Source organism: Streptomyces sparsogenes subsp. cuspidosporus (genome assembly GCF_039532705.1).
GTDB classification, from domain to species: domain Bacteria; phylum Actinomycetota; class Actinomycetes; order Streptomycetales; family Streptomycetaceae; genus Streptomyces; species Streptomyces sparsogenes.
Map to the genome: position 1 here is coordinate 112,262 of NZ_BAAASD010000017.1, position 53,971 is coordinate 166,232.

Here is a 53,971-nt window from a genome sequence, read left to right on the forward strand (position 1 = left end):
CGCGGCGGCCCTCCAGCTTGGGGGCGGCGGTCTGGAGGTTCGTCGAGGCGTAGCCGGGGTGGGCGGCGGCAGCGGTCAGGCGGGCGCCGGCCGCGCTCAGGCGGCGGGAGAGCTCGTGGATGAAGAGGAGGTTGGCGGTCTTGGAGCGGGCGTAGGCGGTCCACCGCCGGTATCCGCGCTCCATGTTGAGATCGCGCGGGTCCACCGTCCCCAGCATGTGCATGAAGCTGGACACGCTGACCACCCGCGCCCCCGGCCCCGCCGCCAGCAGCCTGGGCAGCAGCAGCCCGGTCAGCGCGAAGTGCCCCAGGTGGTTGACGCCGAACTGCGTCTCGAAGCCGTCGGCGGTCCTGCGGTGGGGGAGGGCCATCACCCCCGCGTTGTTGATCAGCAGGTCCAGCCGGTCCCCCCGGTACTCGGCCGCGAAGGCCCGTACGGACGCCAGGTCCGCCAGGTCCAGCGGGGCGAAACGCACCTCCGCGCCCGGTACCTGCGCCCGGATCCGCTCCACGGCCTCGCCGCCCCGCGCCTCGCTGCGGCAGGCGAGCACCACCTGGGCGCCGCGCCGGGCCAGCTCGCGGGCGGTGACATGGCCGAGGCCGCTGTTGGCGCCGGTCACCACGGCGGTGCGGCCGGTCTGATCGGGGATGTCGCTCGCGGTCCAGCCCTTCATCACGCGCTCCTTCGCCGTCTGTCGCCGTCTGTCGCCCTCGGTCGCGGTCTGTCGCGGGCTGGGCTACGCGCTGGTAGCCCGGACCTCCGGCGACAGCCTAGGCGTGCGGTCGTGAAGGTGCGAGTGACCGGCCTGCCGGTCCGCGCCGGTCTACCGGGCCGCGCCGGCCTTCCGCAGGAGGGAGCGGAGTACGGCCTCGGCGTGGGTCCACAGCACCGCGCCGCCGATCCCCGGTACGACGCGGCGGTCCGCGCCCGGGACGCGGGTGGCGAGGAAGGCGCCGTTGTCGGGGGAGTGGCCGGTGTCCCGCTCGCCGTACCAGATGTCGACCGGGACGGCGATCCGGCCGAGGTGGAACGGCCACCGCCCCATGGCCAGGACGGTGTCCCGGCCGTAACCGGCCCCGCCGTGCGCGAAGCCCTCGGCCAGGGCCCGGCGGTAGGCGGCCTCGAACCCGGGGTCCCGGTACACGGCCAGGTCGCACTCCGGGCTCCCGGCCATCACCAGGTCCCACATCGCGTCCGCGCCGAGACCGGCGAAGAACTCCTCCGCCCCGGCCGGGTCGCGCGCGCTCCTGTCGACCAGCCCCCGCAGCTCCGCCGGCAGGGCGGTGGCGAACTCCGGCGCCGCCACCTCGTCGGCGCCGGAGACGACGGCCAGCGCCGAGACGACACCCTCCACGGCACACGCGAGCGCGAAGGGCGCGCCCTGGGAGTTGCCGACCACCGGCGGGCGCCCCAGCCCGCGCAGCGCCGTGAATTGGCGCATGTCGTCGGCGAAGTCGGCGAAGCCCCGGCCCGGTGCCGGCGTGGAGGCGCCGAGACCCGGGCGGTCCACCGAGACGAGACGCACCCCGAGCGCCTCGACGACCCCCGCCCCGAAGCCGAGCCACCGGCTCGTGGCGGCCCCAGGACACAGCAGCACGGGCACGCCGTCCGGCGGCCCCCACTCGGCCCATCCCAGGGACCGTCCGTCGGACAGCCGCTCCTCACCGAGCCGTGCGGGATCCTCGATGAACACGCTCATGATCGCCATCTTGGCCCGTGGGCGGGCGCCGCGCACATGGGTTTCGCCATGTGCTCCAGCGGCATCGCTAGCCTCGGAGGATGATTACCTGCGTCGTCGAGTACGTGATCGACCCGGCGAAGATCGAGGCGTTCGAGCGGTTCGGGCGCCGCTGGATGGAACTGGTCGACCGTCATGGCGGCACCCATCATGGGTACTTCCTGCCGTCCGAGGGTGCCAGCGACAAGGCACTGGCCTTGTTCAGCTTCCCCAGCCTCGCCGCGTACGAGCAATACCGGACCCTGTTCGGCAAGGCCCCCGAGTTCATCGAGGCGGACCGGATCAGGGACGAGAGCGGCTGCGTCCTGCGCTACGAGCGCACGTTCATGCGGCCCCTGCTGCCCGAGGCTCCTTAGCCCCGCTCCCTGCCCCTACCGCCCGCGTCCCGAGCAGGTCGCGCAGGCGGGCCGCGTACGCCGACGGATGGCTCGTGTTGCCGTTGTGGCCGCCGGGCAGTTCCACGACCTCCGCGCCGAGCAGCTCCGCGAGGGCGTAGGCGCAGCGGCGGTCGAAGACGCCTTCGGGGGTGGTGCGGCCGACGGCGGGGAGGACGCGGGTGGGCGTGGCGGCGAGGGCGGCGATGTCGAGGGTGTCGTCGAGGACCGCCGTGAAGTCGTGGCGGATGAAGTAGTCGAAGTTGGCGCGGCGCAGGGCGTCGATGGGCTGCGGGGTCAGGCCGGGCTCGGCGTCGCGTCCGCCGGTGTCGATGCCGAGGACACGGGCGATCTCGGGGAGGGTGGCGGCGAGCCCGGAGCGGGTGTAGAGCCCCTGGAGGTCGGCGAGTTCGCGCTCGTGGTGGGCCCGTTCTGCGGCGGGCAGCAGCCGGGGCGCCACCGGCTCGTGGGCGACGAGGGTGTGGATCAGGCCCGGGTGGCGCACCGCGAGGTGCAGTCCGATGACGGCCCCGAGGCTGCAGCCGAGCATCGCGGCGGGCTCGGTGGTCACCGCCGCGAGCACGCGCGCCGCGTCGTCCGCGTGCTCGGCGAGCGTCGCCCCGCGCGCGGGGTCCTGGAGCCGGCTGCGCGAGAGGCCGCGCCGGTCGTAGGTGACCACCGTGCAGGTGTCCGCGAGCCGGGGGACGAGATCGACGGTGCGATCGGCGTCCCCTTCGCCGCTCTGTCCGATGAGCAGCACGGGCCCCTCTCCGCGCACCTGGTAGTGGAGGGTGGCGCCGGGTGCGTCGATGGTGCCGGCCGTCGTGGCGGTGGCCGTCGTGGCGGTGGCCGGAGTGGTGGCGTGCGTCATGGGATCCCCCTGGTGGCGGTGGCGGCTGCTGCACGCCACATTAATCCATCGAATTCGATGCATCAAGTTCGATGCATCAGATTCGATGTAGTCTCGGGGGGTGAACGGAGTCGAACTCTTCCTCCTCGGCCGCACCCTGATGAAGATCGGCGAGGACGCCATGCCCGAGCCCCCCGGCGGCGCCGACCGCCATTCCGGCAGCACACGCCTGGTGTTGATCGCCGCCAGCGACATCGCCGCCCATCCGGGCACCACCGTCGGCGACATCGCCGCCCGCACCGGTCTGCCGCAGAGTCAGATCTCCACCGCCGTGGCCCGTCTGAAGCAAGCGGGGTCGATCACCACCGCCCCCGACCCCGCCGACCGCCGCCGCGTGCTGATCAGCCCGGCCACCGAGCCCTCCGCCCGCGTCCAGCAGGTGCGCGCCACGACCATCGACACCGCCCTGGCGGCGGCCCTCGGCACCGACGACCCTCGGCGGCTGCGTGAGGTGACCGACGCCCTCGCCGTCCTCGCCCGCCAACTCGCCCCGTGAGAAGGGAAGGTCCGTCGCCGATTACGCTGCCGTCCATGGCCGACCCGCATCCCGTCACCTCCGAGTGCGAGGACGTCACCTCCGAGCGCGAGGATGTCGCCGCCTTCCGTGCCGAGGTGGGGCTCGACCACCTCATCGACGTCCACACCCACTTCATGCCGCAGCGCGTCCTGGACAAGGTGTGGGCGTACTTCGACGCGGCGGGTCCTCTCACGGGTCGCGCCTGGCCGATCACCTACCGGCGCGAGGAGCAGGAGCGCCTCGACGTGCTGCGCGGCTTCGGGGTGCGCGCCTTCACCGCGATGCTCTACCCGCACAAGCCCGGCATGGCCCGCTGGCTCAACGACTGGGCCGCCGACTTCGCCGCCCGTACCCCCGACTGCCTGCACACCGCGACCTTCTACGCCGAGCCGTGCGCCCTCGGCGACGTACGCCGCGCCCTCGACCAGGGGGCGCGCGTCTTCAAGTGCCACCTCCAAGTGGGCGATTTCGACCCCAACGACCCGCTGCTCGACGCGGTCTGGGCGCTGCTCGCCGAGCGCGGCATACCCGTGGTCACCCACTGCGGCTCCGGCCCCATCCCAGGGCGCCACACCGGGCCGGGGCCGATCGGGGCGCTGCTGGCCCGCCACCCGGCGCTGCGGCTGGTCGTCGCCCATCTCGGGATGCCGGAGTACGCGGAGTTCCTCACCCTGGCCGAGCGGTACGAGCACGTCATGCTCGACACCACGATGGTCTTCACCCCGTTCGTCGAGGCCGACATGCCCTTCCCGCGCGCCGAGCTGCCGCGCCTCGCCGACCGGCGGGAGAAGGTCCTGCTGGGCACCGACTTCCCCAACATCCCCTACCCGTACGCCGACGCCCTGCGCGCCCTGCGGGACACCGGCCTCGGCGCCGACTGGCTGCGCGCGGTCTGCCACGACAACGCCGCCCGCCTCTTCGGCCTCTGAGCGGCCCCCGGCGGCCGCCCGGCCGTCCCGCTGTCGGACCCATGCGTCAGGATTTCCCCATGGAGACGACAGCGGGCGAGCTGGTGACGGCGCGGGCCGAGGTGGCGGCCCTGGACGACTACGGCGTGGCGACCGCGCTGAGCGGGCTCGTCAACGGGTCGGGTTATTGGGTCCGTGACGGCTCCCTGGCCGCCATCGAGCGGACCGGGCGCTATCTGGCCGGGAGCTGGGAGCCGCCCCGGCCGGACGGGGGTCCCGGAAGGGCGGGCGAAGGCTCCTGGGCGCGGTTCATCGGGCGGATCGGGGCCGTGGCGCTGCGCGCCGCCGCGCCGTCCACCCGCGAGGAGCGCCGCGAGCGGCTGCTGGCGCTGCTGGAGTTCTGGGCGGAGAGCCCCTTCGCCGACCCGGCGGCCCGGCTGCGCACCGGTGTGGTGCGGGTGGCGGAAGGCGCCCCGGAGGCGGTGCGGGACGAGCGGGGGGCCGCCGTCGCGGTGGGCTGGGCCGGGTCGGACAGCCGCCGGTTCGTCGAGCTGCGCACCGGCGAGGCGGAGCCGCCGAGCCTGGGGACCGTCGAAGAGGCGCGTGACGTGCCGCGCGGCTGGGGGAGCGCCGCGCAGCTGCGCCGGCTGGTGGGCCTGGTCCGGGAGCGCGGGCCGGCGCCCTGGGACCCCGAGGCCGTGGGCGTGCTGTGTGAGGGCACGGGCCTGGGGCGGGCGGCGGCGTCCCTGGCGCTCGCGGGGCTCCTGGAGCGGTCCTACATGCCCTTCCTCGACGCACACGAGCGCGAGGTGCTGCGGCTCAAGGTGGCCGAGGCCGAGGACGGCGCGTCCGAACTGGCGCGGCTGACCTCGCTGGAGCGCCTCGAGCTGCTGGCGGACGTGCTGCCCGAGGACCCGGCCGAGCTGTGGGAGCCGGGCGGGATGCGCGCGGTGGCGGAGCGGCTGGCCGAGGGGTGGCGGGCGCGGCGCGGCCGGCGGGCCGTGGTGCCGCAGCGCACGCTCGACGCGGTCGTGGAGCTGGGGCTGCTGCGGCTGTCCGCCGCCGAGTTCTGCGCGGCGTTCACCAACCCCACCGCCGAACCCGGGCTCAGCGCCCCCGTCGACACCTGGATCAAGAACACCGACCACGGCCCGATGGTCACCGACGCCAACGCCCGGTGGGACATCGCGAGGTTCGAGGACCGCCTGCTCGCCACCGTCCCCCACCTGTTCTGGGTCTACGCCGAGCTGCCCGCCGGTGATCCCGTCCGCGACGGAGCGCCCGGTCTGGTGCGAGTGCTCCGGGAGCGGCTGGACCACCCGGGGATGCTGCTGGACGCAGGCAGGCTCAGCCCCACGGTGGGGCGCTCGGTCGCCGACGTGCACGAGCGCTTCGGGTTCCGTCCGTACGCCGGCCCGGAGCGGCTGGACGTCGCGAGCATCGACGACGGGCTCACCGTGGTCACGGACGGCACGGTCAGCCGCCGAGGGGACCGCTCCCAGCCCCGCCTCTACTTCCGCCCGGCGTTCTACGGCGACGACGACCGCTCCCGGGCGCTGTTGGCGGCCAGGGGCGACTCCCGCTACGACCCCGAGATCCGCATCGTCGAGTGGCTGCGCGGCCCGGTCTGCGCGCGCATCGTCGAGCGGATCGAGCGCGCCCCGCTGCCGGCCGGCGCGTACGAGAGCGATCCGGCGGCCTCCGCGCCCGAGGTGGTGGCGCGGGTCGCGGGCGGGCTCGGCATCGACGAGGACGCGGCGGCGCTCTACCTCCAGCTGCTGGCCCTGCCCGCGCCGACCGACCGCAAGGTCCGCGCCTGGAACGGGTGGAAGGCCGCCCGGCACCAGAAGGCCGCCGGTGTGCTGGTCGAGCGCGGTCTGGTCGTCGAGGACAAGCGCCCCCGCGCGGGCCGTCAGGTCTTCCTGCCGGGCGAGTGGATCCACGCCAAGAAGCCCTACCAGCCCATGGAGGCGTGGAAGGCGGGGCTGCTCGGGGTAGCGCGCTCCTACAACGGGCGTCTGGAGAACCCCCTTCCGCTGCCCACCCGCACGCTTCCCGAGCTGTTCGCCCAGGCCTGGGCGCTGGTCGAAAACGGAAGCGGTCCCTCCATGTAAAGATCTTGTGCATGACACAACTAACTGATTTTCTGTCCGGCGAGGCCATACGGCTCGATGTCCGGGCGGCCGACTGGCGGGAGGCGATCGGGGTCGCGGGCGGCCTCATGGTCGCGACGGGCGTCGCCACCGGGGACTACACCGCCGAGATGATCGCCAACGTCGAGGACAACGGCCCCTACGTCGTCATAGCCCCCGGCCTGGCCTTCGCCCACGCCCGGCCGTCCCCGGCGGTGCTCAGGACGGGCATGTCCTGGGTGCGGCTCGCCGAGCCGGTCGAGTTCGGCCACGAGTCCAACGACCCGGTCGAACTCGTCGTCGCCCTCGCCGCGAAGGACTCCGCCGCCCACACCTCGGCCATGGCCGCCCTGGCGCGGCTGCTGGGCGACCCGGACACCGCCGCCGCGCTCGCGACCGCGCCCACCCCCGAGGCGCTGCTCACCATCCTCTCCGGGGGCGCCGAGCCGGGGCCCGCCGCCGCGCTCGCAGCCGCCGCCCCCGCAGCCGAGAGCGCTCCCGTCTCCGGCAGCGCTCCCGCCGCCGCGCCCGCTTCGTCCCTGCACAAGATCCTGACCGTCTGCGGCAACGGCGTCGGCACCAGCCTGTTCCTCAAGAACACCCTGGAACAGGTCCTGGACCGCTGGAAGTGGTCGAAGTTCGTCACCGTGGAGGCGACCGACACCATCTCGGCCAAGGGCAAGGCCTCCGAGGCCGTGGCCCTGCTCACCTCCCGGGAGATCGCCAAGACCCTGGGGGACGTGGGGCGGCCGGTGAAGGTCGTCCAGGACTTCACCAGCACCGCCGAGGTGGACGCGGCACTCCGCGACATCTACGACGTCGACACCCACGACGCCGAAACCCGGGTCACCGAAACCCGGGTCACCGACACCCGCGCCACCGAAACCCGCGCCACCGACACCCCCGACGCCTGACGACGAGGAAGCGAAGAACATCATGGGCTGGCTTGTCGCTGTCGCGAAGTTTCTCGTCAACGAGATCCTGAGCGAACCCGCGTATCTGATCGGCATCATCACCGCCGTCGGACTCATCGCGCTCAAGAGAACCACCGGGCAGATCGTCGGCGGCGCCATCAAGGCGACCCTCGGCTTCCTGCTGATCGGCGCCGGCGCGGGGCTGGTCACCGGCTCCCTCGCCCCGCTGGGCACGATGATCCAGGGCGCCACGGGCGCCCATGGCGTCATCCCCACGAACGAGGCCATCGTCGGCATCGCCCAGGACCGGTTCGGCTCCCGCGTCGCGTGGCTGATGATCCTGGGCTTCGTGGTCAGCCTGCTGCTGGCCCGCTTCACCCCGCTGCGCTATGTGTTCCTGACCGGACACCACATGCTCTTCATGGCCACGCTGCTGACCGTGGTGCTGGCCGGCACCGGGCAGTCGACCCTCGCCGTGGTCGCGGTCGGCGGGGTGCTGCTCGGCATCATGCTGGTCGCCATGCCGGCGTTCGCGCATCCGTGGACCAAGCGCGTCACCGGGAGCAACACCGTGGCCATCGGACACTTCGGCACCGCCGGCTACGTGGTGGCGGGCGCGGCCGGGAAGGTGGTCGGCAAGCGCAGCCGCAGCACCGAGGAGATGAAGCTGCCCGAGGGGCTGCGCTTCCTGCGCGACTCGATGGTGGCCACCGCCCTGTCCATGCTGCTGATCTACCTGGTCATGGCGGTGGTCTTCCTCGCCAAGGTCGGCAAGGAGCAGGCGTTCAAGGCGTTCGCGGGCGCGGGCGGCGGCGCGCCGGCCACCGACGTCGGCAACTACCTGATGCAGTCGGTCATGCAGGGGCTCCAGTTCGGCATCGCGGTCGCGGTGATCCTCTTCGGTGTCCGTACGATCCTCGGCGAGCTGGTCCCCGCCTTCCAGGGCATCGCGGAGAAGGTGGTGCCGGGCGCGCTGCCCGCGCTGGACGCGCCGATCGTCTTCCCGTACGCGCAGAACGCGGTGCTGATCGGCTTCCTCGCCAGCTTCACCGGCGGGCTGGTCAGCCTGGGCCTGCTCACCTGGATCTTCAACCCGGCCTTCGGCCTGGCCCTGGTGCTGCCGGGCCTGGTCCCGCACTTCTTCACCGGCGGCGCGGCCGGGGTGTACGGGAACTCGACCGGCGGCCGGCGCGGCGCGGTCGTCGGCGCCTTCCTCAACGGGGTGCTGATCACCTTCCTGCCCGCCCTGCTGCTCAAGGTGCTCGGCGCGTTCGGCGACCAGAACACCACCTTCGGCGACGCGGACTTCGGCTGGCTCGGCGCCCTCATCGGCAACGCGGGCAAGGCAGGCGGCGCCCCCGGCCTGGTGATCATCCTGCTGATCGGGTTCGCCGTGCTGGGCGCCGCCATCGTGATGCAGAAGCGGGTGGTCGAGACCGGCTGGGACCCGGGCGCCGCCCGCGACGCCGCGCTGGGCCGGGAGACGGCGCCGGGCCGGGAGGCGGCGCCGGCGGGAGAGACCACGGCGGGCCCTGCCTCCTACCCGAAGATCGCCCCTCCGGCCGGGGCCCCCGCGCCCCCGCCGCCGCCCCGCTGACGCCCGGGCGCCGGGGTCACTTCACCTCCGCCGGGCACACCAGCCTCCGCCGGTGGTCCACCGCCCGCTCCGGGCCGGTCAGCGTCAGCGGCAGGGTGTGCCGTACATCGGCGTCGGCGCTGGAGGAGGCCAGGCGCAGCTCCAGCGGGCCGGGTTCGACGACGCGGCCCCCGTCGGGCACGCCGGGGTAGGAGGCCAGGTCGGCGTGGAAGGTGAACTGGACCTCGGCGCTCTCGCCGGGCGCCAGCGGGACCCGCGCGTAGCCGATGAGCCGGGTGACCGGGCGGACGGCGCGGGCCACGGGCTGGTGCAGATAGAGCTGCACCACCTCGGTGCCGGGCCGCTCGCCCGTGTTGCGGACGGTCAGGCGCAGCGCGGTCTCGCCGTCGGTGGCCAGGGTGGCCGCGTCCGCCTCCGGTGCCTCCCAGGCGAAGGTGGTGTACGACAGGCCGTGGCCGAAGGGGTGCAGCGGGGTGGGGTCCACGGTGCTGGCCCCGCCGTGCAGCCCCAGCGGAGGCTGGAGGTACGTCCAGGGCTGGCCGCCGGGCCCGTACGGGACGCTGACGGGCAGCCGGCCCGAGGGGTTCACCCGCCCGGAGAGCACCCCGGCGACGGCCGGGCCGCCCTCCTCACCGGGGAAGAACGCCTGGACGGTGGCGCCGAGCAGGTCCGACCAGCGGCCGAGCGCGTACGGGCGCCCGGTCAGCAGGACCAGCACCACGGGGGTGCCGGTGGCCAGCAACGTGTCGAGCAGGGCGCCCTGCTCCCCGGGCAGTTCGAGGTCGGCGGCGTCGCAGCCCTCGCCCGAGGTGCCCCGGCCGAACAGGCCGGAGAGGTCGCCGAGCACGGCCACGCACACATCGGCGTCCGAGGCGGCGCGGGCGGCCTGCGCCAGCCGGCTCTCGGCGGCCACGGCGGCCGAGGCGCCCGTCGCGGCGGCGGCCCCGGTGGCCGGGCCGGGCGGGGCGCAGCCCTCGGCGTGGGTGATCCGCGCGTCGGGGAGTTCGGCGCGCAGCGCGGCGAGCAGCGTCGGCACGTCGATGCCGATCGGCAGCTCCGGGTGCTCGATGCCCACGTGCCGGGGGAAGGTGTAGCAGCCGAGCATCGCGGCGGGGTCGTCGGCGAGCGGCCCGACGACCGCGATCCGGGCCCCGGGCGCGAGCGGCAGCACCTGGCGGTCGTTGGCGAGCAGCACCACCGACTCCTCGGCGAGCTGCCGGGCCACCTTCCGCATCACCGGCGGGTCCAGGTCCACCGCCTGGGGCAGCGCGGGCGGGGTGGCCGACCAGTCCGGGTCGAGCAGCCCCAGTTCGCACTTCTGCCGCAGCACCCGCAGCGCCGCCCGGTCCACCAGCGCCTCGTCCACCTCCCCGGCCCGTACGGCGTCCCGCAGCGGCGTGGCGAAGCAGCGCACGGCGGGCAGCTCCACGTCCACGCCGGCCGCCAGCGCGAGCCCGGCGGCGCGCGCCGGGGAGTCGGCGACGCGGTGGTTCAGCTCCAGGAAGGAGACCCCGAAGTAGTCGGAGACGACGGTGCCGGTGAAGCCCCAGCGCTCGCGCAGCAGTTCCGTCAGCAGCCAGGGGTTGGCCGCCGACGGGACGCCGTCGAGGTCGTTGTAGGCGTGCATGACCGAGCGCGCCCCGCCCTCGAGCACGGCCATCTCGAACGGCGGCAGGATGACGTCGGCGAGCTCGCGCGGGCCGATGGAGACCGGCGCGTGGTTGCGGGCGCCGCGCGAGGCCGAGTAGCCCGCGAAGTGTTTGAGGGTGGCGACGATCCCGGCCGACTGAAGGCCGCGCACATACGCGGTGCCGATGGTCCCGACCAGGTACGGGTCCTCGCCGATGGACTCCTCCGTACGCCCCCAGCGCGGGTCGCGCACCACGTCCACGACGGGGGACAGGCCCTGGTGGATGCCCACCGCCCGCATGGAGGCGCCGATCAGCTCGGCCGCCCGGCCGACCAGAGCCGGGTCGAAGGTGGCGCCCCAGGCCAGCGGGGTCGGGAAGACGGTCGCGCCCCAGGCGGCGAAGCCGGTCAGGCACTCCTCGTGGGCGACGGCCGGGATCCCGAAGCGGTTGCCGGCGGCGATCCGCGCCTGGGTGCGGGCGAGGGCGGCGGCGCCCTCGCCCGGCTCGACGGGGGCGGTGCCGAACGGGCGGGTCAGCTGGCCGAGGCCGTGGGGGAGCAGGGCGTCGAGGTCCACGTCCTCGTTGACCTCGTGCTGGAGCGGGGCGACGTCCTCGCCCTCGGTGGACCCGGAGCCCGGCCAGACACCGGCGAGTTGAGCGAGCTTCTCCTCCAGGGTCATCCGGGAGAGCAGGTCCGCGGCGCGGTCTTCGGCGGGGAGGGAGGTGTCCTGCCAGGGGTGAGGCATGAAGCTCCTTGTCTCAGGTCTGCTCAGGGCTGCTCAGGCTGGTCGGGTCTGCTCGGGCTGATCGGGCTGGTGAGGCCTGCTCAGGCTGGTCAGGGCTGTTCGCCGGGGTCGCTCACTTGCCGCCCACGCCCATCAGGCCGTTGATCAGCTGACGGCGGGCGAAGAGGTAGACGACGAAGATCGGGACGATGGACAGCACGACCGCGGTGAGCAGCGCCGGGGTGTCCACCCGGAACTCGCCGACGTAGTCGTACAGGCCCAGGGTCAGCACCCGGTTGTCCCGGGACTGGGTGAGGATCAGCGGGAACATGAAGCCGTTCCACGCGTGCAGGGCCGAGTACACGCCGACCGTGGAGATCCCCGCCCGCGACATCGGCACCACCAGTCGCAGCAGCACCCGGGTGGGCCCCGCCCCGTCCAGCGCCATCGACTCGTACAGCTCCTCGTCGATGTCGCGCATGGTGCCCGCCAGGATCAGCACGCTGACCGGGAGCGAGAAGGCGGCCGTCGGCAGGATCACCGCCAGCAGGGTGTCGTAGAGATGCAGCTTGGTGATCACCAGATAGATCGGGATGATCACCGCCTGGGACGGGATCGCCAGCCCCAGCAGGAAGATCTGGAAGACGCGCCGGGACACCCGGCCCCGGGCGCGCACGACCGCGTAGCCGACGGTCACCGACAGCACGATGACGATGGTGGCGCACACGGCGGTGACGACCAGGGTGTTGCCCAGATAGGTGAAGAAGTGGCTGCTCAGCACCCGGTCGTAGTTGGCGAGCGTGGGGTGGGTGGGCAGCGACAGCGGACCGTCGTCGATATAGCCGTCGCGGGTCCGGAAGGTGGTGGCCACCAGGACGTACAGCGGGGCGCCGACGATGACCAGCCACAGCAGGGAGGCGAGACCGGCCGGGTAGTTGGGCCTTCGAGGGCCGCTCCCCCTCAGCAGGCGGGGCAGCCGCGGGCGGCGGTGCAGCACGTCGGTCACTGTGAATCTCCGAGGCGAAACACCGCCCACGAGACGGCTGGTACGATTTCTGACGTGCTGAGCGAGAACCAAGCCAGCACAACAACTCCTTTGCCTGCAGTAGCAAACCGGGCTGGTTCCAACCCGGCTGGTGTTGATCAGGTAAGACCTGTCGGTCCGCAGGGCCGCAGGCGACGTGAGCCAGGAATCCCCCTGTCTTCGGCTGGGGGAGAGTTCAAATCCCCTCCCGGGTGCTGCGCATCGAGCTGAAGCCGGTCAGCCGCACCAGCAGCAGCGAGACGGCGGTGGCGACGACGACGAGGAGGGCCGCGACCGCGCTGGCGTAGCCGAGGTCGAAGGCCTGGAAGCCGTTCTTGTACATCAGGTACGGGACGATGCTGGTGTCCGTGCCCGGGCCGCCCTTGGTGAGGATCAGCACGGTGTCGAAGAAGGTCAGCGCGCCCACCACCATGATCACCGACGAGGTGACCACGGTGTTGCGCAGCTGGGGCAGCGTGATCGAGAAGAACTGGCGGACGGTGCCCGCCCCGTCGATGGCCGCCGCGTCGTAGAGCGAGCGCGGGATGGCCCGGGCGCCGCCCTGGTAGATCAGGGTGTGGAGAGGGATGAACTGCCAGGCGGTCACGAACAGGATGGCGCCGAAGGCGCCCTGGGAGTCGCCCAGCAGGTCGCCGTCCGCGAAGCCGAGGGTGGGCCCGATCTCGGCGATGAGGCCGAAGTTGGGGTCCAGTAGCTGCTTCCAGACCAGGGCGAGGGCCACGGAGGACGCCAGCAGCGGCAGGAAGAAGATCGCCGACAGCACGGCGCGGTTGCGCTGCCGCCCGGCCACCCACACCCCCAGCAGCAGCGCGATCGGCGTCTGGACCAGCCAGGTCAGGACGGTCAGCAGCAGGCTGAGCCAGACCGCCTGGCGCATGTCCGGGTCGTGCCACAGCCGGGACCAGTTGTCGGTCCCGGTCCAGTGGGGGGAGCCGATGCCGTCCCACTCGGTGAAGGCCAGATAGCCGACCAGCAGCATGGGGAGGACGGCGAAACACGCGAAGAACAGCACCCCGGGCAGCGCCCAGACCGCGCCGGGCCGGCCCACGGCATCACGGCCCACGCCCTTGCCGGACGCACTCCTGCCGCTGCCGCCCCGGCCGACGGCGACCTTGCCGCTGCCGCCCTTGCCGACGGCGCCCGCCATTACTTGATGTCCTTCTTCAGCGCCGCGACGAACCCGGTCGGGCTCAGCTGCCCGTTGAACAGCTTCTGGATGTCGGTGTGCAGCGACGGCGTGTTCTTGGCCGACAGCGCCTGGTCCCAGGAGAGGGTGAAGCTCGGGGCCTCACGCACCATGTCGTACTGGAACCGCGCGTAGGTGGGGTTCTCGTGCTCGTTCAGCAGCGAGGTGGCGTCGGAGGTCGTGGGCACGTCGCCGTTGGCTATCAGGTCCTTGGCGTAGTCCTGCTTGGCGGCGAACTTCACGAACTCGATCGCGGCGGTCTTCTTCTTCCCCTTGAGCTTGGCGTTGACGGACCAGTAGTTGGTCGGGTTGCCCACCACGTTCTTCGGGTCGCCCTTGCCGCCCGGGAGGGCCGGGAAAGTGGTCCAGCCGAGCCCCGACTTGGCGAAGTCCGGCTGGTTCGCCTTCTGGTTGGCGTACTCCCACGAGCCCATCAGGTGCATCGCGGCCTTGCCCTTGGCGAAGAGCGTGGAGGCCCCGTCGGCCGTGTAGTTGACGGACTTGTAGTTCTTGCCGAAGGCGCCCCGGTCGACCAGGCTCTTGATCGTCTCGGCGGTCTTCAGCACGGCCGGGTCGTCCCATCCGGAGGCGTCCCCGTTCCGGATCTTCTTGAAGACCCCGGCCCCGCCGTACCGGTCCACCAGGTACTCCACCCACATCAGCTCGGTCCAGGGGTCGGTGCCCGCGAGCGCGAAGGGGGTGACGCCCTTCTTCTTGAAGGTGTCCACGAGCCCCAGCAGGTCGTCCCAGGACTTGGGGGGCCGCGCGCCCGCGTCCTGGAACACCTTCTTGTTGTAGAAGAGGATCACCGGCTGCATGCCGCGCATCGGAATGCCGTAGTACGTGTCGTTCACCGCCCCCGCCTCGAGGATCGTGGGGATGAACGCCTTCTTCAGCTCCGGGTCCTTCTCCAGCGTGGGGCCGAGGTCGACCAGCATGCCCTCCTTGGCGAAGTCGCTGATGCTGCCGCCGCCCCAGTTGAAGAAGACGTCCGGGGCGTTGGGGGTGCCCATGGAGGTGCGCATCTTGTCCGTGTAGCCGTCGCCCGGCACCTCGGTCAGGTTGACCTTCACCTTGGAGGTCTTGTTGAACCGCTTGACGACCGCGCGCTGCACCTTGGTCGAGGCGTCGCCGTAGACCCAGACGTCGAGCGAGTCGTCGTCCGAGCCGCCGGGGCCGGAGCTGCCGCAAGCGGTGAGGGTGGTGGTGGCCAGGAGCAGTGCGGCGGCGAGGGTGGATGCCCGGAGCATCGACCGTGACCTGGGGGTACGCATCGTCATCGTCGCGTTTGCCTTCCGGAAGAAGCCCGATAATTCTCGGAAGTGATTGCGTGGACGCTATGAGGGCGCTGATGCCGTGTCAAGAGGTCGAACAAACGGGAGGCTTCGCCGCCGGAAGGCGGTGTGCGGGACGGCTCAGGAAGGATCTCCGGGCGCGGCCGTGCTCGGCGGGGCCGTGCTGGCGCGGACGACCAGCGCCGTCGCCAGTTCCACCCGGGGCGACTCGACCTCCTCGCCGCGCGCCTGCCGCAGCACCGTACGGGCGGCCAGCTTGCCCATCTCCGCGAGCGGCTGGCGCACCGTCGTCAACGGCGGGGCCGACCAGCGGACTTCCGGAAGGTCGTCGAAGCCGACGACGCTCACGTCCTCCGGTACCCGCAGCCCCCGGCGGCGCAGCGCCTCGATCGCGCCCAGCGCCATCTGGTCGCTGGAGGCGAACACCGCGGTGGGCGGGGTGTCGGTGTCCATGAGCCGGTCGCAGCCCACGAATCCGGACTCGTGGTAGAAGTCGCCCTGCGCGACCAGCGCCTGGTCGTACGGCACCCCCGCGGCCTCCAGGGCGGCCCGGTGGCCGTCCAGCCGGGCCCGGCTGCACAGCAGCCGCGGCGGGCCGGCGATGAAGCCGATCCGGCGGTGGCCCAGACCCAGCAGATGCTCGGTCGCGGCCATCCCGCCCGCCCAGTTGGTCGCCCCGATGGTGGGGGCGTCCAGGGCGGGGGAGCCGGCCGGATCGACCACCACGATCGGCACGTTCAGCCGCCGCAGCTCCTCGTGCAGCACCGGTTCCAGCACGGAGGTCACCAGGATCACCCCGTCCGAGGCGCGCGCCCGCAGGTTCTTCATCCACTGCCGCGCGGCCCCCGCCCGGCCGTGGATGGCGGAGACCACGGTGCCCACGCCGTCCTGGTGCGCGACCTCCTCCACGCCCCGGATGATCTCCACCGCCCAGGGGCTGTCCAGGTCGTTGAAGACCAGGTCCACCAGGGCGGCGCGGCCGCCCGGGGCGGCCTGCCGGCGGCGGTAGCCGTGCCGCCGCAGCAGGTTCTCCACCCGGGCCCGGGTCTCGGGCGAGACGTCCGAACGCCCGTTGACCACCCGCGAGACCGTGGGCACCGAGACCCCCGCCTCCTGTGCGATGGCCGTGATCGTCACCCTGGACCGGGCGCCGCTCTCGGCCCCCGCGCTCTCCGTAGCCATTTCCGCCTCCTCCGCTGACGGGAGTCGCCCCCGCCGCTAGCCTTCCGGGTGCACCCCTCGGAACCTTGCAGAAGTCTTCCGGAAAACCGGATCAGACGTGAAGGGGAACGAGGGACGTCCGTGAAGCTCAAGAGCTTACGCAGCGCAGCGCTGGTGGCCTCGGCCGCGGCGGGCCCGCTCGGTTGAGCTAGCGCTCGTCATGGATGGTCAGTGCTCCGGCGAGGTCGAGGTCGGCGCCGGTGCCGTGTGCCCCGGCGCGGACGAGCAGCACTGCGCCGAGCGCGGTGCTCCAGAACGTCCTGGTCTCCACGCTGAGCGGTCGGCGGGTCCTCCAGCCGCGACTGTCGAGGAGTTGGCTCACGAAACGTTCGGACTGCCGGAACAGCAACTGGAGGTGCCGGTCGACCACGGGGGCGAGTTCGGGCTTGGAGATCCCGGCGGCGAGTGCTCGCGCGACCGAGGGGAGCGAGGGCATGGCCAGTACGGCGCGGGCGATGTTGCGTCGAAATGCCGCCGCGTCGGGGGCTTGGCGGCCGATGCGCTCAATCCGTCGGGCGTCGTGCAGCAAGCCGAGGAAGGCGGCGTGCACGAGCAGCGAGTCCTTGGAGCCGAAGTAGTAGGTGACCTGGTTGGGGAAGACGCCTGCCGCGTTCGCGATCTCCGCGACGCTCACCTCGGCGCCGGGCCGCTCCTTGCAGAGCCCTGCGGTTGCCTCGATCAGCCGGTGCCTCGTCGCGCGACCGCGGTCCCGTGACCGAGCCGGCGTCGATCGAGCTTCGGTTCGCTTCTTCTCCACGCCCTAATTGTATGTGATACAACAGGGCTTCATTCACTTGTATGGCATACAAGAAAGGTTCGTGGGCATGCACGGGACTGAAGTCGTCGTGACCGGACTCGGCGCGATCACGCCACTTGGCGGAGACGTCGAGTCCACCTGGGACGCCCTGCTCGCCGGCGAGTCCGGCATCCGCCGCTGCGTCCTGCCGGGCCACGAGGACACCGGCCTTCCCGACACCGTCGCGGGCACCATGGCGATCGACCCCGCCGAGCCGCTGCTGCCGGTGCAGGCCAGGCGGCTCGACCGCTCGCAGCAGGCAGCCTTCACCGCGGCGGCTGAAGCCTGGGCCGATGCCGGCGCCCCGGAGGTGGACCCGGACCGGCTCGCATCGGCGATCGGCACGGGCATCGGTGGCGTCCGGACGCTGCTGAGGGAAGACGACGTACTGGAGGCGGCCGGGACACGACGCGTCTCGCCACGCCTGGTCCCGATGCTCATGCCCAATGCGGCGGCAGCGCTGATCAGTATCGAATACGGCGCGCGGGCCGGGGTCTACACGCCCGTCTCGGCGTGCTCCTCCGGTGCCGAGGCGATCGCCCTGGGGGCCAGGCTCATCCGTGCCGGCGAGGCGGACGTGGTCATCGCGGGCGGGACCGAGGCCGCGATCACCCCGGTCACCGTCGCCGGCTTCGCCCAGGCACAAGCACTGTCGCGGCACACCGCCGAGCCCGCCTCGGCGTCACGGCCGTTCGCCGCGGACCGCAGCGGATTCGTCCTCAGTGAAGGCGCGGCTGTCGTGGTGCTGGAAAGCGCCGAGCACGCCGGCGCCCGAGGCGCGCGCGTCCACGCGGCACTCGCGGGCGCCGGCATCGCCGCCGACGCTCACCACATCACGGCGCCCGCTCCCGACGGCTCCGGTCAGACAGCGGCCATGCGGAAAGCCCTCGCGCAAGCCGGCCTGGCTCCCGAGCAGATCAGCCACATCAACGCCCATGCCACCGGAACTCCGGTCGGAGACATCGCCGAGGCACGCGCGATCCGGGAGGTATTCGGCCGCGCCACCGTGACAGCCCCCAAGGCGGCGCTCGGCCATCTCTTCGGCGCCGCCGGCGCGATCGAAGCGCTCATCGCCGTCCTCAGCGTGGAGCACGGCGTCATCCCGCCGACCCGCAACCTCACCACGGCCGGCGTCGGCCCTGACATCGACCTCGATGTCGTCGCAGGGCGACGAGACGTCCCCCAAGAGGCCGTGCTCAGCAATTCCTTCGGCTTCGGTGGGCAGAACGTCTCACTCGTCGTCACCAGCGCCCGGCACCACGCGTCCCGAACGGTCTCGACCACACCGTGACCCACACGACGCGTACCCGAAAAACATTCTCCTCGGGGTGTAAGAAACCGCGGCCCTCGACCACTGCCTGGTGAGAGAGCCGAGATGAGGAGACGGCGCGTGACCGACGCCCAACGCTTCCGGGACCTGTACGAGGAGTGCCATCCCCGTGTGCTCGCCTACGCCACCAGCCTGGTGGGCCGGCAGATCGGTGAGGACATCACCAGCGAGACCTTCACCGTCGCGTGGCGGCGGATGCGGGACGTCCCGGCGCAGCCGTTGCCGTGGCTGCTCGGGGTGGCCCGCAATCTGACCCGCGAGCTGCGGCGCCGCGACGGCAGGCAGTACGCCCTGGCCGTGGCGGAGGCGCAGCGCGTCATCACCTCGGGCGCCCAGGTGGACGACGTGGCCGCCGGGGTGACCGAGCGGGCGGCGGCGCTGCAGGCGCTGGCCGGGCTGTCGGACGCGGACCGCGAGGTGCTGACGCTGGTGGCCTGGCATGGGCTCGGCCCGCGACAGGCGGCCCGGGTCCTGGGCTGCTCCACCGCCACGTTCTCGGTGCGGCTGCACCGGGCCAGACGGCGGCTGGAGCGATCGGTGAACGCGATCGGGGGCGCGGCCCCCGGCGTTCCCCGCGTTCCTCGCGTCTCTCGTGACTCTTGCCCGACAGTGACAGCGAAGGAGCACTGACATGGCACGCAAGCGGCCCGATGTCATGAAGACGCTGGCGGACGCCCGGCCCCGGGAGCTCGACCCGGACCACCTGGCCGGCTCCGAACGCGCCCGGCACGACCTGATCGCCATCCTGGCCGGCGCCCCGGAGGGACCGGAGGGCTCCCGGTCCGCCCGGCCCGTAGGGCCGTTCACGTGGCGGTGGGCGCTGCCCGTCGCGGCGACGGCGGCCGTGGCGGGGGTGCTCGTCGCCACCCTGCCGCAGGGCGGCTCGGACACCCGGGACGCCCACGGCTCGGGGGCCACCGGCGGACCCACCACCGGCAGCCCCCGGCACACCCCCGAGAACGGCCGCGTCGCGCTGCTGAACGTGGCCGCCCGGGTGGACCGCGCGGCGGACGAGGGCACGTACTGGCAGACGGCCACGCGGTCGGCCTGGGTCGGCGTCGTCGACCACTCCGGCTCGCTCTTCGCGGTCGTCTCCTCCGAGACACAGCGGTGGTCCTTCGGGGTGCGGCCCGGCACACGGAGCCTGTGGGTCTCGGGGATCGACGCCACCACCCGGCCCCGTACCGAGCGCGACAAGGCGCGCTGGCGGGCCGCCGGATCGCCGGAGGAGCTGACGCTCGCCCACTCCGGGAAGGGCGGCCGGCTCGGACTGCGGATGGAGGTGGGGGCGAGGAAGCGGCCGACGGTGGACCGGATCAACAGCGGCGACCGGATCGCGGCCCTCGGCCCGCACCATGTGACCTACGCGGACCTGCGGAAACTCCCCGGCGACAGCGCGACGTTGGAGAAGGTGCTGGCGGACCTGTACGAGGAGGACGGCGGGAGCGAGATCCGGGGCCGCACCGAGTGGATGTGGCGGCAGGCGGCCAACCTGATCAACCTCCCGGTCAGGGCCGAGGTCCGGGCCGCCGCGTACCGGGTCATCGCGGGGCTGCCGGGCATCCGGTCGCTCGGCGAGGTGACCGACCCGCTGGGCCGCAAGGGGGCCGGCTTCGCCCTGCCCGCGACCGTCCGGCCCGACTACGGGACGGCACGGTCGGAGCTGATCGTGGACCCGGCCACCGGGGCCCTGCTGTCCGACCAGGAGGTGCTGACCGAGCCGGACGCGAAGGCCGCCGAGGCGGGGCTCACGGCGGGCACGGTGGTGAACTACACGGCCACGGTGACGTCGGAGTGGACGGACCGGCAGCTGAAGACCCCAGAGCAACCCGAGTGACCGGTCGAGGCGAGCTGTAAGAACCGTCGGCCGGCGGCCATTTCCTTCTGAGAACACCAACCGAGCAGAACACCAACCGAGCACGCGGCGGGCGTGGACGGCGCCGGGCGGCTGTGGATCTCCGGCTGGGCCCCGGGCGACCGCCACGCCGTGCTGTCCCGCTGGACCGGTACGGCGTGGGCGACCGAGAAGCTGCCCGCCGGGGTCACCGAGCACAGCGAGATGTCCACGGTGTCCGGCATCGCCGGCGTCCCCGGGACGAAGGGCGTGTTCGCCGCGGGGACGGCCGGCTGCGCGAGCGACCCCGTCATGTGCGGGATCGTGGTCTCACGCGACCTGCGCTGACACCACGCCCAGGGCCGCGCCGAGGTCTGCGTCGAGGTCCGCGTCGAGGTCCGGGCCGAGGGCCTCGACCGGGCCCCCGGTGGTACGGGCCGGGTACGCCTGGACGGCGACCCCATCGTCGTCCAGGCACCGCCCCGTCTCCAGGTCGAAGCGCTGCTTCAGCAGCGGCGAGGCGACGAACGGCCGCCCGCCCGCCGACCCCAGCAACCCCCGCGACAGCACATACGCCCCGGTGAACGGATCGCGGTTGTCGATCGCGTACGCCCGCCCCGCGCGGTCCAGGAAGACCGCGACCTGGGCCCCGTCCGGCAGCAGCGCGGCCACCCCGCGCCCCGGCGTCAGGTCGGCGAGGTCGCACACGGCGAACCACCGCTGGTCGATCAGGAGTTCCACGCGGACCGCGGTCCGCTCGAGTGCCATGGTCATCGGCTTGCAGTCCCTTCGAGAGTACGGACGGGGATGCCGGGGCCGGACAGGATCGTCAGGTCCGGCTTCATCTGGTCGCGCTCGGGCACGAACCGCACCGTCGGGTCCGGCGCTCCGGGCGCGTTCACGAAGGACACGAAGCGCCGCAGCCGCTCCGGGTCCTCCAGGGTCTCGGCCCACTCGTCGCGGTAGCCCGCCACATGCTCGGCCATCAGCGCCTCCAGCTCGGCGCACAGGCCCAGCGAGTCGTCCACCACCACGTCCCGCACGTGGTCCAGGCCGCCCTCGATCCGCTCCAGCCAGGCGGAGGTGCGCTCCAGCCGGTCCGCGGTGCGGATGTAGAACATCAGGAACCGGTCGATGAGCCGGATCAGCTGCTCGTCGTCGAGGTCCTGGGCGAGCAGGTCCGCGTGGCGCGGGTCCGCGCCACCGTTGCCCCCGACGTACAGGTTCCAGCCGTTCGAGGTGGCGATCACCCCGAAGTCCTTGCCGCGCGCCTCCGCGCACTCGCGCGCGCAGCCGGAGACGGCCGACTTCAGCTTGTGCGGGGAGCGCAGCCCCCGGTAGCGCAGCTCCAGGTCGATGGCCATCCGGACCGAGTCCTGCACCCCGTAGCGGCACCAGGTCTGCCCGACGCACGACTTCACGGTGCGCAGCGCCTTGCCGTACGCGTGCCCCGACTCGAACCCGGCGTCCACCAGCCGCGCCCAGATCTGCGGCAGCTGGTCCACGCGGGCGCCGAACAGGTCGATCCGCTGCCCGCCGGTGATCTTGGTGTAGAGGCCGAAGTCGCGCGCCACCTCGCCGATGACGATCAGCTTCTCGGGGGTGATCTCCCCGCCGGGGATGCGCGGCACGATCGAGTACGAGCCGTTGCGCTGCAGATTCGCCAGGAAGTGATCGTTGGTGTCCTGCAGCGCGGCCTGCTCGCCGTCCAGGACATAGCCGCTGGCGCCCACCGTCGGCGCGAGCGAGGCGATGATCGACGCCACGGTCGGCTTGCACACCTCGCAGCCGTCGCCGCTGCGCGCCTCCTCCCGGCCGTGGCTGTCCAGCAGCGCGGCGTAGGACGTGATCCGCAGCGTACGGACGATCTCGTACAGCTCGGCCCGGGTGTAGGAGAAGCAGCCGCACAGCCCCTTGTCGACGCTGACGCCGCTCGCCTCCAGTTCGTCGTTGACCAGCGTGGTCAGCGCCTTGACGCAACTGCCGCAGCCCGTTCCCGCCTTGGTGCACTTCTTGACCTCCGGGACGGTGGTGCACCGGTGCTCGGTGACCGCCGCGCGGATGGCGCCCTTGGTGACGTTGTGGCAGTTGCAGATGACCGCCTCGTCCGGCAGCGCGGAGGGGCCGATCGCGGCCGGCGCCCCGAGCCCGGCCGGCAGCACCAGCTGCTCCGGGGCGACCGGCGGCACCGAGCCGGTCAGCGGCCGCAGCATGCCGTACGCCTCGGCGTCGCCGACCAGCACCCCGCCGAGCAGCGCCCCGTCCGCGCCGATCACCAGCTTCTTGTAGACGCCCGCGCGGGAGTCGGAGTACACCACGTCCAGACAGCCCTCGGCGGTGCCGTGCGCGTCGCCGAACGAGGCCACGTCCACGCCCAGCAGCTTCAGCTTGGTGGAGGTGTCGGCGCCGGTGAAGCCGCCCTCGCCCGCGGCACTCGTCTCCGCGATGTCGTCGGCGGCCACCTGAGCCATCTCGTAGCCCGGCGCCACCAGCCCGTAGACCCGGCCGTCGGCGGCCAGCGCGCACTCGCCGATCGCGTACACCGCCGGGTCGCTGGTGCGGCACCGCTCGTCCACCGCGACACCGCCGCGCTCGCCGACCGTCAGCCCGCAGTCCCGCGCCAGTTGGTCGCGGGGGCGCACCCCCGCCGAGAAGACCACCAGGTCGGTGTCGATCGACGAGCCGTCGGACAGGGCCATCGCGGTGACCGCGCCGTCCGCGTCCGCCGTGATCTCCTTGCCGCCGACACCGGTGTGCACGATCAGGCCCATGTCCTCCACGGTCCGGCGCAGCGCGGCGCCGCCGCCCTCGTCCACCTGGAGGGCCATCAGCCGGGGGTTGAACTCCACGATGTGGGTGGTCAGCCCCAGCCCCTTGAGCGCGCCCGCCGCCTCCAGGCCCAGCAGCCCGCCGCCGACCACGGTGCCGGACGAGCAGTTCCCGGCGTACTCCTCGATGGCCAGCAGGTCCTCGATGGTGCGGTAGACGAAGCAGCCCCGGCTGTCCTTGCCCGGCACCGGCGGCACGAACGGGTACGAGCCGGTGGCCAGCACCAGCGTGTCGTACGCGACGGTCAGCCCGGAGCGCGCGGTGACCGTGCGCGCGGCGCGGTCGATGTGCTCGGCGGGGTCGCCCAGGTGCAGCTCGATGCCGTGCCGGGCCATGAAGCCGTCCTCCACGAGGGAGAGGTCCTCGGGGGCCCGCCCGGCGAAGTACGAGGTGAGCTGGACGCGGTCGTACGCCGGGCGCGGCTCCTCGCACAGCACCACGACGCGGGCCCGCTCGGTCACGCCCCGCTCCGCCAGGGCCTCCAGGAAGCGCTGGCCGACCATGCCGTGGCCGACGAGCACGATGGTGGGGGCGGTGGCGGTGGCGGTGGCGGTGGCGGTGTCGGTGGCGGCTGTGGCGGTGTCGGGGTTCGGCGCGTTCTTGGGTGCGCTCATCGTCAGGAGCCTCCATCGTTGGTCAGCAGGTGGAGCAAGGGGGCGGAGGGGAGCGGCTCGTCACCCTCCCAGGTGCGGGCGAGCGCGCCGACGCTGCCGAGATCGCCGAGCAGGATGCCGCCGACGAGACGGTCCCCGCGGACCACGACCTTGCGGTACGCGTTCCGCGTGGCGTCGGCCAGGTGGACGACGTCGTCGCCGGGGGCGGGGGTGGTTTCGCCGAAGGCGGCGAGGTCGAGGGGGCTGAGAGGGCTGTTGGCGGAAGCGAGTGTCAGGCGGGTCAGGGTGCGGCTTCCCGTGTAGCGGTGGCCGGTTCCGTGGCCGTGTGCGGCCCGGTGGCCGAGAACACGCGCCAGCATGTCCGCCTGGTCCTGCGCCGGGCCGGCCAGGCCGTAGAGCACGCCGTCGTGTTCCGCGCAGTCGCCGATCGCGAACACCCGCGGGTCGCTGGTGCGCAGCTCGTCGTCCACGACGACGCCGCGCGCCACCTCGAGTCCCGCCGCGCGGGCCAGGCCCACGCGCGGCCGGACCCCGCAGGCGAGGACGACGAGATCGGCCTCCAGCGCGTATCCGTCCGCCAGTTCCACGGCGCTCACGGCGCTCACGGCGCTCCCGCCGACCGCCTTCCCGCCGTCCGCCGTGCTTCCGCCGCCCTCCGGAGGCCGCGTCCGCAGCCCCCGTACCCGGCACTCCGTGTGGACCTCCACGCCCAGCGTCTCCACATGGCGTCGCAGCACCTCGGAGGCTCCCGCGTCGAGCTGCCGCTCCATGAGGTGTTCGCCCTGGTGGGCGAGGACCACCTGGGCGCCGCGCTGGGCGAGGGCCCGGGCCGCGGAGACGCCGAGCAGGCCGCCGCCGATGACCACGGCGCGCACGCCGGGGCGGACGGCGGCGGCGAGCGCCAGGCAGTCGTCCATGGTGCGGAAGGCGTGGACGCCGTCCGGCAGTTCGTGGCCGTGGGGCCCGAACAGTCCGCGCAGCGGCGGCAGCACCGGGTTGGAGCCGGTGGCCAGCACCAGCGAGTCGTACGGGACGCGGCGGCCGTCGTCGCACACCACCTCGCCCGGGTCCCGGTCGATCCGGACCGCGCGCACCCCGCCGAGCCGTCGGGCCGCGGCGGGGGCGGGGAGGGCGATGACGTCGGGGGCGTAGCGCCCGGCGAGGACCTCGGCGAGCAGCACCCGGTTGTACGCCGGGTGGGGCTCCTCCCCGATGACCGTCACCTCGACGCCGCCCTCGGCGGCCGTCGCGGCGAGCTGCTGCGCCAGCCGGGTCCCGGCCATGCCGCCGCCGACGACCACCACCCGGTGGCGGCTGTCCGGTTCCCTGTTCGACGTCATGCCAGGAAGCCTGCGGGGTGGCTGTTACCCGGCCGCATCACCGCCGTTTCCCCGAAGCAACGCTGCCCTCAGCGCGCCCCGTCAGCCGCTGTGAGCCCCCGGACCCGGCCCCGGACCCGCCCCCGGCGCCGGGTCGCCGAGCCGCAGCGGAAGCTCCTGGGGGCTGTTGCCGACGAAGCTGGGGTGCGGGACGAGCTGCTCGTCGGGGACGGCCAGGTCCAGCCCGGGGAAGCGGGTGAACAGCGCGTCCAGGGCGACCGTGGCCTCCAGCCGGGCCAGGGGCGCGCCGAGGCAGTAGTGGGCGCCGTGGCCGAAGGAGAGGTGGCGGGCGGCGTCCGCGCGGGCGGGGCGGGTGACGTCGAAGCGGCCGGCGTCCGCGCCGTGGGCGCGCGGGTCGCGCCCGGCGGAGGTGTAGGAGACGAGGACGGGGCAGCCCTGGGGGATCACCGTGTCGCCGACGGGCAGGTCGCGGGTCGGGTAGCGGAACGGGAAGAAGCTGACCGGGCTGTCGTAGCGCAGGGTCTCCTCGACCACATCGCCCCAGGACGCCTTGCCGGCCCGCACCAGCTCGAGCTGGTCGCGGTGGGCGCACAGCGCCCGCACGGCGTTGGTGATCAGGTTGAGTGTGGTCTCGTGCCCGGCGATGATCATCAGCAGGAGGGTGCCGATCAGCTCCTCCTCGCTGAGCCGGTCGCCGTTCTCCTCGCGCGCCGCGATGAGCGCGCTGGTCAGGTCGTCCCCGGGGGAGTGCAGCCGGGCGGCGGCCACCTTGCCCAGGACGGCCAGCATCTCGCGGTTGGCCGCCAGAGCGCGGTCGGGGGCGGTCCGGGTGCCGACGATGTCGTTGGACAGGGCGTGCAGCCGGTCCTGGTGCTCGGGGTCGACGCCGAGCAGCCGGCAGATGACGCCCATGGGCAGCGGCAGCGCGAAGTGGCGGCGCAGGTCGGCCACGCCGTCGGGGGTGGCCGCGGCGGCCTGGGCCAGCCGGTCCAGGAGGGAGGCGGTCAGCTCCTCGACGGCCGGGCGCAGCGCCTCGACCCGGCGCGGGGTGAAGGCGCGGGTCACCAGGGACCGCAGCCGCCTGTGGTCGGCGCCGTCGGCGGTGGTCATGCCCCGTACGGTGGCGAAGGTGGCCAGCGGCCAGCCGGGCGGGATCTCACCGTCGCGCAGCGCGGCGAAGTGGCGGGCGTCCTTGGCGACGTCGGGGTGGGCGACGAAGTCCCTGAGTTCGCCGTGGCGGGTGATGGCGTAGGCCGTGACCCCGCCGGGCAGCAGGACCGGCACGGCGGCCCCGCGCTCCCGCAGCCGTTCGTTGACCGTGTGCTGGCCGGCTCCCGTGGGGTCCAGCCGGTGGGGCGCCGGGGCGGCGTGCGGTACGGGGCATCGGCCGTCGGTCATGGGGAGTCTCCTGAGACTGCTGCCGCGAGCTGGGGGGCGGTGAACCGCACCGGCAGCCCGGCCAGGTTCTTGGACCAGGGCGAGGTGATCCAGGAGAGCTGGTCCTCCGGCACGGCCAGTTCGAGGTCCGGCAGCCGGTGCCGGAGGGTGTCCACGGCGGTCCGGGTGATCAGCCGCGCCGGGTCCTGCGCCGGGCAGGTGTGCGGGCCGGCGCTGAAGGCGAGGTGCGAGCGGTTGCCGACGACCGGCCGCCCGTTCTCGGGCAGCACCTCCGGGTCGGCGTTCGCCCCCGCCAGGCCCAGGATCAGCATGTCCCCGGCGCGGATGTGCTGCCCCCCGAAGCGGAGGTCGCGGGTGGCGTAGCGGCCGGGGAAGTTGGCGGTGGGCGGATAGCGCCACAGCACCAGGTCCAGCGCGTCGTCCACCGTGAGGTGGCCGCGGGTCAGCGAGGAGCGGAAGCCCGGGTCGGTGAGGAGGATCCGCACGGTGTCGGCGATCCAGTTCACGGTCGTCTGGTTCCCCGCCACGATGATCACCACGAGGTTGTGCAGCACCTCCTGGTCGCTCAGCCCGACCGGGTGCTCCAGCAGCCAGGACGTCACATCCGCGCCCGGCCGCCGCTTCTTCCGCTCGAGCAGCTCCAGCAGGATGGAGCCCATGCGCCGGTTGGCGCCGGTGGCGGCGGCGGTGGGGGCGACCACGGCGGCGATGGCCTCGACCAGCCGCGGCCCGCTCTCCTCGTCGAGGCCCAGGATCTGCGTGACGACCTGCAACGGGAGCAGCCGCGCGTACTGCGGCACCAGATCCGCCTCGTGGCGGTCCGCGAAGCCGGCGATGAGCCGCTCGGCGGTGGACCGCACCATGCGGATCAGCTCGTGCCCGTCGAGCCGTCCCAGCGCCTCGGCGACCGCCGAGCGCATCCGGCGGTGCTGCTGGCCGTCGGCGAACAGCAGCGCCGGGCGCCAGCCGACCATCGGCATCAGCGGCGAGTCGGGCGGCACGCGGCCGTCCCGCAGCGGAGTCCAGCGCCGGGGGTCGTGGGAGAAGTACTGCTCGTCGCGGGTCATATGGAGCAGCTCGCGGTGGCCGAGCACCAGCCACGCCTCGATGCCGGGGGCGATGGCGACGGGCACGACCGGGCCGTGCTCGCGGCGCATCCGCTCGTACAGCGCGGACATGTCGCCCCGCAGCGTCGGCCCGTACAGCGGGACCGGGGTGTCAGTCGCGGCCCCAGCCGCCCCAGCGGCCCCAGCCGTCCCAGCGGCCCTCATGACGCCTCCGTGGCGGTCTCTATGAGATGGCTGACCAGCGAGATCAGCGCCTGGACCGAGGACTTGTGCTCCCGCGCGTCACAGATGACCAGCGGGGTGTGCGGGAGCAGGTCGAGCGCGGAGCGCAGATCGTCCTCGCTGTGCAGCACGCTGTCGGGGAAGGCGTTGACCGCGACGGAGAACGGGACGTCCAGGTCCTCCAGATGCCCGATGGCGTCGAAGGACGCCTCCAGGTCCCGGGTGTCGACCAGCGCGAGCGCGCCCAGCGCGCCGCGCGCCAGGTCCTTCCACGCGGGGAGGAAGCGCTGCTGGCCCGGGGTGCCGAACAGATAGAGCACCAGCTCGCCGCCGAGGGTGATCCGGCCGAAGTCCAGGGCGACCGTGGTGGTGACCTTGGACGGCCGCACGGCGGTGTCGAGCCGGGCACCCGCCTGGGTCATGGTCGCCTCGGTGGACAGCGGCTTGATCTCCGACACCGTGCCGATCAGCGTGGTCTTGCCGACGCCCATGGGGCCGACGACCAGGATCTTGGCCGCGCCGGACACGCTGGACTGCACGTATATGACGGGTGTGTCGGACAGATCGTCCGCGTCGTCGGTGTCCTTCACGTCGTCCATGCTGTCCACGTCGTCCACACCGTCCATGTCATCCGCGCCGTTCGCGCCGTTCGCGCCGTCCCTGTGATCCGTGTCATCCGCGTCGTCTGCTCCGTCCGCGTCGTCCGTTCCGCCTGTGTCGTCTGTGTCGTCCGCTCCGTCCGCGATCTCAGAGCTTGCTCTCAAGCCCATGGAGCACCTTTCTCAGCAAGTCCATATCGGCACGCTCGACGACCCGGACCGGCGGGCGCGCCACGATGTGCCCCCAGTCGATGAGATCGGCCAGCAACACCTGCACCACGGTCGGCGGCTGGCCGAGGTGCGCGGCCACCTCCGCCACCGACAGCAGGCCCTGGCAGAAGTCGACGATCCGCCGGTACTCCGGCTGCAGATCCGGGGGCGGCACGCTCCCCGAGGCCATGACGAGCGTCTCCCACGGCAACTCCGCCCGTGAGGAACCCGCGCGGCCACGTGTGATCACGTAGGGCCGCACGGCCGCGGTGGTCCGTTCCTCTCGGGGCTCGGTCATGACGCCGGGTTCATCGGCTCCCGGGGAAGGCTGCTCAGGTGGGCGCCGATCTTCGCCACCAGCAGCTGCATCTGCTGGGCGACCAAGCCGACGTCCGCCTCCGTATCGGTGGCCACCCCCAGGGACGCGCCCTGGCCGGCCGAGGTCAGCAGCACGAACCCCCGGTCCGACTCGACCATCAGCTGCCGCACCCCCGCCTCGCCCCCGAATAACAGCGCCGCCGTGGAATGTCCGGTCACCGTGAGCGCCGCGCAGGCGGCGGCCAGCGACTCGGCCTCCGCCACGTCCAGCCGGGGGACCTCGCCCGTCAGCCCCTCGGCGGAGCCGTGTCCCATGCGCAGACCGTCCTCCGAGACGACGACCGCGTGCCGCACGCCCGGGATCTGCGTCAGCGGACGCAGCATCCATCCAACGTCCGGCAGTCTGGATATGGTTCCGGCCACTACCGGCCTCCTTCTCGATCCGCTCGGTCCTGTCGGTCCTGCTGGAGCTGTGGGTCCTGTCGGTCCTGCCAGTCCTGTCGGTCCTGTCGGTCCGCGTTCCGTGGTGTGTCAGCCGCTTCCGCGCGTCCGCGGCGGGTGCCGGACACGATGTCGGCGATCGAGGCCCGGGCGGCCTCGGGGGTCCACGGGCCCGCGGCGGAATCGGTGCGAGCGGGAGCGAATTCGCCCCCGGCCCCGTTCCCGTTCCCGCCCCCGGCTCCGCCCCCTGGCGGCTTCGGGGCCGGACGGCGGCGGCTGCGCCGCTGCGGCAGCCCGCCCGCCCCGGAGCCACCGGCCCCGTATCCGGCCCCGTTGTCGGCCCCGGCGCGGGCCGGCGCGGCCGGGGCGACCGCGGTCTCGACGACGACCGGCTCCGCGTCCACCGCGGCGCCCGCGCCCGGCGCCTCGCCCGTGGGCTCGGTCAGCAGCCGGTGCGGTACGAAGACCACCGCCCGCGTCCCGCCGTACGCCGACGCGGTGGACAGCTCCACACCGAAGCCCAGCTCCCGCGACCACCGCCCGACACACGCGAGGCCCAGCCGCGGCACGGCCCCCAGCTGCGCCAGGTCAAGGCCCTCCCGAAGCTGGGCCACGGCCTGCGCGAGCACATCGGGCGGCATGCCGAGCCCGGCGTCGTCGATCTCGATCACCGCGCCCGCGGCCACCTCCCGGACGGTGACGGCGACCTGGGTGCGGGAGGGGGAGAAGACCGTGGCGTTCTCCAGCAGTTCGGCGACCGCGTGCATCAGGCCCTCGACGGCGGGCGCCACCGCGTACAGCGTCTGCCCGCCGTGCACATCCACCCGCTCGAACTCCACGATCCGCGACTGCGCGCCGCGCACGCAGTCGAAGAGCGTCACCGGCCGGGTCTCGCGCCGCGCGGGCCAGATGCCGCACATCACCATCAGCGTCTGCGCCTTGCGGGTCATCTGGGCCGCGGCGTGGTCGGCCTTCATCACCTCGGCCATCACGGCCGGCTCGTCGACCCGCTGCTCGAGGCCGTCCAGGACCTGCTGCTGCACCACCGCCATGGCGTGCATGTTCCGGGCCACGGACTCGAAGGACGCCTGGACGGAGTCGCGCAGGATCCGCTCCCGGCGGGCCGTCTCGTCCAGCTCGGCCCGCACGGCGGACAGCCGCGCGACCTCCTCGCCGCGCTCGGCCGCGAGGGCCCGCTCCCGCTCCGCCGCCGCCCGCTCCCGCTCCGCGTCGGCCCGCGCCTCAGCGGCGACGGCCCGCTCCCGCTCGGCCGCCGCACGCGCCTCGGCGACCGCTCTGCGCAGCTTGGCGGCCCATAACGAGGCCAGCAGCAGCGCCAGTACCAGCGATACGGACGCGACGACGATGACGGCCACCGTCCCCGACAGCACCTTCCTACACCTCCACCCGGGACGCGGCCAAGAACGGGCAGATACTACTGACCAACTGATCAGTTGTGTCCGGTAGTTGTCAAACTTCCACGTTCGGCCTACGGGCTCTGCACGGCGAGCAGTCAGAGTCTCGTCTCGCACGGCAGCCGCAGCAGCAGCCGGGCCCCTCCATGAGGGCTGTTGTGGACGGTCAGGGTTCCGCCGTGGGCGTGCGCGATGTCCTTGGCGATCGCGAGGCCGAGGCCGGTGCCGCCCTCCTGCCGGGCGCGGGCGCCATCCAGCCGGGTGAAACGCTCGAAGACGCGCTCGCGGTCGGCTTCGGGTATGCCGGGGCCGTCATCGTCCACGGAGACCTCGGCCATGCCGTCGCGGACCCGGACACCGACGGAGACGGTCGTGCGCGCGTGTCTGCGGGCGTTGTCGGTGAGGTTGGTGAGCAGCCGCGAAAGCTGTACGCGGCTGCCGTGGACGACGGCGGGCCGGACGTCCCCGTCGCCCGCCCCGACCGTGCCGGGATGGCGCCGTACCTCCTCGGCCGCCAACGCCGCGAGGTCCACGGGGGTGCGGGGCGGCGTCTCCTGTGCGTCCAGCCTGGCGAGCAGCAGCAGGTCGGAGGCGACGGCCTGGAGGCGCCCGGTGTCCTGGAGGGCCTTGTGCACGACGGTCGGCCAGTCGGTCCGCGAGGGGCGGGCCAGGGCGAGTTCGAGCTGGGCGCGTACGGCCGCGATGGGGCTGCGCAGCTCATGCGAGGCGTCCGCGACGAACTGGCGCTGCCGGGTCATGGCCTGGTGCAGCCGGTCCAGGGTGGCGTTCATGGTCCGCGCCAGCCGGAATATCTCGTCGCGCGCCCTGGGGACCGGGACCCGGCGGTGCAGGTCGCGCTCGGTGATCTCGGTGAACTCCTCCCGTATCGCGGCCACCGGGCGCAGCGCGCGGCCGACCAGCAGCCAGGTGAGGGCGGCCACGAACAGCACGAGCCCGGCCGCCGCGGGGGCGACCTGGCGCAGCAGCAGCCGGGTGGCGTTGTCGCGGGCTGTGGTCGAGGGGGCGACGTCTACGCTGTACGCCACGTGGGCCGCCCCGGTGAGGTAGACGGGTGCGCCGCTGATCACCTTGCTGTCCGGCAGTGCCACCTGGCGGCTGGAGTGGATCTTCCGTCCCTCCACGGCCTTGATGGTCACCGGCTGCGGGGCGACGACCACCGCCGAGCGCCGCAGCTTCCCGGATGCCGTCAGTTGGTCCTCGACGCTGAGGGCGGCCCGCTTGGCATCCGTCTTCGCGCTGTCGCTCAGGTTCTGCCGCAGGACCAGTACCAGGGCCAGCATGCACAGCGCGATCGCGAGGGCGACGGTGCCGACGGCGGCCGACGTGGCCTTGGCGCGGACACTCATCCCGGTCAGCAGGCTCATGGATCTCATGGCGCGGTCACCCCCCGTCGCGGGCCAGCAGATATCCCGCGCCCCGTATCGTGCGGATCGCCTGCCGGCCGTACGGCACATCGATCTTGCGGCGCAGGGCTCTGATGTAGACCTCGACGAGATTGGCCCCGCCGTCGTACTCGGTGTCCCACACCGTGTGAACGATCTCGGACTTGGAGACCACCTGTCCGGCGCGGCGGGCCAGGCACTCCAGCACGGCGAACTCCTTGGCCGTCAGCGTGACGCTCTCCTTCCCCCGGCTGCAGGCCAGGGCCGCCGGCTCCAGCCGCAGATCGCCCAGGTTCAGCACCTCGGGCCGGTCCAGGCCGCCGCGCCGCACCAAGGCCCGCACCCGCGCGATCAGAACGACGTAGGAGAACGGCTTGGTCAGGTAGTCGTCCGCCCCGACGTCGAGGCCGTCGGCCTCGTCGTATTCGCCGTCCTTGGCGGTCAGCATCAGGATCGGGGTCCAGACGCCGGCCTCCCGCAGCCGGGCGCAGACCTGATAGCCGGACAGGCCGGGCAGCATCACATCCAGCACGATCGCCGCGTACCCGGTACCCCGGGCGAGCGCCAGGCCACCGCGCCCGTCGTCGGCCGTCTCGACGGTGAAACCTTCCTGCTCCAGCCCTTCTTTGAGGAGTTCGCGGAGCCGGAGGTCGTCTTCCACCACGAGAATGCGCACGGGAGCAGCATGGCACGCGCGAGCTGAGTCCTCGCTGAAGAGCTTTCAGCGAGGACTCAGCGTCGGTAGGCCACGGTGGTGTGCACCGACGGATCGAGAGTCCGCCGGGTTCATGTCCCCTGGTGAGGAGAACACTTGTGACTCGCTCCAGCTCCACCGCCACCAAGCGCCGGGGCGTCGCGATCGCCGCGGCGGTCGGCGTCCTGACGCTGGGGGCCACGGCCTCCGCCTCGGCCGCCGGCCCGTCGCACACCGCCTCGAAGGCGAGCGCCGACGCGGGGATCGCGGCCAAGGGGCTCGTGCTGTGCGTGGCCACGGCCGACAAGCCCGTCCCGGACGCCAAGACCATCGAGGTCGAGTTCACCGAGGGGGTGATCGAGCCCACCGAGGCGGCCAAGGCCACCGAGGCGGCCAAGATCACCGCGACGGCCAAGGTGCGCAAGGCGGTCAAGTTCAGCCCCTCCGTGGTGCGGGGCCCCCACGGCAGGCCGGTCCACGCCTGGAAGTGCCCCGTGCCTCCCTCGCCCGGCGAGCCGGGCAAGCCGGGCAAGCCGGGCAAGTGGTGCCGGGTCCTGGCGGTCAAGGGCGCTGGCACGGTCTGGAAGAAGGACACGGTGACGGACTGCGACGCCACGCTCGCTCCGGCGACTCCGAAGAAGCGGTAGCGCACGGTCGAGCCCCCATGAGGACCGTCGGCCCCCGGGGGGCCGACGGTCCCGTGAACTCTTTTCCTCCCATCGGGCGAGTAACGGTGACCGGTCTGTGCGACGAAAGGTGTCCGCGGTGTTCCTCTTCCGCTACTCGATGGCCGCGCTGACCCGTCTGACCAGTTGGGTCCGGCTCCGGAAGGGGTTCCCCGCGTCGGCCGACGATGTGTTCGACGACGCGGAGGGCCGGCCCGTCCGCCATTGCGAGGACTGTGGCCGGACACGGTTGTCAGAGGCCTCGGAGGACGGCTTCCACACCTGTGTCTTCTGCGGTTCCGTCGACGTCGGCGCCTGACCTGGCCCGTATGCAGATCATTTCGAGAGGTCGGGACACGTGAAGAGACAATCTGCGCAGGATGCGGCGCCGCCCGCCGAGGACTCGCCGTGGAGTGCCCACGCGGCGGCACTCGTCCGGCGGAACCCCGAGACGTCCTGGTGGGTCGGCGTCTACCGGCGGAGTCTGTCGGTGACCACCCGCCGGGCGCTCGCCCAGCGGTTCTCCCCCGAGGTGCGCAGCCAGGTCAAGCGGCGCCTCGCCGCCGTCCCGACGCCCGCGTCCGGCGTGGGCCGGGTACGGGCCGCCCGCGAACTGCGCCGCCTCGGGGGCCTGCTCACCGGCCCGGACCGGGCGCTGCACAGCGTGCGGGGTGTCCCCAAGGTCACTCTGGTCCGCCAGGCCGTCTCGCCGCTGCAGGCGCGCGGCGACAACCTGGCCGCGGTGTGCGGGGCCCTGGACGCGGCGCACGTGGACTACTTCTGTGTGCGCGGCGGCCGCGACGGCTCGGCCGTGGTCGCGGCACCGGCCGAGGACCGCTCCCGTGTCCTCGAGGCCCTGGCCGAACTCTGCGCGCACCTGCCCGGTTATGTCTCCCCCACGGACGGGCGGGCCCGTACGCCCCGCTCCTCCGAGCCCGGCTTCGACCCCGCCTCCTGGCAGAAGCTCGCCACCGCGGAGGTGATCCGCATGACCTGGTACCACAGCGACCCCACCGGTCGGCTGGTGCTGGGTCCCGAACACGGCTGCGACGTGGAGTTCTGGCCGGCGGACGGAGACCGGCTGCTCGCTCCCCGCCCGAACCGGGTGGCCGATCAGGTGCCCCGCTGCGACGCGCCGCAGCGGGTCTCCGACTCGGTGTTCACCCGGCTCGCGCCGACCGCGGGCCGCCCGCTGCCCGAGGTGCGCACCCGCCGGGAGTTCGCCGCCCCGCGGCCCGATGACATCCGGTTCCCCATCGACGTGGTCTACACCTGGGTCGACGGCCAGGACCCGACCTGGCTGCGCCGCCGGGCCGAGGCCGCAGGGGAGGCGTACCACGAGGAGGCCGCGAACGCGGCGCGGTTCATCAGCCGCGACGAGCTGCGCTACTCACTGCGTTCCCTGCACCAGAACGCGCCGTGGATCCGCACCGTGTTCCTGGTGACCGACGACCAGACACCGTCCTGGCTGGACCCGGGCGCCCCGGGGCTCCAGGTGGTCAGCCACAAGGAGATCTTCACCGACCCGAGCGTGCTGCCGACCTTCAACTCACACGCCATCGAGAGCCAGTTGCACCACATCGCCGGTCTGTCCGAGCACTTCCTCTACTTCAACGACGACGTTTTCCTCGGCCGGCCCACCACCCCGCAGGACTTCTTCCACGCCAATGGGCTGACCAAGTTCTTTCCCTCCCCCGCGCTGATCCCGCCCGGCGAGCCGTCCACGGAGGACGTGCCGGTCTCGGTCGCCGGGAAGAACAACCGGGCCCTGCTCCGGACCCGCTTCGGCTCCGTGATCACTCAGAAGATGAAGCACACCCCGCACCCGCTTCGGCGCAGCGTCCTGGAAGAGATCGAGACCGTCTTCGCCGACCGTCACCGGGCTACCGCGGGCCATACGTTCCGCAGCATGGAGGATCTGTCCATAGCCTCCTCGCTCCACCACTACTACGCCTTCCACACGGCCCGCGCCGTCCCCGGCAGCCTCCGCTACGCCTACCTGGACCTGTCCCACCCGAACACCGCGACACGGCTCGCCACGTTGCTGGCGCGCCGGGACCGCCAGGTGTTCTGCCTCAACGACACCGTCTCCGACGAGCAGGACATCGACGCACAGCAGGCCCTGCTCGGACCGTTCCTCGACGCGTACTTCCCCGTCCCTTCTCCGTACGAGAAGGGCGCACACCGTCGGTAAGCCGGCGCATCGCACTGGCTAGGCTCCTGATCATGCCTGACATATCGCTGGTGACGTTGCTCCTGCTCTGCCTGGCCGCGGCCGGGGCCGGCTGGATCGACGCCGTGGTGGGAGGCGGGGGCCTCCTCCTGCTGCCCGCCATGCTGGTGGGACTGCCGCACTTCCAGCCCACCTACATCCTCGGCACCAACAAGGCGGTCGCGATCGTCGGCACGACCGGGGCCGCCATCACCTACACCCGCAAGGCCCCGGTCGACATACGGCTCGCCACCCGCATCGGCGCGGCCGCCCTCGCCGGCGCACTCGGGGGCGCCTTCCTCGCCTCCGGCATCAACAGCGGCGTCCTGCGCCCGCTGATCATGGTGGTCCTGCTGGCCGTGCTCGCCTTCGTCCTCCTCCGCCCGGCCTTCGGCACCGCCCCGGCCCCGTCGGGCCCCGTGAGCCGGCAGCGCGTGCTCGCCGCGATCCTCGCCGTCGGCCTCGGCATCGGCTTCTACGACGGCCTCATCGGCCCCGGCACCGGCACCTTCCTGGTCATCTCCCTCGTCGCCACCCTCCACATGAACCTGGTCACCGCCTCCGCCACGGCCAAGGTCGTCAACGTCTGCACCAACTTCGGCGCGCTCGTCACCTTCGCCGTCCAGGGCACCGTCCTGTGGCGCATGGCGGCGCTCCTCGCGCTGTTCAACCTGGGCGGCGGGATGCTGGGCGCGCGGATGGCGCTCAAGCGCGGGAGCGGGTTCGTCCGGGGGGTCCTGGTGGTCGTCGTGGTGTCGCTGGTCTGCAAGCTGGCGTACGACCAGTGGCTGGCGTGAGCGGGCCCTACTGCCCCAGCTCGGCTTCGGTGTAGTAGCCCTCGTCCACCAGCAGCCGGGTGTTGGACTCGTCGATGCTCACCGGCGGCAGCAACTCGGACGGGACCTCATCGAGCAGCAGCCGCTCGGCGACGTCCGCGGCCTCCTCCATCGACAGCGGCCGATGTTCGGGTGGTTGCGCAGCTGGGCGGCGTTGCGGGCCTCGCGCGCGAGCCGCTCGGCCTGCTCGGTCTCGGACGCCGCCGGGGGATCCACAACTCCGTCGGCTCCTCTACGGCCCCTGGGCTCAGGCACTTTACTCGCCGGCGGATCACGACCGGCCACTCCCGCGCCCCGGGGCGGACCCGCGCCGCGATGAGTTTCCGTCGCCCGGCCGGTCTACCCCCACATGGACGAAGACTTCGGCGTCACCGGCGCCCACACCGAGGTGGAACTGCTCGTCGACGTGCCCATCGACGAGCTCTGGCCCGTGATCACCGACCTGTCGCGATACGGCGACTGGAGCCCCGAGTGCACCTACGCGGCCTGGCTGGACGGCTGGACCGGACCGGAGGTCGGCGCCCGGTACGAGGCCCGCAATCGCTTTCCGGACGGCTTGGTCACCCAGGTGCTGTGCGTGGTGACCGCCGCCACCGCGCCGTACGCGTTCGGCTGGGACGTGTACGGCGGCGACCCCGGGACCCATGAGCCGTTCGCCGCCTGGCGCTACGACCTGCGCCCCGCCGTGCGGCCCGTGCAGACGGTGGTCCGCCAGTCGTTCACCCACGGCCCGGGCGACAGCGGCGCCCGCGCGGCCGTACGAGCCGACCCCGCCAACGCCGCGGCGATCCTCCAGGGGCGGCTGGACCAGCTCCGCCACAACATGAAGTCGACCATCGGGGCGATGGTCTGCGATGTCGTCCAGGGCGACCGAGCCGTATGACGAGGCCATGACGGGGGGGCCCGGCCCGCTCGGCCGGGCGCCGCCACCGCTCGCGTCAGACCGGCGCGGCGACCGAGGCCCCGAGGTGCCGGACGAAGAACCGGACCGCGCTGTCGGCCTCGAACCTGGGCAGCTCCCTGTGGGCGCCCGCGCCCGGTAAAGCGCCGCGATCTCCTGCTCGAACCCCGGGCACCTCGCCCACGGTGAAGTCGCGCGCGACGCTTTTTCCGCTGGGGCCGCCCCTGCCTCCGTCGGGTCAGGATGCTCCCCCGACCCGGTCGACCCGCTTGAAGAGACGGCCGGCGAGGTCGACGCCGGTGATCGCGCCGTCGGCGTCGCGGGAGAAGTAGCCGCGCTGCCCCTCGAGACCGCCTTCGGTGACGATGTACTCGTCGCCGGGAAGGAAGCCGATGGCCGCGGCCGGGTAGTCCGGGGGCATCTCCTCGTCCGACGCCGCGCGGATCTCCGGCTTGATCCCGACCGTCAGGGTGAGGCGGGCGCCGTCGGTGGCGATGTCGAGGTTCATGGCGTCGATCTCGTAGCGGCCGGCGACCTGTTGGGCCTGTCCCTCGTCGTAGGGGAGCGGCTCCACCGTCTTCCGCGCGATGCCGAGGTAGTTCTCGAGCGCCCACCGTACGACGGACTGGTTGAAGGGGTAGCCGTCCGGGCCGAGGTTGGCCAGGGAGACCACCGCGAAGCCGCGCTCGGGCACGATGAGCAGCTCCGCGAACTGGCCGTTGCCCGAGCCGCCGTGGCCGATCCCGTGGAGGCCGTCCAGGTCGTGCAGGAACCAGCAGACGCCGAAGCCGTCGCCGAGCGTGCTGGCGCGCAGCCCGACCGTACGCTCCCGCATGCGGTGCAGTTCAGCGGCGGGCAACACGCCATCACCGTCGCCGAGTTGGAACCGTGCCCAGCGCAGCAGATCGCTCACCGAGGAGGCGAGGCCGCCGCCGGGGTTGTCGCCGCGCGCGCCCTCTTTGAACGCCCCCCAGGGCCGGGCGGGGTGCAGCTCACCGTCGTCGTCGCGGTTGTAGCCCACGGCGAACTTGCGGACCATGACCTCCGCCAGTCCGTACACGGTGTCCGCGAGGCCCACCGGCTCCAGGACGAGCGAGGCCATGGCCTGTTCGAAGGGCAGGCCGGTGACCTTCTCGATGACCCGCCCGGCCAGGTTGTATCCGGCCTGGCTGTACGAGGCGCGGGCGCCGGGCGGTGCGATCAGCGGCAGCCTGTGCAGCTTGGCCACGAGCCCGGCCAGGGAGCGGTCGCCCTCGCCGTCGTCGATCAGGTTCCAGTCCAGGCCCGCGGTGTGGTTGAGCAGGTTCAGGACGGTGACCCGCGCCGCGGCCTGCTCGTCGGCGAGCTTCAGCTCGGGAACGTAGCGCCGCACCGGCGCGTCCAGGTCCACCTTTCCCTCGGCGACCAGGCGCATCAGCGCGGTCGCGGTGAAGGTCTTGGACACCGATGCCAGCGGGAACAGGGTCTTCTCGTCGACCGGCAGCGGGTGGTCGAGGTTCGTCACGCCGTGCGAGGCGTAGATCTCCTGGCCGTCCAGGAGCACCCCGACGGCGGCGCCGGGAACGCCCAGCTCCGTGGCCTGCGCCTTGACGAACTCCGACAGCTTGTCCTGCGACATCGCTCCCCCTCCGGGCACTTGAACTAAGTACGAGAAGGAGCGTAGACCGCCACTTGAACAAAGTGCAAGTGCTGGCATGAACTAAGTGCAAGTACGATGGCGGCATGCCGCGAGACACGCTGACCGCAGACCGGATCGTCCGTGCGGCCATCGAGCTGCTCGACGAAGAGGGGCTGGACGGCCTCAACATGCGGAGCCTGGCGAAACGGCTCGGCTCGGCCGCCACGGCCGTCTACTGGCACATCAAGACCAAGGACGAGCTGGTCCGGCTCGCCGGCGACGCGATCTGGCACGAGGTCGAGCTGCCCGACCTCGACGCCATTGACTGGCGCACGGCTGCCACCGCCCATGCCTCCGGCATGCACGCGATGCTCACCCGGCACCCCTGGCTGGTCCAGGCGTTCGGCGGCCACCTCCTGCACGGACCCGGTCAGGCCCGCCACGACGACCTCGGCCTCGCCATCTACGAGAAGGCGGGCTTCGCCCCCGCCGACGCGGACCGGGCGGCCGGCACCGTGTTCACCTTCGTGCTCGGCAACGCGCTCGGCCCGGCCGCGCAGGTCTCGCTGAACCGTCGGCTGGGCAGGAACGGCGCGGACGCCGGGCAGTTGATGGCCGACGCCATGACGCGCGCCACCGAGACCGCCATGCGGTTCCCGCGCCTGCGCGAACGCCTCGGCACCACGGCCGCCGCGGAGTACGCCGCGGCGCCCGACGACACCTTCGCGTTCGGCCTGCGGTCCATCCTCGACGGCTTCGAGGCCCGCCTCACCGCCGATCGCGGCGGCCGGCGCGAGTGACGGGCGCCCGGACCACACCTGCGGAAAACCGGGACCGCACCCGCGGAGAAGAGGCCTGGGTCACAGCAGCCGGTCGACCAGCTCGTCGACGTACTCCGGGGTGAGCGGGTCCAGACCGAACAGGACGCGGATGTACATCGGGGCCATCACGTGGTCCAGCACCTCCAACGCGTCGGGTGCGCGCTCGCCGCGTTCGCCGGCGCGATCGAGCATGGACTGCAGGTGCCGGGCGCGTTCGGCGAGGAGGTCGTCAAGCGCCCGCCGGCCCTGCTGGCCGTTGCCCGACAGGGCGACGGCCAGGCGCAGCAACGCCAGGCCTTCGGGCCCGGTGATCTCGCGTGCCACGTTGGCCGCGTAAGTGCGCAGGTCGCCGGCGAGACTCCCGGTGTCGGGCATCGGCGACCGCGCGTTGAGGCGGGTGAGCGCCACATCGGTGAGCAGCGCTTCCAGGTTGCCCCACCGGCGGTAGACGCTGCTGTCGGCCACGCCCGCGCGGGCCGCGACATCGCCGACGGTGAACTTGCCGTAACCGCGCTCGCTGATCAGGTCGGTGACGGCCTGGTGCACCGCCGCGCCGACGCGGGCGGCGCGCCCGCCGGGTCGCCGGACTCGCTGTCGCTCCTCCATGCCCCCACCTTAACGCAGTCGAGGCTTGCGTTTGTGGGCGAGCCTCCTTACAGTCGACTAACGCAGTCAATGGCTGCGTTAGGGCGTCCCAAGGCTGACCGCGTCGGCCGTGGAGAGGCGCGACCACCGATTGAGAGGAATCCCCATGGCTGCATCAGCTGCGGCCGTAGACGGTCGACCGAACCGGGTCGTGCTGCTCACGGTGACCTGCCTGGGTCAATTCATGGTGCTGCTCGACAACACGATCGTCGGGGCGGCGCTGCCCGACATGCAGCACCGGCTGCACACTCAGCTGACCGGTCTGCAGTGGATCGTCGACGCGTACGTGCTGCTGGTCGCCATGCTGCTGCTGTCCGGCGGCGTTTTCGCCGACCGGTTCGGCCGCAAGCGGGTGTACCTGGCCGGTGCGGTGGTGTTCACCGCCGCATCGGGGCTGTGCAGCCTCGCGCCCTCGGCCGGATGGCTGATCGCCGGCCGGGTGCTGCAGGGCGTCGGCGCCGCGGCGCTGAGCCCCGCCTCGCTGGCCCTGCTCGCCGCCGCCTATCCCGTTCCCCGGGAACGCGTCAAGGCGATCGGGCTGTGGGCAGGATTGAGCGGCATCGGCCTGGCCGCCGGGCCGGTGGCCGGCGGCGCGCTGACGGACGCCTTCGGCTGGCCCGCCATCTTCCTGGTCAATCTGCCCATCGGCGTGATCCTGCTGCTGGTCGGCCTGCGCCACCTGGACGAGTCCCGCAATCCGAACGCCCCCGCGATCGACGTCCCGGGCACGGTGCTGTCCGTTCTGGCGGTGGGGGCGCTGGCGTACGGGCTGATCGAGGGTGGTGCCCGCGGCTGGACCTCACCGGTCATCCTGGGAAGCTTCGCCGCCGCGGCGATCCTCCTCGCCGGCTTCGTCGCCGTCGAAGCGCGTCGCTCCGCACCGATGCTGCCGCTGCGGCTGTTCCGGCAGCGGCTGTTCACCGTGTCCAACACCGCCATGGTCGTGGTGGGGTTCGCGCTCATGGGCTCGTCGTTCTTCTTCTCCCAGTTCTTCGTCTACGTCCAGGGCAGCTCGATCCTGCGCGCCGGCCTGCAGACCCTCCCCGCCACCCTCGCCATGGTGATCGTCAGCCCGTTCGCGGGCCGGCTCGCCGCCCGGTACGGCTTCCGGGCCGTGGTGACCATCGGCCTGGCCCTGGCCGGAGGGGGGCTGCTGGCGCTGGGCACGGTGCACGCCGACACCGGTTACGGGAACGTGTGGTGGCGGCTGGGGGTCGTCGGCATCGGCTTCGCCCTGACCATGTCCCCGCTGACCGGCGCCGCCATTCAGGCGGTCAGCCCGCAGGAAGGCGGCCTCGCCTCCGGCATCAGCAGCACCACCCGGCAGATCGGCGCGGTGCTCGGCGTGGCGGTGCTCGGAGCCGTCGTCCGCACCCGGCAATCCGGCGGCGCGTCCTTCGAGGCCGGCCTCAACAGCGCCTTCGTCGCCGCCGGCGCCGTCACGTTGGCCACCGCCGTGTTCACCGGCCTGTGGCTGGCGAGGTCCAGGCCCGCGGAAGGCTCGGCGGTGCCGCACCGCTCCACCGGTCCGGACGCGGTCACCCCGTCGAACGAGGTGGCCGCGAACAGCCGTTGACGGCGCCCCCGGCCCCGACCCCGGCCCCGACCCCGGCCGGGGGGCGCCCCCATGCGCTCCCCGGGCCATAGATCGCCGACTTCGAGCAGGTCACAGCCGAACCTCAAGTCTGGCTCTGAAGTGGGCCGGTCCGGGTTCGCGGGACGCTGATCGGACAATACTGCTGGTAAGGGAATCAGCAGGACGGACGGGGGCATTCCTGTGAGGACGTTATTCCGGCGCCGCGACGGAGCGGCGCGGCAGGCACTGGATCTGTACGACATCGCCTACTTGGCGGGCGGCCCGCGGCGCGTGGCCCAGGTCGCGCTCATCACCCTGCGCGAGCGCGGCGCGATCAAGTTCATCGGTTTGCGGCTGCGGGCGGTCCGGCCCGCGGAGGCGGCCGACCATCCGGTCGAGCGCGCGCTCATCGGGTGGTGTCACCCGGTGGGGTGCGACGCGGCCTCGGCGGTGGCCGAGGTGCTGTCGGGCCCCGAGGTGAAGCGGATCGGGGCCAGACTCGTTTCGTACGGCCTGCTCAGCCGCTCCCGGCGGCGCCGCACGGACGCGGGCGGCCGGGCGCTGGAGTCGGCCCAACAGGAGGGGACGCTTCCCGCCCATGTCCTCCAGGGCCTGTCCGCCGTTCCGGACGAGCGCCTGCGGACCGCGGTCGGGAAGGCCGTGCCGATTCCGGCCGGGCTCGGCGGAACCCTGATCCGTATGGGTCACGCCTTCGAGGACGACGACGGTGACGACTACGGCCAGGACGCGCATGGGGGCTCGGATTCCGCCCCGGGTCCGGACTGGGGATCCCACTCCGGCTCCGGCCACGCCTCCTGCGGCAGCGGCTGCGGCGGGGGAGGCGGCGGCGACTGACGGGAGGCATCGCGGTCGGGCGGGTGGCGCCCCGGCGCGGCACATTGCCGCGCCGGGGCGCCACCCTGACCGGTTGCGTCTTGTCCCGGGCCGTTTAGGGCCTCTCGTTAGGATCAGGCCGGGCTCGCGGGCCCTGGCACCGCGCCTCGCGGCGTTGTCGTCGGTTGCCATGGCTCCGCCATGGCGCCCTCCCCCGCCTTGCGATCCTCCCCTAGCTACCGCTGGGAGGTGCCCCCTGCACCAGACCCCGCTCCCTGATCCGGCCTGATCCAAACGAAAGACCCTAGCGCCGGTCCGCGTGCTGGTGGGCGGCGGCCTCCTCGGTGGGGGTGGGGCAGCCCACCGTGGCGGTCACGGCGGTCAGCAGCACCACCGAGTCCTCCAGCGCCACCAGCCCGTGGCGCTCCTGCGGGATGCGCTGCACCTGCCCGGCGATGAGGTCGAGACCGCCCTGGCCGGTCTCGCGCGCGGTGAGCCTGACATGCCCGTGCAGCACCTGGAGGCTCGCCGCCGGGGGCGCGTTGTGCTCGTCCAGCTCACAGCCGGCGACCATGGCGATGACGCTCTGCCGCAGCGGCCCGTCGTGCAGGAAAAGATGCGAGCTCCGGCCGTGCGGGTCGGCCTTGGCCCGGTCCAGGTGATGGCGTGCGAGTGCGGTGAGGTCGTCCATGAGTGTTCCCGAGTCTCCCTCGATCGGCCTGGTCTGGTCGTCACCGGGTTCCCTCAATCCTCACCGGCTAGCGTGGTGCGCGCCAATCCGAGGTACAGAGAGGTTTCCGCCGTGGCCGACTTCCTGACCGTCCTGACCACCACCGACACCCCCGAGAAGGCCGAGGCGCTGGCCCGCGGAGCGGTGACCGCGCGGCTGGCGGCCTGCGCGCAGATCAGCCAGCCCGTCACGTCGGTGTACCGGTGGCAGGGCGAGATCGAGACCGCGTCCGAGTGGCAGGTGCTGTTCAAGACGACCACGGCCCGCTACGCGGAGCTGGAGGCACACCTCCGCGAGGCGCACGACTACGAGACCCCCGAGATCATCGCGACGCCCGTCACCCAGGGCAGCGAGGGCTATCTGGCGTGGGTGGTGGAGGAGACGACCATCGGCTGACGGGAGCCGGCGCGGGGCGGTCGGGCACGGGCGGGCACGGGCGGGTACGAGCGGGCGCGGTCGGGGCCGCGCTCAGCGGGAGCCCGTCAGCGCCTTCCGGATCCCGTCCTCGCGCGGGCCCAGGAAGCGCGGGTCCGGCCGGAAGGCGGCGTCCAGCGCGGCCTTGCCCGCCGCGAAGGCCTCCCGCGCCCCGCCGAAGAGCCATGTCACGTCGTGCGGCTCGGCGACACCGACCCCGTACGCGTCGATGCCCGCCGCGTCGCACAGCGCCAGCGCCCGGCGGATGTGGAAGTCCTGGCTCACCAGCACCGCCCGACGCACGCCGAAGATCCGCTCGGCGCGGCTGCACGAGTCCCAGGTGTCGAAGCCCGCGTAGTCGCTCACGATGCGCCCGTCCGGAACGCCGTGCCGTACGAGGTAGGCCCGCATCGCGTCCGGCTCGTCGTAGTCGTGCCGGCTGTTGTCGCCGGTGACCAGGATCGCGCGGACCTTGCCCCGCTCGTACAGCTCGACGGCCGCGTCGAGCCGGTGGGCCAGGTACGGGGACGGCTCGCCGTCCCACAGCCCGGCGCCGAAGACCACCGCGACAGGGGCCTTCGGTACGTCCGCGACCGTGCGGACCCGGGAGTCGGTGGTGAGCCGCAGCCAGGTCGCGGGCAGCAGGGCGACCACGCTGAGCGCCATCGCCGCCTGGACGACCCGGCGCCGCCCGCGCCGGGTCTCGGGCAGGCGCGGCCATCGGGGCAGGCGCGGCCGGGCGGGGAGCCGCAGCCGCGCCCGCCCGGCCGACCAGGCTCTCCGTACCCGCTCTCCCGCACCCATCCGCCCACCGCTTTCGCCGCTCCGCCGTTCGCCTGGAGGGACGCCGGCCGGGGTCGGCCGGTTGCTTGATCGGTTCGGCCGGGCGGCGCCGCCGCATTAGTCTGGGCACCCTCCCCGTCAGCACAAACAGGCAGAAAACAGCAGGTGATCCGGTCGTGCCCCCGATACCCAAAGCAGAGCTCCACCTCCATATCGAGGGCACCCTCGAACCCGAGCTGGCCTTCGTGCTCGCCGGGCGCAACGGCGTGGCCCTGCCGTACGCGTCCGAGGACGAGCTGCGCGCCGCGTACTCCTTCACCGACCTCCAGGACTTCCTGAACCTCTACTACGAGCTGATGGCGGTGCTGCGCACCGAGGACGACTTCGCCGACCTGACCCGCGCCTACCTCGCCCGCGCCCGCGCGCAGGGCGTCCGGCACGCCGAGATCTTCTTCGACCCACAGGCCCACACCGCGCGCGGCGTGGCCATCGGCACGGTGATCGACGGCCTGTCGCGGGCGCTGGACGCGGCCGAGGAGACGTACGGCATCACCACCCGCCTGATCATGTGCTTCCTGCGCGACGAGAGCGCCGAGTCCGCCCTCGACACCTTCGAGTCGGCCCGCCCCTACCTGGACCGGATCGCGGCCGTCGGCCTGGACTCGGCGGAGGTCGGGAATCCGCCGTCGAAGTTCCGCGAGGTGTACGCGCGGGCGCGGGAGGCGGGGCTCAAGTGCGTGGCGCACGCGGGGGAGGAGGGGCCGCCCTGGTACGTGTGGGAGGCGCTGGACGTCCTCGGCGTGGACCGCGTCGACCACGGCGTGCGCTCCCTGGAGGACGACGCCCTGGTGGCCCGGCTGGTCGCGGACCAGGTGCCGCTGACCGTGTGCCCGCTGTCCAACGTACGGCTGCGGGTCGTCGACCGGCTGGAGGACCACCCACTGCGGGCGATGCTGGACGCGGGGCTGCTGGTGACGGTGAACTCCGACGACCCCTCGTACTTCGGGGGCTACGCGGGGGACAACTTCGACGCGGTGCGGGACGCGCTGCGGCTGGACGACGCCACCTTGCGGCTGCTCGCCCGCAACTCCTTCCGCGCGGCCTTCCTGGACGAGGGCACCCGGGCGGCCTACCTGAAGGAAGTCGACGCGCACGGGGCATGAGGGGGGGCGGCCGCACGGCGGTTTGCGGTGAGGCTGCCTGGTTTGCGGTGAGTTTGGGACGGGGGCACGCCCTCGCGCCGGGGGGTCGCCGTCCCAAACTCACCGCAGATCCGCGCCTGGCTCGGCGCGTTCCACCCGCACCGCGCACACCTTGAACTCCGGCATCCGGGAGACCGGGTCCAGCGCCGGATTGGTCAGCGCGTTGGCCCGCCCCTCGCCCGCCCAGTGGAAGGGCATGAACACCGTGTCCGGCCGGATGTCCCGGCTGATGCGGGCCGGGGCGACGGCCCGCCCCCGGCGGCAGACCACCGCGAGGGCGTCGCCCTCGGCGGCCCCCAGGCGCTCGGCGAGCAGGGGGTGCAGCTGGACGAACGGGCCGGGGGCGGCCCGGTTCAGCTCCTCCACGCGCCGCGTCTGCGCGCCCGACTGGTACTGGGACAGCACCCGGCCGGTGGTGAGGAACAGCGGATAGTCGGCGTCGGGCTCCTCGGCGGCGGGGCGGTGGGTCACGGTCGCGAAGCGGGCCCGGCCGTCGTCGGTCGCGAAGCGGTCGAGGAAGAGGCGCGGCGTACCCGGGTGCGGCCCGGAGCCGTCCGCCTCGTCCCGCCCGGCACCGCCCCACTCGTCCCGCCCGGAGCCGTCCGGCCCCGGCCCGGGCCCCTTCCGCCCGGAGCCGTTCGCCTCGTCCCGCCCGGCACGCTCGCGCCCAGCACCCGCCCTCTCCTCCGGGCAGGGCCAGAAGACCCCGTCCTCCTCCGCGATCCGCCGGTAGGTGATGCCGGAGTAGTCCGCCACCCCGCCCGCCGAGGCGCGGCGCAGCTCGTCGAAGACCTCCTCCGGGTCCGCCGGGAAGCCCTTCTCCCAGCCCAGCCGGGCGGCCAGCGCGCCCAGCACCTGGAGGTCCGAGCGGACGCCGGGCGGCGGGGGGACGGCCGCGCGGCGCAGCACGACCCGGCCCTCCAGGTTGGTCGTCGTGCCCGTCTCCTCCGCCCACTGGGTCACCGGAAGGACGACGTCCGCGAGCGCGGCGGTCTCCGAGAGGACCACGTCCGCGACCGCCATGAAGTCCAACGACCGCAGCCGCGCCTCTATGTGGGCCGCCCGGGGGGCGGAGACCACCGGGTTGGAGCCCATCAGCAGCAGGGCCCGTATGTCGCCGCCGAGCGCGTCCAGCAGCTCGTACGCGCTGCGCCCAGGACCGGGCAGCGCGTCGGGGTCGATGCCCCACACGTCCGCCACATGGGCGCGCGCTGCGGGGTCGTCGAGCTTCCGGTAGCCGGGGAGCTGGTCGGCCTTCTGGCCGTGCTCGCGCCCGCCCTGGCCGTTGCCCTGGCCGGTGAGACAGCCGTAGCCGGACAGCGGACGGCCGGCCCGGCCGGTGGCCAGGCACAGGTTGATCCAGGCGCCGACGGTGTCGGTGCCCTTCGACTGCTGCTCGGGCCCGCGCGCCGTGAGCACCATCGAGTTCTCCGCGTCGCAGAACAGGCGGACCGCCTCCCGGAGTTCGGGGACCGGGACGCCGGTGATCCGCTCGACCATCTCGGGCCAGTGCGCCATCGCGGCGGCCCGCGCCTCGGGCCAGCCGGCCGTGCGCCGCGCGACGAACTCCTCGTCCACCCGCCCCTCGGCGACCACCAGGTGCAGCAGGCCGAGCGCGAGCGCCAGGTCCGTCCCGGGCCGGGGCGCCAGGTGCAGATCCGCCTGCTCCGCCGTGCGCGTCCGGCGCGGGTCGACGACGATCAGCTTGCCGCCCGCCTCCTTCAGCTCGGTCAGATAGCGCAGCGCGGGCGGCATGGTCTCGGCCAGATTCGAGCCGACGAGGATCACACACCCGGTGCGCGCCACGTCCGCCAGCGGGAACGGCAGTCCGCGGTCCAGGCCGAAGGCCTTGTTGTGCGCGGCCGCCGCCGAGGACATGCAGAAGCGGCCGTTGTAGTCGATCTGCGAGGTGCCGAGCACGACCCGCGCGAACTTCCCCAGCGCGTACGCCTTCTCGTTCGTCAGCCCGCCGCCGCCGAAGACCCCCACCGCGTCCCGCCCGTGCGCCCGCGCGGCCCCCGCCAGCCCCTCCGCGACCCGGTCCAGGGCCTCCTCCCAGGTCGCCGGTTCGAGCCGGCCGGTGTCGGGGCGGCGGACCAGCGGCTCGGTCAGGCGCACCCGGGAGGAGAGCACGGCGGGCGCGGTACGGCCCTTGCCGCACAGCGCGCCGCGGTTCACGGGGAAGGCGGCCCGCTCCACCACCTCCACGCCCCCCTCGGCCCCGGGCGCGGGGCGCAGCGCCATGCCGCACTGCAGCGAGCAGTACGGACAGTGGGTGTCGACGGTGCCGGGGGCGGCGGCGGTGCCGGGGCCGGGGGAGCTGGTGGTGGCGGGGGCGGTGACGTGCGGCATGAGGGCAGCGTGCTACGGCCGTGTTACGGCCCGCGTCCGCCCGCGTTACGCACCGGGCAACCGGACCTCAGCGCGGGCCGCGACGGCCGGTGAACTCGCGGCAATCACTCGTGACGGCCACGCAACGGGGGCGCAATGTCCCGCTGCGAGGCTCTCGTCATGACGGCGTCGCCCCGCCCCGGTCCCCCGAGCCACCCCGCCCCCGCCGGCTCCCTCGACAGTACGGCCCAGCTCATGACCCGGATCACCGCACAGCTCAGCTCGCAGCTCGGCCATCTGGCCCCCGGCGGCCTACGCCGCCGCCCCCGGCCCCGATCCCTTTCCCACCCCGCCGCGCGCCGCCCGCCCACCCTGGTCGCCGTGGCCCACGGCAGCCGCGACCCCGAGGCGCTGCGCACCGTCACCGCGCTGGTGGACCGCGTCCGGGCGCTCCGCCCCGACCTGCCCGTACGCCTCGGCCACGTCGAGCTGAACCATCCGCTGCTCGCCGACACGCTCGCCGCGCTGCACGGCGAGGCCGTCCTCGTGCCGCTGCTTCTCGGCCGCGGCTACCACGTCAAGCGGGACCTGCCGGACGCGGCGGCGGCCGCGCCCCATCTGTCGGTCCGCGTCGCCGCCCCGCTCGGCCCCCACCCGCTGCTCGCGGAGGCCCTGCACGCGCGCCTCGCCGAGGCCGGGTGGACGCCCGGCCGGACGCCGGGGGAGGCGCCAGGGCGGACGCCGGGGGAGGCGCCCGGCGGGCTGTCGGCGGCGGGTGTCGTGCTGGCGGCCGCGGGCTCCCGCGACCGCGACTCGGCCGCCGACACGGCCCGGACGGCCGCCCTGCTCAGCGCCAGGCTCGGCGGTGTGCCCGTGCTGCCCGGCTACGCCTCCGGCACCGGGCCCACGGTGGCCGACGCGGTCCGCGCCCTGACCGGGCGGGGGCGCGAGAGGATCGCGGTGGCCTCGTACTTCACCGCTCCCGGCCGCTTCGCGACCCAGTGCGCGGCCGCCGCGCCCGGCATCGCCGCCGCGCCGCTCGGCGACCACGCCGCCGTCGCGCGGCTCGTGGTCCACCGCTACGAAGAGGCGCTCGCCTCTGCACCCATGTCACACCCGGCGGTTACCGTCGGTGTATGAGGCGCACTGGACCCACGGCATCCGATCCGACAGCTGAGGCCGCCGAGCAAGCCGGGCCGGCCGCCACCCCACCCGCGCCCGAGTGCGCGCCCGAGTCCGCGGCCTCGGCGAGGCCCGGCTACGAGGCGGCGGACCTCGAGCGCTGGGCGCCCGAGCCCGACAAGCGCCCGGGCCGGACCGCCTTCCAGCGGGACCGGGCGCGGGTGCTGCACTCGGCCGCGCTGCGCCGGCTGGCCGGCAAGACCCAGGTCGTCCCCGCGGCGCCCGCGGCCGACCTCCGCCCCGGCGCCGGCGCCCCCGCGTGGGACGCGACGCCGCGCACCCGGCTGACCCACTCGCTGGAGTGCGCCCAGGTGGGCCGGGAGCTCGGCGCGGCCCTCGGCTGCGACCCGGACCTGGTGGAGATGGCCTGCCTCGCCCACGACCTGGGCCACCCGCCCTTCGGGCACAACGGCGAGCAGGCGCTCAACGAGGTCGCCGAGGCATGCGGCGGCTTCGAGGGAAACGCGCAGTCGCTGCGGCTGCTCGCCCGGCTGGAGCCCAAGCGGTTCGTCGCCGACCCGGACACCGGCGAGCCGGTGAGCGTCGGCCTGAACCTGACCCGCGCCGCGCTCGACGCCGCCACCAAATACCCCTGGCCGCGCGGCGGCCACCCCACCGACCCCGGCTCCCGCAAGTTCGGGGTCTACGAGGACGACCTCCCGGTCTTCGCCTGGTTCCGGCAGGGCGCCCCCGGGCACCGCACCTGCTTCGAGGCCCAGGTCATGGACTGGTCCGACGACGTCGCGTACTCGGTCCACGACGTGGAGGACGGCCTGCACGCGGGCCATCTCGACCCCGCCCTGCTGCTCGCCGAGCCCGAGCGGCGCGAGGTGTTCGCGGTCGCCGCCGCCCGCTACGCCCCGGGCGCCGCACCGGACGAGCTGGCCGAGGCGCTGGACCGGCTGCTCGACCAGGAGTGGTGGCCCCACGGCTACGACGGCTCGTCCGTCGCCCAGGCCCGGCTCAAGGACGCCACCAGCCAGCTCATCGGCCGCTTCTGCCTCGCCGCGGAAGGGGCCACCCGCGCCGCCTACGGCACCGGCCGGTTCACCCGGTACGCCGCCGAGCTGGTGGTGCCGCGCGAGGCGCGCCTGGAGTGCGCGGTGCTGAAGGCCGTCGCCGACCGCTATGTGATGCAGCGCGCCGACCAGGAGGCGGTCCGCGCCGACCAGCGGATCGTCATCGCCGAGCTCGGCCAGGCGCTGATCGCCCGCGCCCCGGTCGGCCTGGACCCGCAGTTCCGCGCCCTGTTCGACACGGCGGACGCGGCCGGGGACGAAGCGGGCCGGCTGCGCGCCGTCGTCGACCAGATCGCCGCCCTCACGGACGCCTCCGCCCGCTCCCTCCACGCCCGCCTGACCCGCCACCCATGATCGCCCCGCACCCGACCCGTCACCCATGACCGCCCCGCACCCGCCCCCCACCCATGACCGCCCGCATCCGACCCCGCCACCCATGACCGCCCGCATCCGGCCCCGCCACCCATGACCGCCCGCATCCGACCCCGCCACCCATGACCGCCCCGCCCGCGCCCTGCGGGCGGCCGGACCCGCCCGTGCGGGGTGCGGCGGGCCCGGCCCGCTGGCCCGTACGGCGTACTGCCCCTTCCCGCCGCACGCGCGGTGCGGGAGGCTCGAACATCGGCTCACACGACCGGGGCTCATACGACCGGCCCTGACACGGCGTAGCCGCGCGCGGGCGTCGCGCGGCAGCGAGGAGGAGACAAGTGGTCGACGCACACCAGACGTTCGTCATCGTCGGAGGGGGTCTGGCCGGGGCGAAAGCCGCGGAAACCCTTCGCGCCGAGGGATTCACCGGCCGGGTGATCCTCATCTGTGACGAGCGCGACCACCCCTATGAGCGACCGCCCCTCTCCAAGGGCTTCCTCACCGGAAGCCAGGAGCGCGACAGCGTCTTCGTCCACGAACCCGCCTGGTACGCCCAGGCCGACATCGAGCTCCACCTCGGCCAGACCGCCGTCCACCTCGACCGCGCCGCCAAGGCCGTCGCCCTCGGCGACCGCACCCGCATCCACTACGACCGGCTGCTGCTGGCCACCGGCGCCGAGCCGCGCCGGCTCGACATCCCCGGCACCGACCTGGTCGGCGTGCACCACCTGCGCCGCCTGGCCCACGCCGAGCGGCTGCGGGCCGTGCTGGCCTCCCTCGGCCGGGACAACGGCCAGCTGGTCGTCGCGGGGGCGGGCTGGATCGGCCTGGAGGTCGCCGCCGCCGCGCGCGGGTACGGCGCCGAGGTGACGATCGTCGAGCCCGAGCCCACCCCGCTGCACGGCGTCGTCGGCCCCGAGCTCGGCTCGCTCTTCGCCGACCTGCACCGCGAGCACGGCGTCCGCTTCCACTTCGGCGCCCGGCTCACCGAGATCACCGGACAGGACGGCGTCGTGCTGGCCGCCTGCACCGACGACGGGGAGGAGCACCCCGCCCACGACGTCCTGGCCGCCATCGGCGCCGCCCCGCGCACCGCCCTGGCCGAGGCCGCCGGTCTGGAGGTGGCGGACCGCGCGGCGGGCGGCGGCATCGTGGTCGACGGCTCGCTGCGCACCAGCGACCCGGACATCTTCGCGGCGGGCGACGTGGCCGCGACCCCGCTCGCCTTCCCGGACGCCGCCGCGCCGCCCGGCGGCCGGCTGCGCGTCGAGCACTGGGCCAACGCGCTGAACGGCGGGCCGGCCGCGGCCCGCGCCATGCTCGGGCAGGAGGTCGCGTACGAGCGCGTGCCCTACTTCTTCTCCGACCAGTACGACGTCGGCCTGGAGTACTCCGGCTACGCGCCGCCCGGCTCGTACGACCAGGTGGTGGTCCGCGGCGATGTCGGCAAGCGGCAGTTCATCGCCTTCTGGCTGAGCGAGGGCCGCCTGCTGGCGGGGATGAACGTGAACGTGTGGGACGTCGTCGAGCCCATCCAGCGGCTCATCCGGAGCGGCGTCCGCCTCGACCCGGACGACCTGGCGAACCCGTCCGTCCCCCTGGCGTCCCTGCCGCGGTAGCAGCCGTAGCTGCCACGGGGGCCGCCGCGGCAGCCGTACCGCCGGGCCCCCGCCGGGCCCGGCGGCCGTGTCGGTGCCCGGCCGTAGAATTCACGCGTGGCAGGCAGGATCAACGATGACGACGTCAAGGCGGTGCGGGACGCGGTCCCGATCGACGCCGTCGTGTCCGAGTACCTCCAGCTGCGGAACGCGGGCGGGGGCAATCTGAAGGGCCTGTGCCCGTTCCATGACGAGAAGTCCCCGTCTTTCCAGGTGAGCCCCAGCAAGGGGCTTTTCTACTGCTTCGGCTGCCAGGAGGGCGGCGACACGGTCGACTTCATCATGAAGATCGACCACCTCTCCTTCGCCGAGACCATCGAGCGGCTCGCCTCCCAGGCCGGCATCACCCTGCGCTACGAGCAGGGCGGCTACACCCCGGGCCGGCAGCAGGGCGAGCGCACCCGCCTGGTCGAGGCCCACAAGGCGGCCGCCCAGTTCTACATCGAGCAGCTGGAGCGGCCCGAGGCCGAGATCGGCCGCCGCTTCCTCGCCGAGCGCGGCTTCGACCAGGCCGCCGCCCAGCACTTCGGCGTCGGCTACAGCCCGGCCGGCTGGGACCACCTCGTCCGCTTCCTGCGGGGCCGCGGCTTCACCGACAAGGAGCTGATCCTCTCCGGCCTCGCCCAGGACGGCCGCAAGGGCCCCATCGACCGCTTCCGCGGCCGCCTGATGTGGCCCATCCGCGACATCACCGGCGAGGTCGTCGGCTTCGGCGCGCGCAAGCTGCGCGACGACGACAACGGCCCGAAGTACCTGAACACACCCGAGACGCCGATCTACAAGAAGTCCCATGTGCTGTACGGCATCGACCTCGCCAAGAAGGAGATCGCCAAGACCAGCCGGGCCGTCGTCGTCGAGGGCTACACGGACGTCATGGCCTGCCACCTCGCCGGGGTGACCACCGCCATCGCCACCTGCGGTACGGCCTTCGGCGGCGACCACATCAAGATCCTCCGGCGGCTGCTGATGGACAATTCCAGCGCCGAGGTGGTCTTCACCTTCGACGGCGACGCGGCGGGCCAGAAGGCGGCGCTGCGGGCCTTCGAGGACGACCAGAAGTTCGCCGCCGAGACCTACATCGCGATCACGCCCGGCGGGATGGACCCGTGCGAGCTGCGCCTCGCCGAGGGCGACGACGCGGTCAAGACGCTGGTCGAGAGCCGCACGCAGCTCTTCGAGTTCGCGATCCGGCAGATCGTCGCCCGGCACAACCTGGACACGGCCGTCGGGCGGGCCGCCGCCCTGGAGGAGGCCGCGCCCGTCGTCGCCGGGATCAAGAACAGCTCGATCCAGCACGAGTCCGCCGTCCATCTGGCCGGGCTCCTCGGCATCCTCGACACCCAGTTCGTCGTCCGCCGGGTCGCGCAGCTCGCCCGCTGGGCCCGCGAGCGCGGCCGGCGCGGCGGCCCGCAGCAGGACGGCCCCCGCCGCGGCCCCGGCGGTGCGGGAGGCCCTGGTGCGGGCTACGGCGG

Annotated in this window: 50 protein-coding genes (1 of these 50 only partly in view); 24 read left to right on the top strand and 26 right to left on the bottom strand. The window is 73.3% G+C overall.

The window, feature by feature from the left end; genetic code table 11:
- Together ABFY07_RS21295 and ABFY07_RS21300 are read right to left on the bottom strand one after the other, a co-directional pair.
- Window positions 1–673 carry the 5' portion of an oxidoreductase gene (locus ABFY07_RS21295; protein WP_346176023.1) on the bottom strand. The gene continues 380 nt to the left of window position 1, outside the view, so the window shows 673 of its 1,053 coding nt (coding positions 1–673); it begins with the start codon at window positions 671–673; its stop codon lies beyond the left edge, outside the window.
- Window positions 674–823: 150 nt separating this feature from the next.
- A complete protein-coding gene (locus tag ABFY07_RS21300; protein ID WP_346176024.1) occupies window positions 824–1,699 on the bottom strand; it encodes an alpha/beta fold hydrolase in 876 nt (291 codons plus the stop codon).
- A gap of 80 nt (window positions 1,700–1,779) precedes the next feature.
- On the opposite strand from ABFY07_RS21300, the gene ABFY07_RS21305 reads away from it, so the two are divergent.
- The gene (locus tag ABFY07_RS21305) at window positions 1,780–2,094 is read left to right on the top strand and encodes an NIPSNAP family protein (protein WP_346176025.1); all 315 of its coding nucleotides are present in this window, start codon (window positions 1,780–1,782) and stop codon (window positions 2,092–2,094) included.
- Here ABFY07_RS21305 and ABFY07_RS21310 read toward each other — a convergent pair.
- Window positions 2,063–2,983 carry an alpha/beta fold hydrolase gene (locus ABFY07_RS21310; protein WP_346176026.1) on the bottom strand — a complete coding sequence of 307 codons (921 nt, stop codon included), beginning with the start codon at window positions 2,981–2,983 and terminating at the stop codon, window positions 2,063–2,065. The genes ABFY07_RS21305 and ABFY07_RS21310 overlap by 32 nt on opposite strands.
- A 100-nt stretch (window positions 2,984–3,083) precedes the next feature.
- Here ABFY07_RS21310 and ABFY07_RS21315 point away from each other — a divergent pair, with 100 nt between their 5' ends.
- Genes ABFY07_RS21315 through ABFY07_RS21335 form a run of 5 tightly spaced genes read left to right on the top strand, consistent with a single transcriptional unit; the run spans window position 3,084 to window position 9,090 of the window.
- On the top strand, window positions 3,084–3,518 hold the full coding sequence (locus tag ABFY07_RS21315) for a MarR family winged helix-turn-helix transcriptional regulator (protein WP_346176027.1): 435 nt from the start codon (window positions 3,084–3,086) through the stop codon (window positions 3,516–3,518).
- A gap of 35 nt (window positions 3,519–3,553) precedes the next feature.
- Window positions 3,554–4,468 (top strand): amidohydrolase family protein, encoded by a 915-nt coding sequence (locus ABFY07_RS21320; protein ID WP_346176028.1) that lies wholly within the window; start codon window positions 3,554–3,556, stop codon window positions 4,466–4,468.
- A gap of 59 nt (window positions 4,469–4,527) precedes the next feature.
- Window positions 4,528–6,561, top strand: a complete 2,034-nt coding sequence (locus ABFY07_RS21325) for a hypothetical protein (protein WP_346176029.1) — start codon at window positions 4,528–4,530, stop codon at window positions 6,559–6,561.
- Window positions 6,562–6,572: 11 nt separating this feature from the next.
- Window positions 6,573–7,493, top strand: coding sequence for a PTS sugar transporter subunit IIAB (locus ABFY07_RS21330; protein ID WP_346176030.1), 921 nt, complete (start codon window positions 6,573–6,575; stop codon window positions 7,491–7,493).
- A gap of 22 nt (window positions 7,494–7,515) precedes the next feature.
- A complete protein-coding gene (locus ABFY07_RS21335) occupies window positions 7,516–9,090 on the top strand; it encodes a PTS ascorbate transporter subunit IIC (RefSeq protein ID WP_346176031.1) in 1,575 nt (524 codons plus the stop codon).
- A gap of 16 nt (window positions 9,091–9,106) precedes the next feature.
- Here ABFY07_RS21335 and ABFY07_RS21340 read toward each other — a convergent pair whose 3' ends face one another.
- The 6 genes from ABFY07_RS21340 to ABFY07_RS21365 all read right to left on the bottom strand — a co-directional run bounded on the left by ABFY07_RS21340 (window position 9,107) and on the right by ABFY07_RS21365 (window position 16,950).
- Window positions 9,107–11,467, bottom strand: a complete 2,361-nt coding sequence (locus tag ABFY07_RS21340) for a beta-xylosidase/alpha-l-arabinosidase (protein WP_346176032.1) — start codon at window positions 11,465–11,467, stop codon at window positions 9,107–9,109.
- 112 nt (window positions 11,468–11,579) lie between these two features.
- A complete protein-coding gene (locus ABFY07_RS21345; RefSeq protein WP_346176033.1) occupies window positions 11,580–12,452 on the bottom strand; it encodes a carbohydrate ABC transporter permease in 873 nt (290 codons plus the stop codon).
- A gap of 214 nt (window positions 12,453–12,666) precedes the next feature.
- Entirely contained in the window at window positions 12,667–13,638 is a 972-nt protein-coding gene (locus tag ABFY07_RS21350) for a carbohydrate ABC transporter permease (protein WP_346176034.1), read from the bottom strand.
- Entirely contained in the window at window positions 13,638–14,927 is a 1,290-nt protein-coding gene (locus ABFY07_RS21355) for an ABC transporter substrate-binding protein (protein ID WP_346176035.1), read from the bottom strand. The genes ABFY07_RS21350 and ABFY07_RS21355 overlap by 1 nt, the downstream gene beginning before the upstream one ends.
- A gap of 165 nt (window positions 14,928–15,092) precedes the next feature.
- Window positions 15,093–16,154, bottom strand: coding sequence for a LacI family DNA-binding transcriptional regulator (locus tag ABFY07_RS21360; RefSeq protein ID WP_346176036.1), 1,062 nt, complete (start codon window positions 16,152–16,154; stop codon window positions 15,093–15,095).
- 187 nt (window positions 16,155–16,341) lie between these two features.
- Window positions 16,342–16,950 carry a TetR/AcrR family transcriptional regulator C-terminal domain-containing protein gene (locus ABFY07_RS21365; RefSeq protein ID WP_346176037.1) on the bottom strand — a complete coding sequence of 203 codons (609 nt, stop codon included), beginning with the start codon at window positions 16,948–16,950 and terminating at the stop codon, window positions 16,342–16,344.
- A gap of 67 nt (window positions 16,951–17,017) precedes the next feature.
- On the opposite strand from ABFY07_RS21365, the gene ABFY07_RS21370 reads away from it, so the two are divergent.
- From ABFY07_RS21370 to ABFY07_RS21385, 4 genes are all read left to right on the top strand, one after another.
- Window positions 17,018–18,280, top strand: a complete 1,263-nt coding sequence (locus ABFY07_RS21370) for a beta-ketoacyl-[acyl-carrier-protein] synthase family protein (RefSeq protein ID WP_346176038.1) — start codon at window positions 17,018–17,020, stop codon at window positions 18,278–18,280.
- 99 nt (window positions 18,281–18,379) lie between these two features.
- Window positions 18,380–18,949 carry an RNA polymerase sigma factor gene (locus ABFY07_RS21375; RefSeq protein ID WP_346176039.1) on the top strand — a complete coding sequence of 190 codons (570 nt, stop codon included), beginning with the start codon at window positions 18,380–18,382 and terminating at the stop codon, window positions 18,947–18,949.
- A gap of 1 nt (window position 18,950) precedes the next feature.
- Window positions 18,951–20,156 (top strand): CU044_5270 family protein, encoded by a 1,206-nt coding sequence (locus tag ABFY07_RS21380; protein ID WP_346176040.1) that lies wholly within the window; start codon window positions 18,951–18,953, stop codon window positions 20,154–20,156.
- A 93-nt stretch (window positions 20,157–20,249) separates the two neighbouring features.
- Window positions 20,250–20,501, top strand: coding sequence for a hypothetical protein (locus ABFY07_RS21385; protein ID WP_346176041.1), 252 nt, complete (start codon window positions 20,250–20,252; stop codon window positions 20,499–20,501).
- Here ABFY07_RS21385 and nirD read toward each other — a convergent pair.
- From nirD to ABFY07_RS21440, 11 genes are all read right to left on the bottom strand, one after another.
- Window positions 20,484–20,927 (bottom strand): nitrite reductase small subunit NirD, encoded by a 444-nt coding sequence (gene nirD, locus ABFY07_RS21390; RefSeq protein ID WP_346176042.1) that lies wholly within the window; start codon window positions 20,925–20,927, stop codon window positions 20,484–20,486. The genes ABFY07_RS21385 and nirD overlap by 18 nt on opposite strands.
- Window positions 20,924–23,485 carry a nitrite reductase large subunit NirB gene (gene nirB, locus ABFY07_RS21395; protein WP_346176071.1) on the bottom strand — a complete coding sequence of 854 codons (2,562 nt, stop codon included), beginning with the start codon at window positions 23,483–23,485 and terminating at the stop codon, window positions 20,924–20,926. The genes nirD and nirB overlap by 4 nt, the downstream gene beginning before the upstream one ends.
- A gap of 113 nt (window positions 23,486–23,598) precedes the next feature.
- Window positions 23,599–24,936, bottom strand: coding sequence for an NAD(P)/FAD-dependent oxidoreductase (locus ABFY07_RS21400; protein WP_346176043.1), 1,338 nt, complete (start codon window positions 24,934–24,936; stop codon window positions 23,599–23,601).
- Window positions 24,937–25,017: 81 nt separating this feature from the next.
- Window positions 25,018–26,334 (bottom strand): cytochrome P450 family protein, encoded by a 1,317-nt coding sequence (locus ABFY07_RS21405; RefSeq protein WP_346176044.1) that lies wholly within the window; start codon window positions 26,332–26,334, stop codon window positions 25,018–25,020.
- Window positions 26,331–27,605 (bottom strand): cytochrome P450, encoded by a 1,275-nt coding sequence (locus ABFY07_RS21410; protein ID WP_428836976.1) that lies wholly within the window; start codon window positions 27,603–27,605, stop codon window positions 26,331–26,333. The genes ABFY07_RS21405 and ABFY07_RS21410 overlap by 4 nt, the downstream gene beginning before the upstream one ends.
- Complete coding sequence (locus tag ABFY07_RS21415; protein ID WP_346176046.1) at window positions 27,602–28,387, bottom strand: GTP-binding protein; 786 nt, start codon at window positions 28,385–28,387, stop codon at window positions 27,602–27,604. The genes ABFY07_RS21410 and ABFY07_RS21415 overlap by 4 nt, the downstream gene beginning before the upstream one ends.
- Entirely contained in the window at window positions 28,371–28,730 is a 360-nt protein-coding gene (locus tag ABFY07_RS21420) for a DUF742 domain-containing protein (protein ID WP_065959019.1), read from the bottom strand. Before ABFY07_RS21420 ends, ABFY07_RS21415 begins: the two co-directional genes overlap by 17 nt.
- On the bottom strand, window positions 28,727–29,173 hold the full coding sequence (locus ABFY07_RS21425; protein ID WP_065959016.1) for a roadblock/LC7 domain-containing protein: 447 nt from the start codon (window positions 29,171–29,173) through the stop codon (window positions 28,727–28,729). The genes ABFY07_RS21420 and ABFY07_RS21425 overlap by 4 nt, the downstream gene beginning before the upstream one ends.
- The gene (locus ABFY07_RS21430; RefSeq protein WP_346176047.1) at window positions 29,173–30,582 is read right to left on the bottom strand and encodes an ATP-binding protein; all 1,410 of its coding nucleotides are present in this window, start codon (window positions 30,580–30,582) and stop codon (window positions 29,173–29,175) included. Before ABFY07_RS21430 ends, ABFY07_RS21425 begins: the two co-directional genes overlap by 1 nt.
- Before the next feature lie 122 nt (window positions 30,583–30,704).
- Complete coding sequence (locus ABFY07_RS21435; protein ID WP_428836977.1) at window positions 30,705–32,000, bottom strand: sensor histidine kinase; 1,296 nt, start codon at window positions 31,998–32,000, stop codon at window positions 30,705–30,707.
- A gap of 7 nt (window positions 32,001–32,007) precedes the next feature.
- The gene (locus ABFY07_RS21440; protein ID WP_346176048.1) at window positions 32,008–32,685 is read right to left on the bottom strand and encodes a response regulator transcription factor; all 678 of its coding nucleotides are present in this window, start codon (window positions 32,683–32,685) and stop codon (window positions 32,008–32,010) included.
- 137 nt (window positions 32,686–32,822) lie between these two features.
- Here ABFY07_RS21440 and ABFY07_RS21445 point away from each other — a divergent pair, with 137 nt between their 5' ends.
- From ABFY07_RS21445 to ABFY07_RS21460, 4 genes are all read left to right on the top strand, one after another.
- Window positions 32,823–33,350, top strand: a complete 528-nt coding sequence (locus ABFY07_RS21445) for a hypothetical protein (RefSeq protein ID WP_346176049.1) — start codon at window positions 32,823–32,825, stop codon at window positions 33,348–33,350.
- A 97-nt stretch (window positions 33,351–33,447) separates the two neighbouring features.
- Window positions 33,448–33,687: a hypothetical protein gene (locus ABFY07_RS21450; protein WP_346176050.1), complete on the top strand. Its 240-nt coding sequence runs from the start codon at window positions 33,448–33,450 to the stop codon at window positions 33,685–33,687.
- Between the two features lie 39 nt (window positions 33,688–33,726).
- On the top strand, window positions 33,727–35,562 hold the full coding sequence (locus ABFY07_RS21455; protein ID WP_428836978.1) for a stealth family protein: 1,836 nt from the start codon (window positions 33,727–33,729) through the stop codon (window positions 35,560–35,562).
- Between the two features lie 32 nt (window positions 35,563–35,594).
- Complete coding sequence (locus ABFY07_RS21460) at window positions 35,595–36,377, top strand: sulfite exporter TauE/SafE family protein (RefSeq protein WP_346176051.1); 783 nt, start codon at window positions 35,595–35,597, stop codon at window positions 36,375–36,377.
- A 7-nt stretch (window positions 36,378–36,384) separates the two neighbouring features.
- Here ABFY07_RS21460 and ABFY07_RS21465 read toward each other — a convergent pair whose 3' ends face one another.
- The gene (locus ABFY07_RS21465) at window positions 36,385–36,528 is read right to left on the bottom strand and encodes a hypothetical protein (RefSeq protein WP_346176052.1); all 144 of its coding nucleotides are present in this window, start codon (window positions 36,526–36,528) and stop codon (window positions 36,385–36,387) included.
- 237 nt (window positions 36,529–36,765) lie between these two features.
- Here ABFY07_RS21465 and ABFY07_RS21470 point away from each other — a divergent pair, with 237 nt between their 5' ends.
- The gene (locus ABFY07_RS21470; RefSeq protein ID WP_346176053.1) at window positions 36,766–37,299 is read left to right on the top strand and encodes an SRPBCC family protein; all 534 of its coding nucleotides are present in this window, start codon (window positions 36,766–36,768) and stop codon (window positions 37,297–37,299) included.
- A 256-nt stretch (window positions 37,300–37,555) separates the two neighbouring features.
- Here the strand turns inward: ABFY07_RS21470 and ABFY07_RS21475 are convergent, their stop codons facing one another.
- Window positions 37,556–38,935, bottom strand: a complete 1,380-nt coding sequence (locus ABFY07_RS21475; RefSeq protein WP_346176054.1) for a serine hydrolase domain-containing protein — start codon at window positions 38,933–38,935, stop codon at window positions 37,556–37,558.
- Window positions 38,936–39,039: 104 nt separating this feature from the next.
- Between ABFY07_RS21475 and ABFY07_RS21480 the strand changes: the two genes are divergently transcribed.
- Entirely contained in the window at window positions 39,040–39,735 is a 696-nt protein-coding gene (locus ABFY07_RS21480; protein ID WP_346176055.1) for a TetR/AcrR family transcriptional regulator, read from the top strand.
- A gap of 60 nt (window positions 39,736–39,795) precedes the next feature.
- Here ABFY07_RS21480 and ABFY07_RS21485 read toward each other — a convergent pair whose 3' ends face one another.
- On the bottom strand, window positions 39,796–40,362 hold the full coding sequence (locus ABFY07_RS21485) for a TetR/AcrR family transcriptional regulator (protein ID WP_346176056.1): 567 nt from the start codon (window positions 40,360–40,362) through the stop codon (window positions 39,796–39,798).
- A gap of 145 nt (window positions 40,363–40,507) precedes the next feature.
- Between ABFY07_RS21485 and ABFY07_RS21490 the strand changes: the two genes are divergently transcribed.
- Together ABFY07_RS21490 and ABFY07_RS21495 are read left to right on the top strand one after the other, a co-directional pair.
- Complete coding sequence (locus tag ABFY07_RS21490; RefSeq protein WP_346176057.1) at window positions 40,508–41,977, top strand: MFS transporter; 1,470 nt, start codon at window positions 40,508–40,510, stop codon at window positions 41,975–41,977.
- A 201-nt stretch (window positions 41,978–42,178) separates the two neighbouring features.
- Window positions 42,179–42,832: a TIGR04222 domain-containing membrane protein gene (locus ABFY07_RS21495; protein WP_346176058.1), complete on the top strand. Its 654-nt coding sequence runs from the start codon at window positions 42,179–42,181 to the stop codon at window positions 42,830–42,832.
- A 283-nt stretch (window positions 42,833–43,115) separates the two neighbouring features.
- On the opposite strand, the gene ABFY07_RS21500 is transcribed toward ABFY07_RS21495, so the two are convergent.
- Window positions 43,116–43,502, bottom strand: coding sequence for a cupin domain-containing protein (locus tag ABFY07_RS21500; RefSeq protein WP_346176059.1), 387 nt, complete (start codon window positions 43,500–43,502; stop codon window positions 43,116–43,118).
- Between the two features lie 111 nt (window positions 43,503–43,613).
- Between ABFY07_RS21500 and cutA the strand changes: the two genes are divergently transcribed.
- Window positions 43,614–43,937, top strand: a complete 324-nt coding sequence (gene cutA / locus ABFY07_RS21505) for a divalent-cation tolerance protein CutA (RefSeq protein WP_065958998.1) — start codon at window positions 43,614–43,616, stop codon at window positions 43,935–43,937.
- 72 nt (window positions 43,938–44,009) lie between these two features.
- On the opposite strand, the gene ABFY07_RS21510 is transcribed toward cutA, so the two are convergent.
- Complete coding sequence (locus ABFY07_RS21510) at window positions 44,010–44,759, bottom strand: SanA/YdcF family protein (protein ID WP_346176060.1); 750 nt, start codon at window positions 44,757–44,759, stop codon at window positions 44,010–44,012.
- A gap of 155 nt (window positions 44,760–44,914) precedes the next feature.
- On the opposite strand from ABFY07_RS21510, the gene ABFY07_RS21515 reads away from it, so the two are divergent.
- A complete protein-coding gene (locus ABFY07_RS21515) occupies window positions 44,915–45,901 on the top strand; it encodes an adenosine deaminase (RefSeq protein ID WP_346176061.1) in 987 nt (328 codons plus the stop codon).
- Window positions 45,902–46,000: 99 nt separating this feature from the next.
- Here the strand turns inward: ABFY07_RS21515 and ABFY07_RS21520 are convergent, their stop codons facing one another.
- A complete protein-coding gene (locus ABFY07_RS21520) occupies window positions 46,001–48,292 on the bottom strand; it encodes a molybdopterin oxidoreductase family protein (RefSeq protein WP_346176062.1) in 2,292 nt (763 codons plus the stop codon).
- Window positions 48,293–48,451: 159 nt separating this feature from the next.
- On the opposite strand from ABFY07_RS21520, the gene ABFY07_RS21525 reads away from it, so the two are divergent.
- The 4 genes from ABFY07_RS21525 to dnaG all read left to right on the top strand — a co-directional run.
- Window positions 48,452–49,411 (top strand): sirohydrochlorin chelatase, encoded by a 960-nt coding sequence (locus ABFY07_RS21525; RefSeq protein WP_346176063.1) that lies wholly within the window; start codon window positions 48,452–48,454, stop codon window positions 49,409–49,411.
- Window positions 49,408–50,826 carry a deoxyguanosinetriphosphate triphosphohydrolase gene (locus tag ABFY07_RS21530; protein WP_346176064.1) on the top strand — a complete coding sequence of 473 codons (1,419 nt, stop codon included), beginning with the start codon at window positions 49,408–49,410 and terminating at the stop codon, window positions 50,824–50,826. Before ABFY07_RS21525 ends, ABFY07_RS21530 begins: the two co-directional genes overlap by 4 nt.
- Window positions 50,827–51,179: 353 nt before the next feature.
- Window positions 51,180–52,460, top strand: coding sequence for an NAD(P)/FAD-dependent oxidoreductase (locus ABFY07_RS21535; RefSeq protein WP_346176065.1), 1,281 nt, complete (start codon window positions 51,180–51,182; stop codon window positions 52,458–52,460).
- 96 nt (window positions 52,461–52,556) lie between these two features.
- Window positions 52,557–53,971 (top strand): DNA primase (dnaG, locus tag ABFY07_RS21540; protein WP_346176066.1); only part of this gene is annotated, 1,415 nt, incomplete at its 3' end.

Coding starts and splice junctions, on each gene's coding strand:
- ABFY07_RS21300 (WP_346176024.1), bottom strand. CDS start 1,699: ATGAGCGTGTTCATCGAGGATCCCGCACGGCTCGGTGAGGAGCGGCTG.
- ABFY07_RS21320 (WP_346176028.1), top strand. CDS start 3,554: ATGGCCGACCCGCATCCCGTCACCTCCGAGTGCGAGGACGTCACCTCC.
- ABFY07_RS21520 (WP_346176062.1), bottom strand. CDS start 48,292: ATGCCGCACGTCACCGCCCCCGCCACCACCAGCTCCCCCGGCCCCGGC.
- ABFY07_RS21510 (WP_346176060.1), bottom strand. CDS start 44,759: ATGGGTGCGGGAGAGCGGGTACGGAGAGCCTGGTCGGCCGGGCGGGCG.
- ABFY07_RS21380 (WP_346176040.1), top strand. CDS start 18,951: ATGGCACGCAAGCGGCCCGATGTCATGAAGACGCTGGCGGACGCCCGG.
- ABFY07_RS21525 (WP_346176063.1), top strand. CDS start 48,452: ATGACGGCGTCGCCCCGCCCCGGTCCCCCGAGCCACCCCGCCCCCGCC.
- ABFY07_RS21490 (WP_346176057.1), top strand. CDS start 40,508: ATGGCTGCATCAGCTGCGGCCGTAGACGGTCGACCGAACCGGGTCGTG.
- ABFY07_RS21340 (WP_346176032.1), bottom strand. CDS start 11,467: ATGCCTCACCCCTGGCAGGACACCTCCCTCCCCGCCGAAGACCGCGCC.
- ABFY07_RS21410 (WP_428836976.1), bottom strand. CDS start 27,605: ATGAGGGCCGCTGGGACGGCTGGGGCCGCTGGGGCGGCTGGGGCCGCG.
- ABFY07_RS21465 (WP_346176052.1), bottom strand. CDS start 36,528: ATGGAGGAGGCCGCGGACGTCGCCGAGCGGCTGCTGCTCGATGAGGTC.
- ABFY07_RS21475 (WP_346176054.1), bottom strand. CDS start 38,935: ATGTCGCAGGACAAGCTGTCGGAGTTCGTCAAGGCGCAGGCCACGGAG.
- ABFY07_RS21360 (WP_346176036.1), bottom strand. CDS start 16,154: ATGGCTACGGAGAGCGCGGGGGCCGAGAGCGGCGCCCGGTCCAGGGTG.
- ABFY07_RS21310 (WP_346176026.1), bottom strand. CDS start 2,983: ATGACGCACGCCACCACTCCGGCCACCGCCACGACGGCCACCGCCACG.
- nirB (WP_346176071.1), bottom strand. CDS start 23,485: ATGGTCGGCCAGCGCTTCCTGGAGGCCCTGGCGGAGCGGGGCGTGACC.
- ABFY07_RS21335 (WP_346176031.1), top strand. CDS start 7,516: ATGGGCTGGCTTGTCGCTGTCGCGAAGTTTCTCGTCAACGAGATCCTG.
- ABFY07_RS21350 (WP_346176034.1), bottom strand. CDS start 13,638: ATGGCGGGCGCCGTCGGCAAGGGCGGCAGCGGCAAGGTCGCCGTCGGC.
- nirD (WP_346176042.1), bottom strand. CDS start 20,927: ATGACCATGGCACTCGAGCGGACCGCGGTCCGCGTGGAACTCCTGATC.
- ABFY07_RS21325 (WP_346176029.1), top strand. CDS start 4,528: ATGGAGACGACAGCGGGCGAGCTGGTGACGGCGCGGGCCGAGGTGGCG.
- ABFY07_RS21420 (WP_065959019.1), bottom strand. CDS start 28,730: ATGACCGAGCCCCGAGAGGAACGGACCACCGCGGCCGTGCGGCCCTAC.
- ABFY07_RS21405 (WP_346176044.1), bottom strand. CDS start 26,334: ATGACCGACGGCCGATGCCCCGTACCGCACGCCGCCCCGGCGCCCCAC.
- ABFY07_RS21330 (WP_346176030.1), top strand. CDS start 6,573: ATGACACAACTAACTGATTTTCTGTCCGGCGAGGCCATACGGCTCGAT.
- ABFY07_RS21530 (WP_346176064.1), top strand. CDS start 49,408: ATGAGGCGCACTGGACCCACGGCATCCGATCCGACAGCTGAGGCCGCC.
- ABFY07_RS21370 (WP_346176038.1), top strand. CDS start 17,018: ATGCACGGGACTGAAGTCGTCGTGACCGGACTCGGCGCGATCACGCCA.
- ABFY07_RS21500 (WP_346176059.1), bottom strand. CDS start 43,502: ATGGACGACCTCACCGCACTCGCACGCCATCACCTGGACCGGGCCAAG.
- ABFY07_RS21435 (WP_428836977.1), bottom strand. CDS start 32,000: ATGAGATCCATGAGCCTGCTGACCGGGATGAGTGTCCGCGCCAAGGCC.
- ABFY07_RS21355 (WP_346176035.1), bottom strand. CDS start 14,927: ATGCTCCGGGCATCCACCCTCGCCGCCGCACTGCTCCTGGCCACCACC.
- ABFY07_RS21480 (WP_346176055.1), top strand. CDS start 39,040: ATGCCGCGAGACACGCTGACCGCAGACCGGATCGTCCGTGCGGCCATC.
- ABFY07_RS21400 (WP_346176043.1), bottom strand. CDS start 24,936: ATGACGTCGAACAGGGAACCGGACAGCCGCCACCGGGTGGTGGTCGTC.
- ABFY07_RS21460 (WP_346176051.1), top strand. CDS start 35,595: ATGCCTGACATATCGCTGGTGACGTTGCTCCTGCTCTGCCTGGCCGCG.
- ABFY07_RS21305 (WP_346176025.1), top strand. CDS start 1,780: ATGATTACCTGCGTCGTCGAGTACGTGATCGACCCGGCGAAGATCGAG.
- ABFY07_RS21485 (WP_346176056.1), bottom strand. CDS start 40,362: ATGGAGGAGCGACAGCGAGTCCGGCGACCCGGCGGGCGCGCCGCCCGC.
- ABFY07_RS21470 (WP_346176053.1), top strand. CDS start 36,766: ATGGACGAAGACTTCGGCGTCACCGGCGCCCACACCGAGGTGGAACTG.